The sequence below is a fragment of the Allorhizobium sp. nf9_anc genome (assembly GCF_056323085.1).
In genome coordinates, this window is record NZ_CM150481.1 from 1370949 (window position 1) to 1425487 (window position 54539).

61 protein-coding genes (2 of these 61 cut by a window edge) are annotated in these 54539 nt (G+C 61.2%); 42 read left to right on the plus strand and 19 right to left on the minus strand.

Annotated elements, in window-relative coordinates:
* The 12 genes in view from AC02Y0_RS06450 to AC02Y0_RS06505 are tightly spaced (at most 26 nt apart) and all read left to right on the plus strand, a layout consistent with a single transcriptional unit that may run on beyond the window.
* Positions 1-116, plus strand: partial view of a S49 family peptidase gene (locus AC02Y0_RS06450; protein WP_476383140.1) — the 3' portion only. Its footprint begins 1111 nt before the window's first position; the window shows 116 of its 1227 coding nt (coding positions 1112-1227); its start codon lies beyond the left edge, outside the window; it ends in the stop codon at positions 114-116.
* Between the two features lie 12 nt (positions 117-128).
* A complete protein-coding gene (locus AC02Y0_RS06455; protein WP_476383141.1) occupies positions 129-503 on the plus strand; it encodes a head decoration protein in 375 nt (124 codons plus the stop codon).
* An 11-nt stretch (positions 504-514) separates the two neighbouring features.
* Complete coding sequence (locus tag AC02Y0_RS06460; RefSeq protein WP_476383142.1) at positions 515-1534, plus strand: major capsid protein; 1020 nt, start codon at positions 515-517, stop codon at positions 1532-1534.
* Between the two features lie 26 nt (positions 1535-1560).
* Positions 1561-1962 (plus strand): hypothetical protein, encoded by a 402-nt coding sequence (locus tag AC02Y0_RS06465; protein ID WP_476383143.1) that lies wholly within the window; start codon positions 1561-1563, stop codon positions 1960-1962.
* Positions 1962-2741, plus strand: a complete 780-nt coding sequence (locus AC02Y0_RS06470) for a hypothetical protein (RefSeq protein WP_476383144.1) — start codon at positions 1962-1964, stop codon at positions 2739-2741. The genes AC02Y0_RS06465 and AC02Y0_RS06470 overlap by 1 nt, the downstream gene beginning before the upstream one ends.
* Positions 2741-3265: a phage baseplate protein gene (locus tag AC02Y0_RS06475; protein WP_476383145.1), complete on the plus strand. Its 525-nt coding sequence runs from the start codon at positions 2741-2743 to the stop codon at positions 3263-3265. The genes AC02Y0_RS06470 and AC02Y0_RS06475 overlap by 1 nt, the downstream gene beginning before the upstream one ends.
* Positions 3262-3441 carry a hypothetical protein gene (locus AC02Y0_RS06480; RefSeq protein WP_476383146.1) on the plus strand — a complete coding sequence of 60 codons (180 nt, stop codon included), beginning with the start codon at positions 3262-3264 and terminating at the stop codon, positions 3439-3441. The genes AC02Y0_RS06475 and AC02Y0_RS06480 overlap by 4 nt, the downstream gene beginning before the upstream one ends.
* Before the next feature lie 4 nt (positions 3442-3445).
* Positions 3446-3826, plus strand: coding sequence for a GPW/gp25 family protein (locus tag AC02Y0_RS06485; protein WP_476383147.1), 381 nt, complete (start codon positions 3446-3448; stop codon positions 3824-3826).
* Positions 3826-4695: a baseplate J protein gene (locus tag AC02Y0_RS06490; protein WP_476383148.1), complete on the plus strand. Its 870-nt coding sequence runs from the start codon at positions 3826-3828 to the stop codon at positions 4693-4695. The genes AC02Y0_RS06485 and AC02Y0_RS06490 overlap by 1 nt, the downstream gene beginning before the upstream one ends.
* Positions 4692-5957, plus strand: coding sequence for a phage tail protein (locus AC02Y0_RS06495; RefSeq protein WP_476383149.1), 1266 nt, complete (start codon positions 4692-4694; stop codon positions 5955-5957). The genes AC02Y0_RS06490 and AC02Y0_RS06495 overlap by 4 nt, the downstream gene beginning before the upstream one ends.
* Positions 5958-5961: 4 nt before the next feature.
* Positions 5962-6402 (plus strand): hypothetical protein, encoded by a 441-nt coding sequence (locus tag AC02Y0_RS06500; protein ID WP_476383151.1) that lies wholly within the window; start codon positions 5962-5964, stop codon positions 6400-6402.
* A complete protein-coding gene (locus tag AC02Y0_RS06505) occupies positions 6402-8633 on the plus strand; it encodes a LamG domain-containing protein (protein ID WP_476383152.1) in 2232 nt (743 codons plus the stop codon). Before AC02Y0_RS06500 ends, AC02Y0_RS06505 begins: the two co-directional genes overlap by 1 nt.
* Before the next feature lie 2 nt (positions 8634-8635).
* Here the strand turns inward: AC02Y0_RS06505 and AC02Y0_RS06510 are convergent, their stop codons facing one another.
* Positions 8636-9649 carry an acyltransferase family protein gene (locus AC02Y0_RS06510; RefSeq protein ID WP_476383153.1) on the minus strand — a complete coding sequence of 338 codons (1014 nt, stop codon included), beginning with the start codon at positions 9647-9649 and terminating at the stop codon, positions 8636-8638.
* 149 nt (positions 9650-9798) lie between these two features.
* Entirely contained in the window at positions 9799-10668 is an 870-nt protein-coding gene (locus AC02Y0_RS06515) for a tyrosine-type recombinase/integrase (RefSeq protein WP_476383154.1), read from the minus strand.
* A gap of 281 nt (positions 10669-10949) precedes the next feature.
* Here AC02Y0_RS06515 and AC02Y0_RS06520 point away from each other — a divergent pair, with 281 nt between their 5' ends.
* The 15 genes from AC02Y0_RS06520 to AC02Y0_RS06590 all read left to right on the plus strand — a co-directional run bounded on the left by AC02Y0_RS06520 (position 10950) and on the right by AC02Y0_RS06590 (position 24425).
* Positions 10950-14138: a DUF4815 domain-containing protein gene (locus AC02Y0_RS06520; protein WP_476383155.1), complete on the plus strand. Its 3189-nt coding sequence runs from the start codon at positions 10950-10952 to the stop codon at positions 14136-14138.
* 10 nt (positions 14139-14148) lie between these two features.
* Positions 14149-15270: a hypothetical protein gene (locus tag AC02Y0_RS06525; protein ID WP_476383156.1), complete on the plus strand. Its 1122-nt coding sequence runs from the start codon at positions 14149-14151 to the stop codon at positions 15268-15270.
* Positions 15271-15279: 9 nt separating this feature from the next.
* On the plus strand, positions 15280-15861 hold the full coding sequence (locus tag AC02Y0_RS06530; RefSeq protein WP_476383158.1) for a hypothetical protein: 582 nt from the start codon (positions 15280-15282) through the stop codon (positions 15859-15861).
* A gap of 93 nt (positions 15862-15954) precedes the next feature.
* Positions 15955-17433, plus strand: a complete 1479-nt coding sequence (locus AC02Y0_RS06535) for a phage tail sheath protein (protein WP_476383159.1) — start codon at positions 15955-15957, stop codon at positions 17431-17433.
* Between the two features lie 30 nt (positions 17434-17463).
* A complete protein-coding gene (locus AC02Y0_RS06540) occupies positions 17464-18000 on the plus strand; it encodes a phage major tail tube protein (protein WP_476383160.1) in 537 nt (178 codons plus the stop codon).
* Positions 18001-18003: 3 nt separating this feature from the next.
* Positions 18004-18369 carry a hypothetical protein gene (locus AC02Y0_RS06545; RefSeq protein WP_476383162.1) on the plus strand — a complete coding sequence of 122 codons (366 nt, stop codon included), beginning with the start codon at positions 18004-18006 and terminating at the stop codon, positions 18367-18369.
* 142 nt (positions 18370-18511) lie between these two features.
* Complete coding sequence (locus AC02Y0_RS06550; RefSeq protein ID WP_476383163.1) at positions 18512-20656, plus strand: hypothetical protein; 2145 nt, start codon at positions 18512-18514, stop codon at positions 20654-20656.
* Between the two features lie 20 nt (positions 20657-20676).
* Positions 20677-21075 (plus strand): phage tail protein, encoded by a 399-nt coding sequence (locus AC02Y0_RS06555; protein WP_476383165.1) that lies wholly within the window; start codon positions 20677-20679, stop codon positions 21073-21075.
* Positions 21072-21296, plus strand: coding sequence for a tail protein X (locus AC02Y0_RS06560; protein ID WP_476383167.1), 225 nt, complete (start codon positions 21072-21074; stop codon positions 21294-21296). The genes AC02Y0_RS06555 and AC02Y0_RS06560 overlap by 4 nt, the downstream gene beginning before the upstream one ends.
* Complete coding sequence (locus AC02Y0_RS06565; protein WP_476383168.1) at positions 21296-22378, plus strand: phage late control D family protein; 1083 nt, start codon at positions 21296-21298, stop codon at positions 22376-22378. Before AC02Y0_RS06560 ends, AC02Y0_RS06565 begins: the two co-directional genes overlap by 1 nt.
* A 20-nt stretch (positions 22379-22398) precedes the next feature.
* On the plus strand, positions 22399-23112 hold the full coding sequence (locus AC02Y0_RS06570; RefSeq protein WP_476383169.1) for an NlpC/P60 family protein: 714 nt from the start codon (positions 22399-22401) through the stop codon (positions 23110-23112).
* The gene (locus AC02Y0_RS06575; RefSeq protein WP_476383170.1) at positions 23109-23354 is read left to right on the plus strand and encodes a hypothetical protein; all 246 of its coding nucleotides are present in this window, start codon (positions 23109-23111) and stop codon (positions 23352-23354) included. The genes AC02Y0_RS06570 and AC02Y0_RS06575 overlap by 4 nt, the downstream gene beginning before the upstream one ends.
* Positions 23351-23761 carry a hypothetical protein gene (locus AC02Y0_RS06580; RefSeq protein WP_476383172.1) on the plus strand — a complete coding sequence of 137 codons (411 nt, stop codon included), beginning with the start codon at positions 23351-23353 and terminating at the stop codon, positions 23759-23761. Before AC02Y0_RS06575 ends, AC02Y0_RS06580 begins: the two co-directional genes overlap by 4 nt.
* Entirely contained in the window at positions 23746-24063 is a 318-nt protein-coding gene (locus AC02Y0_RS06585; RefSeq protein WP_476383174.1) for a hypothetical protein, read from the plus strand. The genes AC02Y0_RS06580 and AC02Y0_RS06585 overlap by 16 nt, the downstream gene beginning before the upstream one ends.
* Positions 24060-24425: a hypothetical protein gene (locus AC02Y0_RS06590; RefSeq protein WP_476383175.1), complete on the plus strand. Its 366-nt coding sequence runs from the start codon at positions 24060-24062 to the stop codon at positions 24423-24425. Before AC02Y0_RS06585 ends, AC02Y0_RS06590 begins: the two co-directional genes overlap by 4 nt.
* 213 nt (positions 24426-24638) lie before the next feature.
* On the opposite strand, the gene AC02Y0_RS06595 is transcribed toward AC02Y0_RS06590, so the two are convergent.
* The 4 genes from AC02Y0_RS06595 to AC02Y0_RS06610 form a co-directional block, all read right to left on the minus strand.
* A complete protein-coding gene (locus AC02Y0_RS06595) occupies positions 24639-24920 on the minus strand; it encodes a hypothetical protein (protein ID WP_476383176.1) in 282 nt (93 codons plus the stop codon).
* A gap of 510 nt (positions 24921-25430) precedes the next feature.
* Positions 25431-26222, minus strand: a complete 792-nt coding sequence (locus AC02Y0_RS06600) for a heme ABC transporter ATP-binding protein (protein WP_476383177.1) — start codon at positions 26220-26222, stop codon at positions 25431-25433.
* Complete coding sequence (locus AC02Y0_RS06605) at positions 26222-27310, minus strand: FecCD family ABC transporter permease (RefSeq protein ID WP_476383178.1); 1089 nt, start codon at positions 27308-27310, stop codon at positions 26222-26224. Before AC02Y0_RS06605 ends, AC02Y0_RS06600 begins: the two co-directional genes overlap by 1 nt.
* A gap of 2 nt (positions 27311-27312) precedes the next feature.
* Positions 27313-28194, minus strand: coding sequence for a heme/hemin ABC transporter substrate-binding protein (locus AC02Y0_RS06610; RefSeq protein ID WP_476383179.1), 882 nt, complete (start codon positions 28192-28194; stop codon positions 27313-27315).
* Positions 28195-28439: 245 nt separating this feature from the next.
* Here AC02Y0_RS06610 and hmuQ point away from each other — a divergent pair, with 245 nt between their 5' ends.
* The 8 genes from hmuQ (at position 28440) to AC02Y0_RS06650 (ending at position 36567) form a co-directional block, all read left to right on the plus strand.
* Positions 28440-28784, plus strand: a complete 345-nt coding sequence (gene hmuQ / locus AC02Y0_RS06615) for a heme-degrading protein HmuQ (RefSeq protein ID WP_102020318.1) — start codon at positions 28440-28442, stop codon at positions 28782-28784.
* Positions 28785-28791: 7 nt separating this feature from the next.
* Positions 28792-29310 carry a heme utilization cystosolic carrier protein HutX gene (hutX, locus tag AC02Y0_RS06620; RefSeq protein WP_476383180.1) on the plus strand — a complete coding sequence of 173 codons (519 nt, stop codon included), beginning with the start codon at positions 28792-28794 and terminating at the stop codon, positions 29308-29310.
* Positions 29311-29432: 122 nt separating this feature from the next.
* The gene (locus tag AC02Y0_RS06625; protein WP_476383181.1) at positions 29433-32039 is read left to right on the plus strand and encodes a DUF3772 domain-containing protein; all 2607 of its coding nucleotides are present in this window, start codon (positions 29433-29435) and stop codon (positions 32037-32039) included.
* 109 nt (positions 32040-32148) lie between these two features.
* The gene (locus AC02Y0_RS06630) at positions 32149-32421 is read left to right on the plus strand and encodes a hypothetical protein (protein ID WP_102020315.1); all 273 of its coding nucleotides are present in this window, start codon (positions 32149-32151) and stop codon (positions 32419-32421) included.
* Positions 32422-32570: 149 nt separating this feature from the next.
* The gene (locus tag AC02Y0_RS06635; protein ID WP_102020314.1) at positions 32571-33395 is read left to right on the plus strand and encodes a response regulator; all 825 of its coding nucleotides are present in this window, start codon (positions 32571-32573) and stop codon (positions 33393-33395) included.
* A 194-nt stretch (positions 33396-33589) separates the two neighbouring features.
* Complete coding sequence (locus AC02Y0_RS06640; protein WP_476383975.1) at positions 33590-34813, plus strand: GGDEF domain-containing response regulator; 1224 nt, start codon at positions 33590-33592, stop codon at positions 34811-34813.
* A 69-nt stretch (positions 34814-34882) separates the two neighbouring features.
* Complete coding sequence (locus AC02Y0_RS06645) at positions 34883-35809, plus strand: ABC transporter ATP-binding protein (protein ID WP_444558339.1); 927 nt, start codon at positions 34883-34885, stop codon at positions 35807-35809.
* On the plus strand, positions 35806-36567 hold the full coding sequence (locus AC02Y0_RS06650; RefSeq protein ID WP_476383182.1) for an ABC transporter permease: 762 nt from the start codon (positions 35806-35808) through the stop codon (positions 36565-36567). The genes AC02Y0_RS06645 and AC02Y0_RS06650 overlap by 4 nt, the downstream gene beginning before the upstream one ends.
* Before the next feature lie 5 nt (positions 36568-36572).
* Here AC02Y0_RS06650 and AC02Y0_RS06655 read toward each other — a convergent pair whose 3' ends face one another.
* From AC02Y0_RS06655 to cobS, 3 genes are read right to left on the minus strand one after another with little or no spacing between them, the layout of a single operon-like run.
* Positions 36573-37274, minus strand: a complete 702-nt coding sequence (locus AC02Y0_RS06655; RefSeq protein WP_476383976.1) for a TIGR02281 family clan AA aspartic protease — start codon at positions 37272-37274, stop codon at positions 36573-36575.
* Positions 37271-37492 carry a DUF1289 domain-containing protein gene (locus AC02Y0_RS06660; RefSeq protein ID WP_102020309.1) on the minus strand — a complete coding sequence of 74 codons (222 nt, stop codon included), beginning with the start codon at positions 37490-37492 and terminating at the stop codon, positions 37271-37273. Before AC02Y0_RS06660 ends, AC02Y0_RS06655 begins: the two co-directional genes overlap by 4 nt.
* Before the next feature lie 35 nt (positions 37493-37527).
* The gene (gene cobS / locus AC02Y0_RS06665) at positions 37528-38313 is read right to left on the minus strand and encodes an adenosylcobinamide-GDP ribazoletransferase (RefSeq protein WP_476383183.1); all 786 of its coding nucleotides are present in this window, start codon (positions 38311-38313) and stop codon (positions 37528-37530) included.
* A 141-nt stretch (positions 38314-38454) separates the two neighbouring features.
* Between cobS and cobT the strand changes: the two genes are divergently transcribed.
* Positions 38455-39477, plus strand: a complete 1023-nt coding sequence (gene cobT, locus AC02Y0_RS06670) for a nicotinate-nucleotide--dimethylbenzimidazole phosphoribosyltransferase (RefSeq protein WP_444558342.1) — start codon at positions 38455-38457, stop codon at positions 39475-39477.
* Entirely contained in the window at positions 39470-39892 is a 423-nt protein-coding gene (locus AC02Y0_RS06675) for a diacylglycerol kinase (RefSeq protein ID WP_476383184.1), read from the plus strand. Before cobT ends, AC02Y0_RS06675 begins: the two co-directional genes overlap by 8 nt.
* Positions 39893-39899: 7 nt before the next feature.
* Here the strand turns inward: AC02Y0_RS06675 and AC02Y0_RS06680 are convergent, their stop codons facing one another.
* On the minus strand, positions 39900-41435 hold the full coding sequence (locus tag AC02Y0_RS06680; protein ID WP_476383185.1) for a sensor histidine kinase: 1536 nt from the start codon (positions 41433-41435) through the stop codon (positions 39900-39902).
* A gap of 107 nt (positions 41436-41542) precedes the next feature.
* On the opposite strand from AC02Y0_RS06680, the gene AC02Y0_RS06685 reads away from it, so the two are divergent.
* The 3 genes from AC02Y0_RS06685 (at position 41543) to AC02Y0_RS06695 (ending at position 43361) form a co-directional block, all read left to right on the plus strand.
* A complete protein-coding gene (locus AC02Y0_RS06685; protein ID WP_476383186.1) occupies positions 41543-42136 on the plus strand; it encodes a thermonuclease family protein in 594 nt (197 codons plus the stop codon).
* A 26-nt stretch (positions 42137-42162) separates the two neighbouring features.
* Positions 42163-42807: a uracil-DNA glycosylase family protein gene (locus AC02Y0_RS06690; protein WP_476383977.1), complete on the plus strand. Its 645-nt coding sequence runs from the start codon at positions 42163-42165 to the stop codon at positions 42805-42807.
* A 65-nt stretch (positions 42808-42872) separates the two neighbouring features.
* Positions 42873-43361: an Lrp/AsnC family transcriptional regulator gene (locus AC02Y0_RS06695; protein WP_102020303.1), complete on the plus strand. Its 489-nt coding sequence runs from the start codon at positions 42873-42875 to the stop codon at positions 43359-43361.
* Between the two features lie 27 nt (positions 43362-43388).
* Here the strand turns inward: AC02Y0_RS06695 and AC02Y0_RS06700 are convergent, their stop codons facing one another.
* From AC02Y0_RS06700 to AC02Y0_RS06710, 3 genes are all read right to left on the minus strand, one after another.
* Positions 43389-44258 carry an NAD(P)-dependent oxidoreductase gene (locus tag AC02Y0_RS06700; RefSeq protein WP_476383187.1) on the minus strand — a complete coding sequence of 290 codons (870 nt, stop codon included), beginning with the start codon at positions 44256-44258 and terminating at the stop codon, positions 43389-43391.
* A gap of 76 nt (positions 44259-44334) precedes the next feature.
* Complete coding sequence (locus AC02Y0_RS06705; protein WP_476383188.1) at positions 44335-45891, minus strand: hypothetical protein; 1557 nt, start codon at positions 45889-45891, stop codon at positions 44335-44337.
* 102 nt (positions 45892-45993) lie between these two features.
* The gene (locus tag AC02Y0_RS06710; protein ID WP_476383189.1) at positions 45994-46806 is read right to left on the minus strand and encodes a class I SAM-dependent methyltransferase; all 813 of its coding nucleotides are present in this window, start codon (positions 46804-46806) and stop codon (positions 45994-45996) included.
* Between the two features lie 125 nt (positions 46807-46931).
* Between AC02Y0_RS06710 and AC02Y0_RS06715 the strand changes: the two genes are divergently transcribed.
* Positions 46932-47669 (plus strand): DUF2270 domain-containing protein, encoded by a 738-nt coding sequence (locus tag AC02Y0_RS06715; RefSeq protein WP_476383190.1) that lies wholly within the window; start codon positions 46932-46934, stop codon positions 47667-47669.
* A gap of 2 nt (positions 47670-47671) precedes the next feature.
* Here AC02Y0_RS06715 and AC02Y0_RS06720 read toward each other — a convergent pair whose 3' ends face one another.
* The 4 genes from AC02Y0_RS06720 to AC02Y0_RS06735 all read right to left on the minus strand — a co-directional run bounded on the left by AC02Y0_RS06720 (position 47672) and on the right by AC02Y0_RS06735 (position 50627).
* Positions 47672-47938 carry an usg protein gene (locus AC02Y0_RS06720; protein ID WP_006726048.1) on the minus strand — a complete coding sequence of 89 codons (267 nt, stop codon included), beginning with the start codon at positions 47936-47938 and terminating at the stop codon, positions 47672-47674.
* Between the two features lie 173 nt (positions 47939-48111).
* Positions 48112-48942, minus strand: a complete 831-nt coding sequence (locus AC02Y0_RS06725) for an ABC transporter permease (RefSeq protein ID WP_476383191.1) — start codon at positions 48940-48942, stop codon at positions 48112-48114.
* On the minus strand, positions 48939-49742 hold the full coding sequence (locus AC02Y0_RS06730) for an ABC transporter permease (RefSeq protein WP_476383192.1): 804 nt from the start codon (positions 49740-49742) through the stop codon (positions 48939-48941). Before AC02Y0_RS06730 ends, AC02Y0_RS06725 begins: the two co-directional genes overlap by 4 nt.
* 111 nt (positions 49743-49853) lie before the next feature.
* On the minus strand, positions 49854-50627 hold the full coding sequence (locus AC02Y0_RS06735; RefSeq protein WP_102020296.1) for an ABC transporter substrate-binding protein: 774 nt from the start codon (positions 50625-50627) through the stop codon (positions 49854-49856).
* Between the two features lie 357 nt (positions 50628-50984).
* Between AC02Y0_RS06735 and AC02Y0_RS06740 the strand changes: the two genes are divergently transcribed.
* Positions 50985-53375, plus strand: a complete 2391-nt coding sequence (locus tag AC02Y0_RS06740) for an OmpA family protein (RefSeq protein ID WP_476383193.1) — start codon at positions 50985-50987, stop codon at positions 53373-53375.
* A gap of 70 nt (positions 53376-53445) precedes the next feature.
* On the opposite strand, the gene mobB is transcribed toward AC02Y0_RS06740, so the two are convergent.
* Together mobB and mobA are read right to left on the minus strand one after the other, a co-directional pair.
* Positions 53446-53967, minus strand: a complete 522-nt coding sequence (gene mobB / locus AC02Y0_RS06745) for a molybdopterin-guanine dinucleotide biosynthesis protein B (protein WP_476383194.1) — start codon at positions 53965-53967, stop codon at positions 53446-53448.
* Positions 53964-54539, minus strand: partial view of a molybdenum cofactor guanylyltransferase MobA gene (gene mobA, locus AC02Y0_RS06750; RefSeq protein WP_476383195.1) — the 3' portion only. It continues 51 nt past the right edge of the window; the window shows 576 of its 627 coding nt (coding positions 52-627); its start codon lies beyond the right edge, outside the window — the gene reads right to left on this strand; the stop codon is at positions 53964-53966. Before mobA ends, mobB begins: the two co-directional genes overlap by 4 nt.

Consider the following 54539-nt stretch of genomic DNA (forward strand, 5'->3'; position numbering starts at 1 on the left):
AGAAGGCGGAAGCCGGCGCTCTCGGGCTCGGCCAGCCTCAGGGCACAAACGCCTCCTCGCCGAAGGTTGACCCCTTCGCCAAGGCGGTCGCCAATCATAACCGCAAGTTCGCCTAAGGAGGGTGACCGATGCAGAAGGTTTTCAATGAAGGCCGCCATGCGGCTGAGTTCCTGCTGTGGGAACAGGGCATCACCTATTCCCGCGACAACATCGTGGTCGTGTCCGGCGCCGGCATCCTGAAGGCAGGTACCGTGCTCGGCAAGATCACGACCGGCGGCAAATACAAGCCGTCGACCGCGACAGGCTCTGACGGCGCTCAGACCGCAGCAGCGGTCCTGCTCTATGACGTCGACGCGACCAGTGCCGATGTCAAGGTCGCCGCGATCACCCGCGGTGCCGAAGTCAACGGCAAGATCCTTGCCTACGACGCAACCGTTGACGACGACACGAAGAAGGCGGCCAAGGCCGTTCAGCTCGCTGCCGTCGGCATCATTGTTCGCTAAGGAGGCGAGACATGCTCGATATTTTCAACGCCGACGCCTTCAGCGTTGTTCGCCTCACCCAGGTGATCAACGATCTGAAGCACAAGCCGTCCCGCATCGCGGAACTCGGCCTGTTCGAGGAAGAGTCCACGGACACCACCAAGATCTCGATCGAGAAGAAGGGCGAAATTCTCGCTCTCGTCCCTCCGACGCCTCGCGGCGGCCCTGGCGTGACCCTCGACAAGGAGAAGCGCGATCTGCGGATCCTTGAGGTGCCACACTTCGAGATCAATGACGCGATCTACGCTGAAGAGGTTCAGAACGTGCGCGCCCTGGGCCAAGAGGCGGCTCTGGAGACCGTCGCGGCAAAGGTGTCCAATCGTCTCGTGACCCACGTCAATTCCCATGCTGTGACCGAGGAATACTCGCGCATGGGCGCCGTGACTGGCATCGTGACATACGCCGACGCGTCCACCCTCGACCTCTATGCCGAGTTCGGAGTCGCAGCAGAGGCTGAGATCGATTTTGATCTCGACAATGCTTCGCCTGCCGAAGGGGTTCTTCGCAAGAAGTGCGCCGGCGTAACTCGCCAGATCGGCACCATCCTCGGCGGCATACCCTTCACTGGGATCCATGCTTTCTGCGGCGACACGTTCTTCGACGACCTCCTATCGCACAAGGAAGTTCGCGAAACCTACAAGAACTGGTCTGAAGCCCAGATCCTTCGCGAAAGCTATGTCGGCCCGAACCGCTCGTCCTGGGCTATGTTCGAATTCGGCGGTATCGTCTGGGAAAACTATCGTGGTGCCGTCGGCAACACGTCGTTCATCAATGCTGACAAGTGCCAGATCTTCCCTGTTGGGGTTCCCGGCTTCTTCAAGTCCGTTCGCGCGCCGGCGGACTACATGGAGACCGTCAACACCATGGGACAGCGCCTCTACGCGAAGCAGTACCCCATGCCGAACGACAAGGGTGTCCACCTCGATACCCAGACGAACTCGCTGCATTACTGCTCGCGTCCGAAGGCCCTGATCAAGGGCAAGCGTACCTGACCCAGGCAAACAGGCGGACCTGAGCCATGACATCACTGTTCGCGGATCTTGAGGAGCTCGTTTCCTCTGCTGTCGATCGCTTCCACGGTGAAACAACCGTGATCGTTCGTCAGCAGAAAGGCCAGTACCTCGCCCGATCCGCGGACAGTTCCCGGCCCGACCTCGAGGTAGACGGAGTCGTTGACAGAAACCCGGTCACTGCAAAACCGCAGGATGAAGGAGCCTATGACGGCTTCCAGCCCTCCGTCGGGGGCGACCGCTTTCATGTCTCCTACAACAAACGCCTTTTCGCGAGCCGTGATGAATGGCCGACGCAGGGCGATCACATCGAGATCCCCAGCAACCCGTCGATCCCGACACTGAAGGTGGTCAAGACCCCTGAAGACGACGGTATCGGCCGCATCGTCTGCATCTGTGAGAAAGCCTGATGAGCCTCGTCGCCCAAGCGCTTTGCATCACTGCGCAGAACCTCCTCAAAGGCCAGACGTGGGCCGGCAATGACGTCCTCCTGCAGCCGGTTTATCCGCTCGAGGCCATCATGAAAGAAGGCCGTGACGCCGCCCCAGTGATCGCGGTGTTTGCGGAGCACACCAAATTCGACGTCGAGGGCAGAGCCACTCAAGGGCGTGAGGCCCGGGTAGAGCTCAAGTTCTTCGTCTACAACGCACCGGGAACGCAGCGCATTACCATTGATGGCGCCGAGGTCGTTGAGATCAGCCTCGACACTGAGACCGCAGGGCTAACTCTGAACGCCGTTGCTCGCCAAATTGATGCCGCCCTCCATTTCGGGCCGGATCTCTGGCTGGAGTGCTGGAATAAGATGGTTCTGTCCATCGATGACCGCGAGATCCGCTACGTTCTCATCGAGATCGAGGACGGTGTGAAAATACCGGCGGCCGAGATCGGCTACACCCTCAAGGCCATCCCAGACCCTGATTTCGGCGGTGCGCTGACGGTGGCCTGGCAGAAGTTCGATGCAGCCTTGAAGGCAACGGCTGAGGGAGCCTTAGTCGCCAGACTGTTCGAGACGCTGATTACTGATCCTATGGGGCTGCCGGACTGGCAGCTGGTTAAGCGTAACTTCGGCCTGACCTCCGGTGCAATTGGCACGATCGGTCTGGGACCATACCAGGGGGTCACGCTGCCAGATGGTGAGGTTCCCCCCTTCAACGATCACACCGTCACTCCCGACGCGCTGGAGCCCTGATGTCTGCGCTGGTCAGAACGCTGCTCAGCCGGATTACCGAGCTCGAGCGGCGCATCGGCGGCATGAACATGAAGGGCAGGGTTACCGATACCGACCCCGTGAACAAGAATGTCAGGTTCGAAATCGGGCAAGATGAAGACGGGAACCCGGTGAAGTCGCCTTGGGTGCGGGTCAAACAGAGGGCGGGGGCCCTCAAGATCCACAGCATGCCCTCTGTGGGAGAACTTGTTGAGGGCACCTCGGATTGCGGGGATATCTCGCAGGCCTCTGTCTCTCCCTGCCACTGGACTGATGATAACCAAGCCCCGTCGGATGACGGGGACATCCACAAGCTCACATTTGGTGATGTTTCCATCACGCTGTCCAGCGCGGGCGTCCTGCTGCAGGCCGGCGGGGTGTCCTATCGCTTTGATGGTGCCGGCTTCGTCCAGGAAGGCGGCAAGCAGGAGCACAACGGCAAGAACGTTGGCTTCGACCACAAACATGTATCCGCCCCACCGGGCCCGCCTGGAGATCCGCTATGACGAAGTCGGCCACCAAGAAGTATGTGATTACCAAGCTTGCCGGGAAGGAAGTCGCAGGTTTCCCGAACCCCGGGGCTGGGAAGATGATCGATCTCACCGCAAAACAGGCCGAGCATCCCCTTCGCATCGGTCATATCGAGGTGCCGAAGTCGGCAACTCCGAAGCCAAAGGGCTGATGACGTGACGGGGGTCAATGCGCGCTCCGGGGAGGTCATCTCAGGCTTCCCTGAGGTGCTGCAGTCCCTGACCAAGATCTTCTCCACCCGTCAGGGCGAGAGAGTGATGCGGGAGTGGTTCGGAAACCCAGGCCTCAAGCTTCTGGGCGAAAACCAGACGGATGCCACCATCCTGCTCTGGTTCAATACCCTCTACATGCTCTGCGAACTCTTCGAGCCTCGCTTTAAGATCTCGCATTTCGAGGTCAACAGCATGACCCAGCAAGGCTTCACCGACTTCACGTTGGTGGGGCGATACCGACCATATGCACACCTTGATTGGGAGCAGGCAAAGGCCTTCGTTTCCATCTCGGGTGATACCATCACATTACGGGCGGCGAACTGATGATTGACCTGAACACACTGCCGGCGCCTTCGGTGGTGCAGGAGCTGTCGTATGAGACCATCGTCTCGCGGCAACTGGCTGAGTTCAAGCAGCGCTGGGCTACTCTTCGGGTCACTTATCCCGACCTTCCGGACTACGATGTTTCCATGCTGGAAACGGACCCAGCGGTCATCATCAACGAGGCGGAGGCCTATCGGGAGCTCCTGCTCCGGGCGAGAATAAACGAAGCAGCGAGAGCCAGGTTGCTGGCATTTGCTACTGGTTCCGACCTCGATCAGCTGGCGGCGTTCTACGATATCTCAAGACTTGAAGGTGAGCTCGACGCCCGCTTGAAGCTTCGCGTCATCCTTGCCATCCAGGGTCGCTCCACTGGTGGACCGAAGGAGCGGTATAAGAGCATCGTGATGGGGGCGGATATTCGGGTCGCCAGCGTGGAGGTATCTCGTGGGGACCGATCGCCGCTGATCTATGTCTCCGTCTACTCAACTGAGCCAAATGGGGTGGCCAGCCAAGGTCTTCTGGACATCGTCCGGGCGGCGCTGACGAATGAAGACGTCCAGCTCGTCAATGATGAATTCGTCGTTTCCTCAGCGGTGCTGACGGTCGTAAACCTCGCCTTCGATATCTGGCTCCTGCCTGATGCCGAGGAAGCAACGGTCACCCGCTCGGTTGCGGCGCTGAGATCCGCATGGGCGGCCGAACAAGCCTTGGGCCGCGATCTAATCCGGGAATGGTGGGTATCTAAACTGATGATATCCGGAGTTCACAAGATCATCGCCACTGCGCCAGCAGGGGATGTGATCGCACCTCCGTCCTCGGCGCTTGCTCTGGGAACAGTAACTCCAACCCTCCGCGGGAGAGCGTTTTGACGTCGCTTCTTCCTGTATCGTCGGAGCCATTTGAGCTTGCTGTAGAGGCAGGCCATGCCGGACGTTGGACGGCGATGAACGATTCCGTTCGCGCCATCACGACGTCAAAGGAAAACCCGCCACCGAGCTTCCTGCCGTTCCTTGTTTACGAGTTCGGCCTGGGCATGCTGACGCCTTACGTCGACAACGTCTATGACGTGTTGAGCGAGGGCGTGAAGTGGTTCCGGATCCGCGGCACCTATGGTGGCTTGAAGAAGGGGCTTTCCTTCATCGGCATCACAGCGACGGCCGAACCGGCCTGGCATGGCCGCGCCTGGTGGAATTCCTGCCAGCTGCGGTTTCCGGAGTTGCCTGCCAACGACAATCCGCTGCTTGCCCGCATCGAGGGCATCACGCGGCTGTCGCTGCCGTTCCGTTCGGATCTCCGCCGTGGCGTGCATGGCTATGATATCCAGCCGCTGGAAGGGGACACGACCCGCCTCGACGACTGCCATCTCGATCAGGAGAGCGGCGTCCGGCTCGTGGCCGATGGCACTGTCTGGTCGTTCGGTCGGGTCTCGGAGTTTCGCCACACGCTAAGCCAGGACGAAGGCGAGGCCATCGGCAACTGGATCGAGCCGCCTGACCAGGCCGGAACGCCGTGGGTGACGATGTCATACCCCTGGGCGACGGCGACGGTGAAGTGGGCAGACAATCCGGATTCGCAGCGCCGCTCGCTGATGGCCGCCTGGTTCACCACGCGCACACTCTGGGCGACGTTCCGCGATGAGGACGGAGAGGTCATCGGCCATCGTCGATGCCGTGCCGTGCGGGCCGTCGATTTTCAGGTGACGGGTCGCTACTCGATCGGAACCGACCGCTATCAGCCGATTGCTGCGGGGCGTTCTGTCTATGCCGAGGCAATGACGGATTTCGAGGATGCCGACGGCGTCCTTGCTGCAACTGTCGAGCTCACAGTTGGTGCGACACTTGGCGCCGGTGTGAAGCCCGGACGGCTCTGGCTGGATCCCGGCGAGCTCGTCGGCGGCGAGGCGATTGCGGTGCAGGAGATCGGGGTTCCGCTTCGTCGCACAGTGCGCGAACAGGTGAAGTTCCTGTTGTCCTTCGATGCGCCGCTGAGGCCCTGGTTCAACTTCACGCGTGGTTCAGCCACGCAATACCTGCCGATTCTGGCTCAAGAGCTCGAACTGAGCTTCACCTACAACGTGACCTTCAATCTCGGCCAGAACACCCAGTTCCTGCCGATACTCGCCGAGGAGTGATCTGATGACCGATCCGTTTCCGTTTCTTGATGGCGATCTCGTCCGGCGGACGTTCACGCCGAATGCCGATCCCGCCAAGGGCGCCAAGCAGGACGCTGGCAATGTACTGCTCGAGGCAGTTGCCGACGCCCTTACCGACGCCATCCTGCCGGCGCTGACCGGCAAGGTTGGAACCCGCAGGTATGGCACGGGGACACGCGTCAATGTCGGTTCGGCCTCGGCGCTAAGCGCAGCGATTGCAGCAACCGAGGTGATGCTGGTGGCATCGGCGAAGATGTATGTTCTGCCGGTTGCTGGTACCGGCACGCCGGAGGTCACGGCCGCAACCGGCATTCCGATGGAGGCCGGCGAGAAGTTCCATTTGCAGATCACGTCCGGCCAGCGCATCGCGCATATCCGCGATACCGCCGACGGCTTCCTGCACATCTTCCCGGTGGTTGCCTGATGCTTGGGGTCGGTCAAATCGGATCGGCGATCGGCCGCATCGGCATTGCCACCCCTCCCAAGGGTGGTGGGGGTGGCGAGGCCATCGGCGGCGTGACCATTGGGCAGGCTGGTGAAGCTGGCACGCCTTATGAGGGGCTGGTTCTGACCGCAGGCGATGATTTCAACTCATTGCCGTCTCGCTGGTCTACCGCCGTAAAGTCCGGTCGTTATTCGTCCTCCGCTCCCCAAAGCGGCTCGCGCCGCAGCCAGAACAACTTCGCGACTGCTACCGGCGATGCGATGATCTATGTTGACCCCGGTTTCAGGGGCAACCGCAGCCAGCTTTCGGCCGCGCTCCCCTATGAGCCGTTGAACGCGTCTGCGTCCATCCTGACGATCACAGCGGCGACGGCTCCAAGCGACCTCAAGGACGTCTCGCCGGCTGAATATTCGCTAGGTGGCGGTGACGGCAGCAACAAGCCGACGCTCTACTCTGGCCGTCTTTGCACATGGCCATCGTTCATGCTTGCCGTTAGTGGCGATTGGGTATTCGAGGCAAAGGCTAGGTTCCCTGCCGGCGCTTCGGACATCCCCGGATGGTGGCCGTCCGCTTGGACAAGCGCGCTGCTTTGGCCCGACTATCAGGAATACGACCTCTTCGAAGGGCGCACGTCTGGTTCGGATAGGACGTTTGAGGCCAACATCAACGGTTCGACTGTCGACAGTGGCGGCAACGTCACTCAGACTATCATCGCGCCTCGCAGCGTGCCAACCGGGCGCTTTGTGACGATGGTGGTGCGCAAGAGTGGAAACACGGTCACCCAGTACGACGACATCAATACTGAAGGCGTTCTCACGCAGCGAGCGACCTACACGAACGCGCGCGTTGCTCGGTTCCGTGGTGCGCATGAAATCCGACTGGAGCTAGCGATTAACGCGGGCTGGCAGGCGTATTCCTACAACGCTGCTGACTGGCCAAAAGCAATCGATTTTGATTGGTGGCGCGTGTGGACGCCCGCCTCCGCACCGCAGAACACAGCGCTTGTTGTGCTGCCGGATACCAACACTACCCCAGGCGGGAGCTGGGCAAGCTCATTCCCGGCTGCTGCTGATATCTACGGCTTCACACCTGACGTCGAAGAGATCTACTCGGCGTTCGATAACATGGATAACCCCGGTGCTCCGACGAAAAGCGCGTTCCCGACGTTCCTCCCCGGTGGCATGACGGTCAACAAAAGCACTCGTGCGATCAGCGGGACAGTACCGCAGACAGAGGGCGGTAGAACCGCAATCCTGTTCATTGGAACGCGTAACGTAGGCGGGGCGGCTGCCCGTGCTGTTAAGTTCTTCAACGTGGCACCGGCCCCTCAGTCTTCCTTGTTCGCCAACCAGTCACCAGCGCAAGGGGCAAGCGTCAGCCTGACCGTTGCAAAAGCCGACTTCCACTCTGGCAACCTTGGGCCGCACACCTACGTTGTGACGGAAACAGCAGGCGGAGCGGACTTCACGATTTCGGGGAACGGAACCGATAACGTCACTATCACCGGAACCGCCGACACCCTTGAAACGACTACGCTGCAGATCGCGTGTACGAATGCTATTGGGCAGACGACGACCGTCACGCGCACCATCAGCACTGGTGCAGTGGCAAACCCGAATGCGGACTACTTCAACAACGGTAGCGGTGGGTTCCCTGACGGCTGGACTGACCGTTGGGCGACGGGTGAGAATTGGGTCGAGAATGCGGGCGGCTTCGTCCGTGCGTCCAATTCCGGCACCATTCGCGGCGCTCTTTCGTGGGATCAGCCGGGATCGGTTGCGAATGTTGAGGTGCTTATCAAGGTCCGCACCAGCGGCTTTGCAGACGGTGCAGCTTATGGCGGCGTGATCTTGCGCGGCGCAGGATCGGCAGCAGCGGAAACAGGCTATCGCTTCCTGTTCAACAAGATCGGGACAACGCCTTCACTGATCCTCACACGCTTTGTCAGCGGCACCGCAACCACGCTCGCTCAGCCGAACTTCTCGTGGAGCGCTAATAGCTGGTTCTGGCTTCGTGCAAGAATTGGCGGCAGCACTCTGCGCGCTCGTGCTTGGGCTGATGGCGGGTCTGAGCCGGGGACTTGGGCTATTGATCTCACAGACACCGGCATTGCTGCGGCGGGCTGGGTCGGCCTTGGTGTATCTGCCGACGCGAACACAGACTGGGATCAATTCAGCTACGCCATTGATGGGGCAACGGCGCAGCCGTAGCCTCATCTCCTCAGACTGGCTCCGGCACTGCCATTTGGCTGCCGGAGCCAGTTGGTAACGGGCAGTTCAACCAGCTTGTACGTCAAGATTCCGCCGATTACTGCGAGCGTTACAGCAGTGGCAAAAGGGCCGACGCCAAGACGATCAATCCCCAGCGCGTCCAGCACTATGTTGAGCGCGGAAGATGCCAGATAGTGCACAAGATAAATTGAGTAAGAAGCGTTCCCGAGAAGCAGCAGAGCATTGCTTTTGATCAACGCCTTATCTTTCTCAATTGAGATCGCGGCCCATACGAGCATTGCAGACGGGACGCCCCACTTCAAAAGTCTGCCGTGATCCATCGCTTCACTGACGATGAGCCCGAGCGAAATTATAGCCATGCTGATGGCAATACCTTTGGGGATAAGAGCGCCTCTGCTTACTGCTATAGCGACCAGAATTCCGAGGTAGAATTCAACCATGAATGTTGATGTCAGCCACCGCAAATGTGCGTCTGTTGGCTGGAATATGGCCCCAAGGAGAACTGGAACCAGTATCAAGGTGGAGAGAGCGGCGAGCCTCTTAGACGGTGCGAGGAAAAGCGATGCGGCGAAGCAGAGGTAAAACAACGCTTCGTATTCCAGCGTCCATCCCTGAATGAGTATTGGGCCAATGGCTCCGGTCGCTGGATTGATGTGCGGTATGAACAGCATCGATAGAACAATGTGCGACGCCTCGGCGCTATCGAGTGGAAACAGATTTGGCTTAACGCTGACGACAAATGCCAGGCACAACGTAACCAACCAATACAAGGGAACGACGCGGATGACGCGGTGCTTGAGAAAGTCTATGGGCCCCACCGCTTTCTCACTGGTGATGTGCCACATGATGAAGCCGGAGATAACGAAAAACACATCCACTCCTGCGGCGCCTGAAGCGAAGATGTTGCCGGCTTGAGGGAAAAAGACGGGGAACAGATGAAAAAAGGTTACGGCCAGCGCCGCGAGCGCCCGCAAGTATTGTACTGAAATAAGCATCTTTACCCCGATGTTCTGCTGGCTTGGTCATCCACAAGGTTCGATTGTTGATAAACTCCATAGTTGCTTCGAAAGCAACCGAGTCGCGGACATTGAACCCACCACCCCAACCTAAAGTGTGGGGGCCGGATCGCTCCGGCCCCGCCTGATCACATCGCACTGAACTGCTGGAAGTTCAGCCGGTCGGCAACCAGCCTGCTCGCCTTCACGCGGGCATGCACATAGGTCTCCAGAAAGACCGATGAGCTCTTCCAGTCGCCGGCTTCCATGGCGGTCTTGATATCGACGCCCATCTCGATCGCTGTCGTGGCAAAGGTATGTCGGCCACAGGTATGCGGTGACTTGTTCGGGATCTCGGCCCGCTCGCAGACGGCCTTGATCCGCTCATTGACCGAATGGCGGTTGGTGTAGCGGAAGACGCGGTCTGTTGGGCTGTCGACGCGCAGCTGGCGAAGCCTTGCCACCAGTTCATCAGTAAGGTCGCGGGCAGAATTGGTGCCGGTCTTGGTCTTGAGCAACAGCGCCGTGCGCGCGTCGAGATCGACTTGGGGCCATTCCAGCGCCACGGCCTCGCTGACGCGGGCGCCGGTCTGGGCCATGAAGATGACGATTGCCGCGAGGTGATGCAGCCCATCTTTCTCCGCCTGGCGTGTGAAGGCGTGCAGCCAGATCGCCGAGGCCGGGCGGGAGCGCTTCGGCTTTGCTTCCTTGAAGCGCTTGACGCGGATGAGGCTGCACCAGCCTCGTTCATAGGCATGCATCAGGACGGCGCGGGCAGGTGTGATGGCCTGTCGATTGCGGGTGGCACCACTGTGATGCGGGTAAAGCGTCTCGGCCATCTTCTGGATGTCGAAGGGATAGATGCTGCGGATCGGCGTCGTTCCGAAATATTCGACGATTGGTCCGAGATAGCGGCTCTCGCCGCCGTGCTCCAGATAGCTTTGCGCCGCCTGCTCAAAGCCGCGCTCTGCGTCGTTATTGATGTGGTAATGCCGTGGGGATAGGTTCTGCTCAGCCATGCTGACCTCCTGACTAGGTTGGTGTCGGTTAGAGCGCTCCGGATGTGTCCAGCATCGCGGGGCGCTTGCCGTTTTTACCCCACGCGTGACTCGTCGTGTAAACAGCTTCGAGTTGTGGTTAACCGCCGTTCCGGCGTTGTCGACGAGGCTTCCATGCCAACCCTGCGTTTCCGAGCCGTGGCTTTCGCTGCGGTGCTTTCGGCTGCCTTCTGGGCCGCCGTGTTCTCATTCCTTGCCGGCTGACTGCTGCCGGCTTCCATATCATTCATCGTGAGGTTCTGATGTTCGAGCATCCCAGCGGGTTGCCCAATGCCTTCGACCGTGCCCAGGGGCGCAGCGACTGGCAGGGCGTCGTCCATTATGGCGATCGCCACTTCGTGCAGGGTGCGGAGCTCAACGAATCGCAGACCATCCAGCGTGCGCGCACCGAACGCCTTGGTCGCCTGATCGTCAGTGATGGTGACCGCATCGAGCGCGGCGAGGCTGTTGTCGACCAGGACGCGGAAATCGTGACCCTGACGGCTGGCCGCGTCTATGCCCGTGGCGATGTCTGGCCGGTCGATGAGGCTGTTCTTGAAGACGTGCCGATGACGGGCCGCATCGAGATCGGAATTCGTCTTGTCACCAGCTATCTGACCCATGAGGACGATGCGACGCTGACCGGCCTTGTGCCCGGTTCGGCTGCCGAGGGAGAGCCCGGTGCGGCACGCGAGGTCGGGACAGCCAGCTGGGCCTGGGCCGGTGATGACGGGGAGGGGGATTTCTTCGCCGTCTACACATTGCAGGACGGCGTCATCCTCGACCAGGTCGGCCCGAACATCCTGGCGCCGGCACTTCAGGCCATTCAGGAATATGACCGGCCGAACGGCAACTATATCGTGGCTGGCTGCAAGGTGACGGCGCTCGGTGCCAATTCCGGTGCCCAGGTCTTCACGATTTCCGAGGGTGAGGCGAACATCAACGGGTTGAAGCGGACCCGGCTTGTCGCGCTCCGCCACGCCGAGGTCGAGGATTGGGACGAGGCGCTGATCGCCGGCGAGACCCAGACCTACCCCGGTGGCTCTTCGCATACCTTCACCGTGGCCGAGGGGCCGATTGCGGTCATCAACTCGATCCTGCTCACCAAGGAAAAGACCGTCGTCGTCACGCGCGGTGCGATTGCCAATGGTGCCGATGGTCTGCCCGATACGGGCGTGGTGTCGATCAGCTCCGTCACGCAAGACGGAACGACCTATGCGCAGGGTGTAGACTTCACGCGGGTCAACAATTCCGTTGACTGGGGCCTTGCCGGCGATGAGCCTGTGACAGGCTCCAGCTATACCGTGACCTATCGCTACCGCGCGCTCGTGACGGCCGACGCTTTCACGCCCTATACCATCACGGTTTCGGGCGGGGCGGATGGTGGCGACATCATCATCACCTATCAGATGAAGATGCCGCGCATCGACCGGCTCTGCCTGGCCGAGGACGGGTCGCCGCTCTACGTGAAGGGTCTCTCGGCCCGCGCCAATCCGCGGGCACCCGTGGCGCCTGGCAATGCGCTCAACCTTGCCCGGATCGAGAACAACTGGGTCGACCGGCCCGTCGTCATCAATGACGGCACGCCGTCGCTCAGCTGGGACCAGCTGTGGCCCTATCTCGACCGCATCCTCGATCTTGATCGTCTCGTCCAGCTCGACCGGCTGAACAATGCGATCGACTTCCGCGAGCCGGTGGCGAAGAAGGGCACCTTTGTCGACCCCTTCATTGACGATACCTATCGCGATGCCGGCGTGGCGCAGAGCGGAGCGATCGGGAATGGCCGGCTGACGCTTGCCATCGTGCCGACCTTCTACACGGCCGATCTCAGCCAGCCGGTCATGCTCGACGCCGTCGAGGAGGTCATCGTCTCCCAGGAGCTGAAGACGCTCTGCGAGAAGATCAATCCTTACGCCAATTTCACGCCGCTCCCGGGCGTTCTTCGACTGGAACCTGCTGTCGACTTCTGGACGGTCAGCCAGACCCAGTGGCTTTCAGCCCAGACGCAGGAGTTCAACCGCGGCACGCAAGTGCCGGGCGGGCCCCTGCAAACATCATCGACGACTTCGGTGCTGGTCGATCGGCGGACGCAGCAGGTGGACTTCCTTCGGGAGATCTCGCTCAGCTTCACGATATCAGGCTTTGGCGCAGGTGAGATCCTCGACGAGCTGACCTTTGACGGGATCGATGTGACGCCTGCGGGCACGCCGACGGCCAATGGCTCCGGTGTGCTGGCCGGCAGCTTCGACATTCCGGCGAATGTGACGGCAGGTACGAAGACCGTCTATGCCAAGGGCATGGGCGGTACCGAGGCCACCGCGCTGTTTACCGGTCAGGGCACGATCGAAATCGACGTCATGCGCCAGGTGACCACGATCAACACGTGGACGCCGGAAGCTGTCGTCAACATCGGCTTTGGGCGACAGAGCGACCGGTCATCCGACCCGCAGGCGCAGATCTTTGCGGTGCCTGAGCCGCGGCAGATCTGCGGTGTCGACTTCCGGCTCTGTGCCATTGGTGACACGTCCAACAATATCGTTGTCGAGCAAGTCACGACCGATAACGGCTATCCGACGGCTGCAGTCGCGGCGCAAGGTCTGGTGCCTATGGCCTCGGCTGTCGTGGGCTGGAAGTCGGCGCGCTACAATCTCGCCGTCACCACGCGGCCAGAGACCAAGCATGCCTTCGTCATCAAGACCGACGATGCCGAGCACTCGATTTCGATCGCCAAGCTTGGCGGCTTCGACGCGGATCTGCAGCGCTTTGTGACCAGCCATCCTTATGTCACGGGCCCGCGCTTCTCGTCGGTCAATGCCGAGACATGGACCGCGCATCAGGATGAAGCGCTCGCCTTCCGGGTTATTGCCAATACCTATCCGGTGACGACGAAGACGGTCGAACTTGGCAGCTTCGATCTCGTCGAGTGTTCCGACCTGCAGATCCGGGCGGCTATCGAGCTGCCCTCTGCCGGCTGCTCCGTCGAGTTCGAGGTCGAGCGGTCGAACGGCACGATCTATCGCCTGGCTCCATTCCAGGTGCTGCAGCTGACGGAATACATCACCGATACGGTCGAGCTGCGCGCGGTCCTGCGTGGGACGGCCAAGCTGTCACCGATCCTGTTTGCGCCAGTCGAGATGATCGCTGGCCGTATCGAGGAAGAGCTCACTTATGTGAGCCGCGCCTTTGCGCTCGGGACCTCGGTGCGCCTTGCCGCTTATCTCAAAGCCTTCCTGCCCGGTGGCTCGGCGCTTGATGTCGAGATCCGCAAGGATGGCGGCTCCTGGGTCGATGTGCCGCTCGAGGAGACCGAGGCGCTGCAACATCCGCTCTGGACGGAGCGGAAATATGAGCTTTCCGGCCAGACCGGAGATCTCGTCCAGCTCAGGCTCACCGGCACAGGCGGTCCGGCTTCGCGCCTGATCATCGGTGACCTCGGCGTCGGCATCATGTGAGGACGGTCAGATGGTAGCTTCCAGCACACCCAACTACGGTTGGCCGAAACCGGATACCGAGAAGGACATCGACGAGGAGTTCTATCGGCTCCGCGACGAAACGCTTGATGCCATCGATCTGGCATTGAAGGCGGTCCAGACGCTGGCCGAAGGCAAGGCGGCGCAGAATCACGGCCACCCAATCAGCGCCATTCAGGGGCTTGTCGATGCGCTGAACGGCAAGATGGCCGCGAACCGGACCTTTGTCCTCGACGATCTCGGAGACGTCACCGGGGCAGCCGAGGCGCCTGTCAACTACGTCCTTGTCAAGACGAGTGAAGGCAAGTGGGTTGCGTCTTCGGCTCTGGCGGCGCTCGGCAACCACGGTCACACGATTTCGCAGATCACCAATCTGCAGAACGTGCTGAACGGCAAGGCGGATGCATCGGCGGTTAACAGCGTGCTCACTGCGCTCGACCAGGCCGTCGCCGGTCGTCTCCGCTATCTGCCAACAGGCGCCGCATTGCCGAGCAGCAATGTCGGGCCGCTCTGGCATGACGATTATGCCGGGGTGATGACCTGGCAGACCTTCAGTGCCAATGGTGCGAACTATACCGGTTACGCCTCGATTGACGTCGGCCTTCCGACACTGGACGGCCAGCCGACGCCGCGGCCTGGCTATGTCAAGCGTAACGGGGCCAGCCTGTCGAAGTCGACTTATGCGGCGCTCTGGAACTGGGCGCTGCATAGCGGGAATGTGGTTTCGCTTGGCTCCTGGGTGTCCGGTCCGTTCTGGTTTGCCGATAATGGCAACGGGACTTTCCGGCTTCCGGACAATCGCGGTGAACATCCTCGTGCATGGGACGACGGCCGTGGTGTCGACCCCGGCCGTCCCTTCGGTTCGGCACAGCCCAGCCAGAACCTGGCGCACAATCACGGCGTCAATGACCCTGGTCACTCGCACGTGGTCGCCGGCTTCAACAGTGTCGGCACCAACAATGACGGTCTGTCGACAGTCCACAACGCGGTCAGCGCCAATGCCGGCTATGTCGGAGGAATGCTGCCCGCTGTCACCGGCATCAGCCTCCTATCCTCCGGCGGCAATGAAGCGCGCGGCCGCAACGTCGCGCATCTCGCCGCGATCAAGTTCTGAGGCACATCCATGAGCACGACTATCCCCACGGTTCACTTCTGTGACCCTCAGACCGGTGTTTACCTCGGCTCCGGTGTTCCGGACCAGGACCCGCTCGACAAGCGGAAATGGCTGATCCCGGCCGGTGCCACGACCACGGCGCCGCCGGCCGAGCGCGAGGGCTTCGTGCGCCGCTTCGTCGATGGCGCCTGGGGCTACTCGCCGAGGCAGAGGGCCACGGCCACGCCGACACCACCCGATGTCGCGACTGAAGAGATGGTGATTGCGGAACGCTGGCGCCGCCTTTCTCTCGGTTTCAACCATGATTTCGGAGACGAGCGTGGCGTTCATCAGATCGGCACCACGCCGAACGACCTGGTGGGCTGGGACGAGGTCACCAAGGCCTCGCATGCCGCCATCCTCGTGGGCCAGCCCGGGCATCCGATCAACATCACCACCAATACCGGTGCGGTCACCGTGACTGCCATGGAATGGCAGCATGTTCTGCTCGCTGCCGCAGCGCACCGTCAACCCATCTTCGCCGCAAGCTTTGCCCTGCAGGCGATGAACCCGATCCCGCTGGATTACGCAGCGGACAAGCACTGGCCGTGAGGCCAGCCTGACCCGAACCAGACCCGCCCTTAACCGGCGGGTTTTTTGTTGCCCAACGGCCGAGGTCGGCCACAGAACTGAATGGAGAGTACGATGGCCCAGGTCATGGGAATCAAGCATATCCGTGACGGCGTCGAGGCTCAGGCAGTCCTCGGCGCCGACATGAGCGTCATTGCCATTGTCGGCACCGCACCGTTGGCGAACGTTGCCACGTTCCCGTTGAGCACCTGCGTCCTCGTTCGGACCAACGATCGTTCTCTGCGTCAGGCGCTTGGCAGCACTGGGACTCTTCCTGATGCACTGTCCGCGATCTCTGCCCAGATCGTTGATGCCGCCGCTAAGGTCATCGTTGTCCGTGTCGCGCATGACGAGGATGTTGATGCAGTCATCACCAACATCCTTGGCTCTGAAGCCAACGGTACCGGGATGTGGGCCCTTCTCAACGCAGCGGAAGAGCTCGGGGAGACGCCGCGACTGATCATCGTTCCCGGCTACACCTCACAGACGGAGTCCGGGGTGGCCTCGATCGCCGTCAGCAACGGTGGGTCCGGCTACACGGCTGACTTCCCGGTAACCGCCACCGGTGGCTCCGGGACCGGGTTTGCCGGCATCGCTCGTGTTGCCGATGGGGCTGTTCAGTCCATTGATATCATCAACACCGGCAAGGCCTATGCCACGGCTCCGACGCTCGTTCTCACGGCAGGGGCGGGGACTGGTGCAGCGGCAACCGCCACCATTGGCGATGCTGCCAACCAGATCTGCCAGACCCTGCCAGCGATCGCTGAGCGCCTGAAGGCTCAGTTCGTGCCGGAGGGACCGACGTCTTCTCGGGCTCTCGCCTTGGCATGGATGGAAACACTTCCTCGCTCCTCGGCCATCACTCACCCGCTGCGGCAGGACGCCAAGGTTTCGGTCAACGGTTCCATCGTCACCAAGCCGCTGTCTCCCTTCATCATCGCGCTTTATGCCAAGCGGGATGCGGAAGTCGATGGCATCCCGAGCCGGTCCATCGCAAACCAGTCCATCAACGGCCTCGTTGGGGTGACCCCGAAGATCAAGTTGGACATCACCTCTGATGCCTCGGAGGGCATGGCCGACATCGAGGCCCGGTTCGGGGTAGTCGTTCGTGGGGAAAGCGGGGTCGACGGCTCCCTGTCCGATGGTGGCTATGTCTTCTGGGGCACCGACACCCTGTCCGATGACAGCCAGTGGCTGTTTGCCAATGTCGTCCGACTCCGGTCCTACGTCGAGATCAACCAGATCAAGGTGATCCGGTTCTACCTCGGCCGCTACAATCTCACCGTTCAGACGGTTCAGGCGGTGGCAAACACCATGGAGACGCATCTCTCCAATCTTCGGGCCGAGGGACACATCATCGACTACCGGGTGCTGTTCGAGCCTGACAACAACAACCCGGTGGAACTCCGCCTGGGCTGGCTCGACATCACCTACAAGATGGAAGAGCCGGCGCCGCTGCGGAAGGTCACCATCCGCTCCCGTCGCTATCCGGAAGCCCTGGACGCCATGGTTTCCAACATCGCCATCCAGCTCGGAACTCTGACCGCGGCTTGAGCCGTGGCTACCTGATCAGGAGAATTGATCATGTCCGCTACCATCTTCAATCTGGATACGGCGAACCTCTTCGTGGGGGACGACAATCCCGATAACTCCCAGTTCCTCACGCTCAACGGGGTGAAGGTCCCGATGCTCGAGGAATCCACCCGCACCATCAACCCCGGCGGCGGTATCGTGGCTATGGATGTCGGCATGCGCAAGATCACGATCTCGCCGCTGACGTTCAAGCTCAACGGCTTGAACCCGGATGTGATGCCGAAGTTCATGACGAACCGCCGCATCAAATACACGATCCGAGGCAACGTCTCTAACGTCCGCACCCAGGAGGACGTCCCTCTGGTCGCTGTGATCGAGGGGCGGATGATCAAGGTCGATGTCGGTGAATTCCGCAAGGACACCGAGGTCGACACCGACTACGAGATCCGGGAAATCGTCCACTACATGCTGAAGCTGGGTGACCAGGAGAAGTACTATCTCGACGTCTTCTCCGGTCCCAACGGCGTCCGCATCGATGGCAATCCCATCTTCCGGGATGTCGCCCGCAACATCGGCCTGGGGGTCTAATCCATGACCGAACAGAACACGGCTGACGGCTCCCCCAAGGAGCCGCCTGTTGCTCGTATCGTGAACCCGGCGGGGCGCTCCAAAGTGGTGCCCCTCCAGTTCCCAGTCGAGTTCGACGGCAAGATCTGGGACAGCGTCGAGATCCGGCGCTGCACCGGAGCGGAGATCCGGGTCTACGTTGAAGGCATGGCCAGCGGAGAAGCCTTCAGCCTTCCTCCGGTGGTCCAGTGCCCGATCGATGTCTGGGACGCCATGGATGCCGATGACCAGTTCACGGTCGACGAGGAAGCTCAGGCTTTTATGCCCCGCCGTTTGAAGGCGGCGGTAGAGCTGCTGTCCGGAACTGGCGCGAATACGTCGGACAAATAAGCAGCACCTTCTCCACTCCGATCCCGACGGTCCTTTCATGGGACTGGAACGAGATCTTGGAGTGGTACTGCGAGGCATACAATCTTGAGGTCACCAAGGCCTCATTCCAAGCCCAGATCGCGGGCATGAGGTTCATGGGTTAATGCGCACCTTTATCGGCGAGCTCATCTTCCGGTTCAAGGACGATGCCAGCGGCAAGGCAAAGCAGACCGCTCAGGCCGTCGGCGGAGCCGTGACCTCCATCGAGCAAGCCGCGCGTCGGTTGAACTCGATGCCGTTCGGGGGCCGGTTCACCGCCCAGCTCGACAAGCTTGGTGCCTCAGCGTCCGATCTCGATAAGGTGAGGGCGGCATGGGAGCGACTGCATCATTCCATCGCATCCCGAAACCTGTCTAAGGCTGCTGCGAAGTCAGAAATTGAGAACTTCAAGGTGGCCACCCTCGGCCACTTCGCGGCCATCCAGAATGCGTCGAATGCCCATTTCCGTGACATGGAGAAGCGGACGAGGTCGTTCTCGAACAATCTCCAGATGATCATGAAGCCGGCCCTGGTTGCCATGGGTGGTTACACCGGGGCTTACATGATCGGGGTTGGAGCCCGCGCCGGGATCACAGCCTCCTCGAATGAGCAGCGTGAACGTGCTCGCCAGCACTTTGCCGGTCTCCCAGCGGGTGAGCAGCAACAGATCGAGAAGCAGTCCGGGGAGTTGGCCCAGCGTTTCCGTATCGCTCAGGCCGATGCCATGGAAATCATGCGTGAGGCCCGCTTGGCCATGCCCAGCGCCGAGGCAGCGTTCAGTGTCGCCGAGGAGATGGTGCAGGCCTACAAGATGTTGGGCCTGTCCTTCGGGTCTGATCAGGCCATCACGGGTCTGCGTGCATTCAACAAGGCGATGGATAACATCAACATCACTGAAGACACCGGGCTCTACAAGCAGATGCTCGACGCCTTCGTCCGTGCCCAGCAGATCACGGGCAAGGACATGGACCCCGAGGCCTTCGCTCAGGCTGTGAAGTATGCCCGAACCTCCGGCAAGGTCTTCAGCCCCGAGTTTCTGCAGAACATGCTGCCGTTCCTCATCGCGGAATCCGGTGGTTCCGATACCGGTACCCAGCTCCGTGCGACCTTCGATAACTTCGTCGGTGGCACCGCCACCAAGAAGGCTTTGACTGAGCAGGGCAGGCTCGGACTTCGCGATGATAAAGGGCTCAAGGATGCCGAGGGCTTCGCGCAGGACCCGTTGAAGTGGGTCAGCGATAACATCGTGCCCGCGCTCAAGAAGGATGGCATCGACCTCAACTCCGAGGTGGCGATCGCTCAAGCCGTGCAGAAGTTCACCAGCAACCGACTGGCGCGCGATTTCATCCAGAGAGCCATCACCCAGCGCGATGTCTACCTCCGCTTGTCCGGGATGATGCAGGGCGCCATAGGCCTTGAGGGAGCGTCTTCCGTCGATGCTCTGGATCCGTTCTCCGCGTTCAAGGGGTTCAAGGACTCCATGGCCAACCTGGCCGCAGCAGTGCTTCCAGCTGAGCAGATCGCCGCTGGTCTGAACACGATGGCAGACGCCATCAACACCCTTCAGAAGTCGTGGCGCGATGGAGACATCGGGACCCGTCTCGGCATCGGAGCTGCGGGAGTTGGGGCCGCCTTCGGGGCATGGAAGGTGACCGCCGCGATTTGGGGTCTCATCACCGCCGGAACCAATCTGAATGCGGCTGCAGTTGCTCTCCAGGTCGCGGCAGCAAACCTGAATGGCGGTGCCGCTGGCAGCGTCGGGGGGAGCGGCAAGGGGGCCGCCAAGGCCGCCGGTGGATGGGCAGCGCTTGCCGGCCGTATCGCTGGTGTGGCCGGACTCGGCACGCTTCTTTCCGGCTCGTCCGGCCCGGTTGATCCAGAGGCCCGAAGAAACATGCTGCGCCGGGATTTCGAGGAGTGGGTAAAGACTCATCCCTTCATCCCGGAGAAGCGAGCAATACAGGACCAGCCATCAACTCCTTACGGTTCTCTCATCCGCGACCCCGGGGCGCATGGCGACCGCCTCGCGAACTACCCGGGGGTCGATGCCGCCAAATATGCCGGACAAGAGATCCAGGACTCCCTCAACGTCACCGCGAAGCCGAACGTCGACAAGTCCGACCTGGAAGCCACGCTGGCGCTGATCAACCAGATCAAGTCCGGCCTGAGTGGTATCGGCGCAACGATGTCCGCAGCAGCTCAACGAGCTCGACAGCAGGCCGATGCTGAAGTCCGCCGTTCCTTTACCAACTATGGGGTTTCACCGTAATGCTGTGCTGCCTCGGACCCGTGGCCTTCGACATCAAGAATGACCTGCAGTCCATCGACTTCGACACTCAGTCCCACTTTGCCCGTCATGAGGTCATGGGGGCGGGTCCCACCTATGAGGACACCGGGGACGGCGAGTCGACCATCACCTTGAGCGGCACCTTGTTGCCGTTCTTCTTCACTGGGGCACTCCAAGGGATAACGCTGCTTGAGGCTGCCCGCCGGCAAAAGGTGCCGCTGACAATGATCCGTGGCGACTTCACGCCCATGGGTTGGGTGCTCATCGACTCCATCTCCCACTCCCATTCCGATCTCGATGCCCGGGACGGTGTCGGTCATGTCGTCGAATACACCATCAAGCTGATCCGGGTCTCAACCCCGGCCGACGGCGCCATTTCGATTTTGAGGCTGTTTCAATGACTGAGCTCCGCGAAACGGTATGGATCGAGGACTGCACCTTGGCGAATGTGATCTGGCGCAAGCTGGGCCGCCAGCCCGAGGGGTTCATCGAGAAGGTGATCAACCGGAACCCAGGGCTCTGCGCCGATGAATTCATCCCCGTGGGCACGGAAATCGTGTTCCCGATCAGCGAGATCGAGGAGAGGAAACCGGCTTCTGATGTGGTGAGGCTCTGGGACTGATGGGCTTCATCTCGAACGATTATGCGGTCTGGCTCAACGGCCAGAACGTGACCTCACGTCTGGACCCGCTGCTAACCTCCATCAAGGTGACCAGGGCATCGGAAGCCGCGGCAGACACCTGCGACATCACGCTCGCTGATGCAGATGGCAGGATTGCTATGCCGGCCGAACGCGCGCCGGTTCTGATCTTCGTCAATGGTGCCCGCATCTTCAGTGGCTTCGTGTCCGATGTAACCTGTCCCTTCGGGAAAGGTGAGGGGCGTACGCTTGAGGTTGGAGCCAGCTCGATCGATGGCGGGTCTAAGGTGAAAGAGCCCGTGCTACGCAGCGCGGATGACCTTTCATTCGCCGATGTTGCACAGCAGTGGGGCAAGAAAGCGGGTCTTACTGTCAGGGTTGCAGGGTCCGTAGCCTCTGTTTCTCGTCCGTACTGGCTGATGCAGAACGAAGATTTCCTATCTTGGGGCCAGCGCATGGCCCGGGAGATCGGCGCCTCCTTCAAGATCCTTGGCTCCGAAGCTTACTTCGTCGGCGTCAATGAAGGCATCTCCGGATCCGGCAAGACGTTGACGCCGATCGATGCGGTCTACGGGGATAATCTGCTTTCCGGTTCGATTAGCCCCATCATCAGCCGGCCGAAGTTCAAGAACGTCGAGATTTCCTACTTCGACGTCCAGAAGGGGCGGAGGATCAATGTCCCCGTGGAGACTGGGATCGATGATGTCGATGCTACTCTGCGTACCGTGATCTCTGCGGCCGATGAGGATGAAGCCAGGCAGAAGGCCAAGGCCATCGGCAAGCAGTCCGATCGGGAAAAAGGCGGCGGTTCCGTCGTCATCCTCGGTGCCGAATACGCGGAGCCGGAGGCGATCTGCAACATCCGTGGCGTCCGCCCTGGTGTGGATGGTGCCTATCGAATCGCTTCAGTGAACCACGATCTCTCCAAGGGCAGCGGCTTCGTGACCACCCTTGATCTCAAGCAGCCGCAGAACGGCGCCGGGGTTGATCCACGGGCCAGCACACCTGCGGCAGCACAGGCAACTGCACAGCCCGTTCTGGGCAACAGCCGCGGCCCGATCTAGCCGCCTCAGAGGACATCGTCATGAGTTTTGAAGCTTGGCTGCAGTCGAGATTGACTGCGCACGGCCATCCCGTAGGCGTCAATGGGGATTGGGGGCGCGTTTCCATCGAAGCCCTCAAATCCTTCCAGAAGAAGATGGGCCTGCCTGTCTCAGGTGTTGCCGACCGCGCATCAGTGGAGGCGCTGAGGGTTGACCCCGATGCCCCTGATCGCTCTCAGAACGTCCAGCCCCCCGCAGAGACGATGCCGCCGTGGATGGCGGAAATGCATCGCCGTATGGGCATGCACGAAGTCACCCACAAGGCGAAGCTGATCGAGTTCCTGAAGATCGGCAAGTTCCTGGGCGATCCGTCAAAGCTGCCTTGGTGCGGGGATGCGGTGGAAAGCTGCATCGCCAAGGTTCTGCCGGCTGAGCCTCTTCCCGCAAATCCGTTCTGGGCGCAGGGCTGGGCCACCTTCGGAATCAATGTTCACTCCCCGCTGGTGGGAGCGATCGGCGTCATCCGCTGGTCTGCCAGTTCTGGTCATGTCGGCTTTGTTGCCGGCGTCGAGGGAAGCAAGGTCGTCCTGCTCGGTGGCAACCAATCCAATGCCATCACCCTCGCATCGTTCGATTTGGGCACTAAGGAGCGCGGCTTCATCGCCTTCCGTTGGCCAAAGACCTTCCCGGTCAAAGGTTACCCAGCACTTCGCGGGAAAGCGCCGGCGATCTTGAGCGAAGGAGCTACCCGATGATCAAACCGTCTTGGAAGATCCGTCGACGCATCGTCATCGCCACGCTGCTGTTCTGCGCGTTCTGCGTGACCTGGATCATGATTGGAGGGGATGAGCGCAGCGTCCTCGAGGTCATCGTGATGTGCGCCTTCGGCTTGGCTGGCTCCACCATCGGCGCTTATGTCTTTGGTGCTGTTTGGGACGACCGCAACGTCATGAAGGAAATCGGCCCCAGGGCATACGAGGAGAGGCCGCCGGAATGACCCTCATCGTCTCCATCCTGCGCCTCCTCGGTCCTGCCGGCTGCGCGGCCGTTCTCATCATCCTCTACTACGAGGGTGCCCCCGTCGTTAATCGGCTTCCGTATGTCGACCAGATCCCATTCATCCGTGAGTTCGGTGTTGGTCGGGTAGAGCTCGAACGCAGGGCGGCAACAGCGGGGCTGGTCAAGCAAGCGGAACTGGATGCTCTTTCAGCCGTCCTTGAGCAGGAGCGGGCAAAGACCGCCGCAGCTGAGGCAATGGCCACGGAAGCCAGAAACCGCGCCACGGCTCTCCAGCGGCTCCGTGAGCAGCAACGTGACGAAATTGAACGCTTGACCCAGCAAGCCGCCGACACCCCCGGCCTGAGTTATCCAACAGAGGAGGATCTGAGATGGCGCACAAGATAGCCCTCATCGCAGTCCTGGCGCTGGCCTCCACCGGGGCGACCTGTCAGGGGCCGCAGGACCGGATCTCGGCCGCGGTTTCTGTTCAGGCCGTTGTGGCCAATCCTCCGAAGCCAGAACTGCCGTCGTCCTGCGCGGAACTGATGGAGCGTGCAAAGCCAAAGCTCACCGAGGCATGGGTAGTGACCCAGCAGCGGTGGGAGTTCCTTGCCGATAACCGCGATCAGGCCGCCGCAGACTGCCAGTCGCAGTGGGACGCATTTTGGACTGCATACTCCCAGGCCGTGGGAGCCACGAAGTCATGACTGAGAAGGCCGAAGATATGAGCGAAGCATCGCATGACACCGCACTCCTGCTCGGTGAATTCAGGAAGGCGATCGCATCGCTGGAAAAGGCAGTCGAGATCCAAACTGAAAAGTCTGATCTCGGAAGAGCGAAGATTTACAAGGACCTCGAGGAAATCAGAAAAGAGCAGCTCATCACCAAGCTGGAGGTCGCCGAGGTCAAGAACGACCTGAAGATGGCGAAGCCAACGCTGACCTGGATCGATGCCTGGAAGGAGCGTTTCACAGGCATGTTGATTCTGTGCCTCTTCATCGGTGGCGCCTTGGGTGGCTCCACGGTTCTTTTCTGGAAATGGATAGGCAAGAAAATCGGGGTGGATTGATGCGGTCCATCCTGCTCTACCTGATCCTGCCGTCGGTCGCTTTCGCAGGGATCTCGGCTGAGGTCGATGATGACAGACCTGCGCGCACATCGATCAATGCCCTGCAGGCACCGTGCCTGGATCCGCAGCGAGAGAGAGGGTTTGTCGTGACGTGGTGGATAGAGGACAGGGAGACCGGGAAGCGGCGTGAGGCTGGCAGCCAGGAGGTGCGCCTCAGGTGCTAGGCTCGCGGCCGAGTTTCCACCTGACCAAGTCCGGGAAACTGACGCCGCAGACCTCATTCAGACGGGTGATGTCGTTGGTTTTGGAACAGGTCGATGTGAACACCTTGCGCAGTTCGAGGAATGTCATGTCAGGACCGTGCTTCTCGATGAGCCCTCTGATCCCATAGCGTCCGGCGCGCTCGCATTTGCGGCAGACCACCTCGAGCGTATCGTAGGGATAGTCTCGCAGTCTCGACTTCTTGTTCTCGGGAAGGGGTATCTGGCGCACCATAGCCGACGTGATCCTTGGTTATCCACAGAGCCTGAAATCTGTGGATTTCATTTTTCACTTCAACCTTGACGCCACAGAAAACGTTCGGTTATTTCCGGCGGCATTTTACAGCCAGCGTTATCCGACCCGACTGAAATTCCTGACTTTACGTGGGGACTCTTAATCAGCGGGTCGTAGGTTCGAGCCCTACATCACCCACCATTTTTCTCTTCAAAGTCAGTAAGTTGCTGAATAAAGCGGATGAGCGCTCTGGCGTTCATCGTGACGCTGAGGCGGTTGGTTGCTGCCCATGTGTTGCAGCGAGTTGTGCTCTCATTCGTTGATCTCGGTTCAGTTAGCCGGACAAGTGAGGGTGCGAGTGACGGCACTGCGCATGATCTGCTGCCGAGACGGCAGTGTTCTCTCTATGTTTCCACAGTCTGTCGCTCGCGTTCCCGGTATGTATCGGATTTAGGAGCAATTCCGATTGCGTTGCCCTGTGGATAACTGTGGACAACCTATGTAGCCGGCTCAGCGTGTCGAGCTGAGCCGCGCCTGGGGCAGGACATAGGGGATTGCGGCGCTGGGCAGGCGGCCAACGGTGCCGGAAAGCCCATAGACATGTGCAATCGTCTCATCGTCGATGGTCGCCTTGGGGCTCCCTTCGCGGATCAGGCGACCGTGGTGCAGGATGGCCAGGTGATCGGCGAATTCGGCGGCCAGATTGAGGTCGTGCAGGATGGCGAGCACGACGCCACCCCGCCGGGCAAAGTCTCGCGCGATTTCCAGCACAGAGATCTGGTGGCCGATGTCGAGGCTTGCGGTCGGCTCATCCAGGAAGATCGCACGAGGGCGACCATCCATCTGCGGATCCGGCATCTGCGCGAGCACGCGGGCGAGTTGAACACGCTGTTGCTCGCCGCCGGACAGGGCGTTGTAGCTGCGACCTTCGAAGCCCGAGAGATCGACGCGGACAAGCGCCTGGCGGGCGGCAAGGTTTGGATCGCGGCTGCCATGCGCGACCGCGCCCATGCGCACCACTTCGAGCGCGGTGAAGGGGAAGGAGAGGGCTGTGGACTGCGGGAGCACTGCACGCTCGCGCGCTAGCTCCAGCGGGCTCAGCGAGGCCATCCGGCGGTCGTGATAGTAGACGTCGCCGTAGTCGGGCTTCAGCTCACCCGACAGGGTTTTGAGCAGCGTCGATTTTCCAGCCCCGTTCGGTCCTATGATCACGGTGAATTTGCCCGATTCGAGGCTCAGGCTGACATTGTCGACAAGGCTGCGCCCGCCGCGTCTGATGCTGACATTCTGGGCTCTGATCATCACAATCCCTCCATGGCCTGGCGGCCCTGACGGCCGAGGAGCAGCATCAGGAAAACGGGTGCTCCAAGGATCGCCGTAATGATGCCGATCGGCAGTTCGGCCGGTGCGGCGATCGTGCGGGCGACGGTGTCGGCGAGCAGCAGCAGGGCTGCTCCGCCGAGGGCCGATGCCGGTAACAGGAAGCGGTGCGCCGGCCCGATCGCAAGCCGCAAGAGATGGGGAACGACGATGCCGATGAAGCCGATCGAGCCGGCTGCGGCAACCGTTGCGCCGCAGGCCGCAGCGACGGCCAGGATCGTCAGGCGCTTCAGCCTCTGCACTGGTACGCCCATGTGGAAGGCGGCCGCATCCCCAAGGATCAGCGCGTCCAAGCCCCGGGCGACGAAGGGGATGATCGCAAGCACGAAGGCGACAAAGGGAAGAATGGCGACGATCTTGGCGGTCGTCGCGCCGCTCAGCGAGCCGAGCGACCAGAAGGTGATGTCGCGCAGCGCCCGGTCGTCGGCGATGAAGATGAGGAGGCCGGTTGCGGCCCCCGTCATCGCTGCAATCGCTATGCCGGAGAGAATGAGTGCCGTTGTCGAGGTCTGGCCGTTGCGGGTCGCGATTGCGTACAGAAGCAGCGTGTTGCCGAGGCCGCCGAGGAAGGCCATCAGCGACAGGAACTGCTCGCCGAAAAAGGCCTGCAGCGGAAAGAGCAGGGTCGGTCCCAGAACGATGGCAATCACGGCTGCTAGCGCCGCACCCGAGGTCACGCCGACGATGCCGGGATCGGCCAGTGGATTGCGAAACAATCCCTGCATCATCGCGCCGGACACGCCAAGGGCGGCTCCAATCAGGAGGCCCATGCCGGTTCGCGGTAGGCGTACGGCTTCGAGGATGATCCGGTTCTGCTGGTCCATGGCGGCCTGATCGCCTGTGAGATAGGCGATCAGATGCGGCAAGCCGACGCCTGTCGGGCCGATGACGATCGACACGAGTACCGAAACGGCGAGCAGGACGGTCAGCAGGGCGATGACGAGCATGCCGAGACCGGAGCGGTCTCCATCGCGCCTGCCAAGGGTCGACATCAGCGCCAGCGTGCTCACGGTCACTGTCCTTCCGGATAGAGCATGCCGTTCAGGTCGCGCGCTGCGTCGGCGGCACGGGGACCGAGGCCGAGCAGATAGAGACCGTCCATCGTCAGGAAAGCCTTGGTCCGACCGGCGGGCGTTGCGGCAAGTGCCGGCAGCGCGAAGGCCTGATCGGCAGTGAGGTGTTGTGCGCCGCCGCTCATGACGAGCACGACATCGGGAGCTGCCGCGATCACCGCTTCATCGGTCAGCGGCTTGTAGCCTGTGACGCTCGATACGGCATTTTCGCCACCGGCAAGGCGGATCATCGCGTCGGCGGAACTCTGGCTGCCGGCTGCCATCACTCGGCCATTGGCGAGAGACAGCGCAAAGAGGACCTTCTTCTTGGGTCCCGTTGCTGCTGTCACCTTTTCCTCGATCGCCATGATGCTGGCTTCGACGGTCTTTGCCAGTTCTTCAGCCTTTTCAGGACGACCGATCGCCTGCCCGACAGCGCGGATCTTTTGAGGGATTGCTGCAGTCTCCGGGGGCGAGGGAATGCTGAAGAAGTTGAGACCGCTCGCCTTCAGGATATTGACCGAATCGACCGGACCGGCACCGGATTCGGCGATGATCAGGTCTGGTTTCTGGGAGAGTACCCCTTCGGCGGAGATCTGGCGGACATAGCCGATGTTCGGCTTGGATGTCGCTTCCGGCGGGTAAAGGCTTGTCGTATCCACCGCAACCACGCGGTCGCCTTCCCCCAGAGCATAGATGATTTCCGTCACGGTTCCGCCGATCGCCACGATGCGCTCGGCATCCTTGGCGATGGCTGCCGAGGGAAGGAGCATGGGCAGCAGAATGGCGAGGGCAGCAGTGGCGGAAAGCACCTGGCGGCGCGAGGAGCGAAGGGGCAACATGGATGCGTACAAACCTATGATCCTGGCATCTGCAGAGCCGCCGCAGCCGCCCGGAGAACGCCGATGTTGAGATTGCCATGCCGAGGATATGGCCCCGACATTTAACTTGACTGCGATACACAAGTTTAAATAGGAAGGCAACAGAGCGTGGTCGTTCCACCGCTGCGGATTTCGGGGTAAGCTTGGTATCCGAAGGCGTGCCCGACCTCGACGAAACAGCATCTTGCAGAGAGGGAAGCAGATCCATGTACATCGCAATGAACCGTTTTCGCGTCGTCCCGGGCTTCGAGGAAGCTTTCGAGAACCAGTGGAAGGCGCGCGAAGGCCGGCTGGCTGAGATGCCGGGCTATATCGAATTCCACATGCTGAAGGGCCCGAAGGCGGACGATCATACGCTCTACGCCTCGCACACCGTCTGGGCGACCCATGCCGATTTCGTTGCCTGGACGAAGTCCGAGCAGTTCCGTGCAGCACATGCGCGCGCCGGCGAAAGCAAGGTGCAGTATCTCTCGGGCCCGCATTTCGAGGGCTTCGACGTCATCATTCACGAAGACCGCTCGGGCAAGCGCTCGGCGCCGGAAGCCGCGTGAGGAACCCATGGACACGCTGACGCAGACGAGTGGTGAACGGCGCGAGCGGGCGCTTGCGGCCCTTGCCGAAAAGCCCGATGGCGTGATCGAGCAGATCGCGGCCAAGGCCGAGGTCACGCCCGCCGAGGTGCTCGCCGTCCTTCCTGAAGGGGCAGCTTTGGTCGTGGCGGCCGCGCATTGGGAGCCGATCTGGAAGGACCTGTCCTCCTGGGGCGACATCCTGATGATCGTGCATACCGAGGACATCGTGCTCGAAGTCGAGGGCAGCTTGCCCGACGGCAGCGAGGGGCATGGCTGGTTCAACATCCATGGCGACAGCCCGATCGGCGGTCACATCCGCAAGGAGCGTTGTGTCTCGATCGCCTTCGTCGATCGTGGCTTCCACGGTCGCCGGTCCTGTTCGGTCTGGTTCATGAATGCCGACGGCAAGGCCATGTTCAAGGTCTTTGTCCGCCGCGACAAGGAGCGCAATCTGCTGGAAGAGCAGGTCTCGCGCTTCGAAGCCCTGCGTCAGGCGATCGCCTGAGCATTTCGACGCCAGCCACCGGTCCTCGAGGACCGGTGGCTGCTTGCCTGTAAGCCGTTCTTTCTTTTGCCTTTAACTGGATCTATTGTCCTGCGGTTTCCATCCACGCACTGGACTTCGTCTTGATCCGATTCCGCTTGATTGCTCTTCTCGTCGCGTTCTGCCTGTTCGCGGGAGCTCATTCGCTTCCCTTTGCTCCCGATTTTGCCCAGGCGCAGGATACCGGCGCTCCGGCATCGCAGCCTGCTGAGGCCGCGAGCCCGGAAGCAGCGACCCCGGCACAGCCTGCTCCCGCTCCTGCGGCACCTCAGGCGGCACCCGCACCGGCACCAGCACCAGCACCGGCACCGCAGCGCGACGAGCAGATCGTTGCCGCCGAGCAGCGTATCGAGGAGGCGCGCACGCGGCTTTCGAGCCTTCGCGATCAGGTGGAAAAGAACCTTCAGGAAGACGGCGTGCTGGCCGATCTCAAGGTCCAGGTCGATGCTTTGGGCCGCGAAGCTCTGGCGATCACCGTCGATCTTCGTCCGCGCATCGATGATATACAGGCTCGCCTGACGGAGCTGGGGGAGGCGCCCGCCGAGGGGCAGCCGGCCGAGAGTGCCAGTGTGACCGAAGAACGTGCGCGGCTCAATGCGGCACGGGCCGAAGTCAATGCGCTCACCGGACAGGCCGAGGATCTGTCGATCGAGGCGAAGGCGCTGTCCGACCGTATCTCCAACACGCGCCGCGCACTCTTTACGAGCCGGTTGTTCGAGCACACCGATATCAATGGTGGCGTTCTCGAAGAAGCCCTGCAGTCGTTTTCTGCCGATGCCGAGCGCGTTCAGCGGAGCATCACCAGCTGGCTGATCTTTGTGATCAAGTTCAAGGCCTTGCCGCTTGCCATCGCGGTGCTCTTGTCGACGGCGCTCGCTTCGTTGATCCTGTTTGCGGAATACCGGCTGTTCGGGCGCATCAATCGCCGGGATCCGACGATTGCGGATCCCTCCTATCTCAGCCGCTTCTCCGTCGCTTTCTTTTCCACGATCCTGCCGTCGCTGGCGCTGAGTTTCTTCCTGGCGTCCGCCTATTTCCTCCTCGACACCTTCAATGTGCTGAGGCCGGACATTGCGCCCATCGTCGCATCGGTCTTCGGGCTGATCGGTCTTGTCTTCTTCGTCACCGCGATCTCGCGCGCCGTCATGGCGCCGGCGGAGCCGAACTGGCGGCTGGTCAGGCTTTCGAACAAGGGTGCGCGGGATCTGAGTATCGCGATTTTCCTGATGGCTTTGGTCAATGGCCTCGACTACGTGCTCTCGGTCATCAGTGAGACCTACAGCTCGCCGGTCGTGCTGACGGTCATGAAGAGTTTTGCGTCATCCGTCGTTGTCGGTCTGCTGTTGTTCTTTGTCTCATTCCTGCGGCCTGTGCTCTCCCAGACGGGTGAACCGACAGCGCCGGGGCGGCCCTGGCCACGCGCGGTGTCGATCACGCTCAGGGTCGTTGGCGCAGTCCTCATCCTCGCGGCCGCCATCGGCTATGTGGGCCTTGCACGCTTCCTCGCCACGCAGATTGTGCTGACGGGTGCCGTCGTTGCGACGATGTATATCGGCATCCTCACCGGCAAGGCGATTTCGGCACCCAACCAGTTTGGTGAAACACGCGTCGGCCAGTTCGTCGGCAAACGCTTCCGGCTTTCCGCCGTCGGGCTTGACCAGAGCGGTATCGCGGCCGGCTTGTTCATCTACGCCTTCGCGCTCATCACCGGTGTGCCGCTGATTTTGATGTCCTGGGGCTTCCAGCCGCGCGATCTGCAGCTCTGGTTGTTCAACCTCTTCACCGAGATCAATGTCGGCACGATCCGCATCTCGATCTTCGGCATTCTCGGCGGCGTGCTGCTGTTTGCCGGCGGTCTGGTCGTCACGCGCTGGTTCCAGAAGTGGCTGGACGGCAATGTCATGGCCCGCAGCCATGTCGACGGTGGCGTGCGCAATTCGGTGAAGACCGGGGTCGGTTACCTCGGCACGGGCATTGCCGGCATCATCGGCATCTCCGCTGCCGGCATCGACCTTTCGAGCCTGGCACTGGTCGCCGGTGCCCTGTCGCTCGGCATCGGTTTCGGTCTGCAGAACATCGTCTCCAACTTCGTGTCCGGCTTGATCCTCCTGGTCGAGCGGCCCTTCAAGGTTGGCGACCACGTCATCACCGGCGTCAATGAAGGTATCGTCAAGCGCATCTCGGTGCGCGCGACGGAAATCGAGACGTTCCGCCGTCAATCGATCATCGTGCCGAATTCCGAACTCATCAATGCGCCACTCGGCAACTGGACGCATCGCAACAAGGTGCAGCGCTCCGAGGTGCCGGTCAGCGTTGCCTATGACACGGATCCGCAGGAGGTCATCGACCTGTTGCTGGCGGTCGTCAACGAGCGGACCGATGTATTGCGCAATCCGGAGCCGCATGTGGAATTCCTGCGCTTCGGAGCCTCGTCGCTGGACTTCGAGCTGCGCTTCCATCTGGCTGACATGGGCGAGGGTCTGCATGTGCGCAACGAAGTGCGCATCGAGATCCTCCGCCGGTTTCGGGCACATGGCATCGTCATGCCTTATCCGCATCAGGACGTCATGCTGCATGTCCAGGACCATGATCGTCAGGCGCTCATGCGGCGCAAGGCGAAGCCTGCAAATGTCGCTCCGACCGCAGAGGAATTGTCAGGCGTGCCGGATGATGACAAACTCCTGCCATGAACGCCGCATTCAGCCGCCATTCAGGCGGAATGCGGCACAAGAGGGACAGAAGCGATCGGGACTGACCGATTGCATTTGAGAGGACGGAGCCTTTGGCTCCGCTGTCGGCATGAAGCAGGTCGTAGCACAGCTGGTTGTCGTTTTGGGGAGCGTTCTGGTCGCGGGACCGGGCCTTGCCGCATCCGTCCTCAACACCGGATCTTCATCGGTCGTGCTTGTCGTCGTCGAGGATGGCACGAAGACAGAAGTTGCCCTTGATGCAGGCGGCTCCGACACGATCTGCGCGGCCGGCTGCTTCCTCACCCTGCCCAATGGCGACCGTATCGGGCTTGCCGGCGGGGAGACCGTCGAGATCAAGGACGGCGTTGCCACGATCAAGTAGGTGCCGGTCGCGGCACCCACCATACCGCGATATTCCGAAATGCTTAACTATGCGCAATCCTTGCTGCAGGCTCAGGGCCTCAGTTAACGGTTCCGCAAAGGGCCTTTGCTAGATGTCTTGCTAATGAACAAGATAGGTAAAGGCTAGTCATGGCAGTTCTCGGCGTTTCTGGAATGCAGTATTCGGGAGAGACCTTTCCCGATATCCGGATCATCCTCGGCGAAGACTCGAACGTCTTCACACAGATGATCAGTCAGCGCCTCAAGGAACTGATGGGCGTCGATATCGAGATCTGCCGGACTTTCGAAGACCTGCAGATGGCGAACGAGCTGTCGCAGGAGCCGGTCGTACTGGCGATCTCGAACATCAACCTGCCCGGCGCCGAAAACGGCGAAGCCCTGGAATATCTGATCGACTGCAACATCCCGACGGTGGTCTTTACCGGCACGTTCCAGGATGAAATGCGCGAAAAGCTGCTGTCCAAGGACATCGTCGACTACATCCTCAAGGACAATGTCTTTGCCGTCGAGATGCTGGCCGAATCGGTCTACCGCTTCCTCACCAACCACCGCCATCACGTGCTGATCGTCGACGACAGCCCGACGGCGCGCGCGCTGCTGTCAAGCCGTCTTCGCCGCTATAATTTCCGCGTCAGCCTGGCCGAAAGTGGCGCCAAGGCGATCGAGATCCTGAAGGCCAATCCGGATATCGGCCTCGTGGTCACCGACTACAACATGCCGGATATCGACGGCTTCGAGCTGACGCGCCGCATCCGCTCGGTCCGTGGATCGCATGAACTGCGCATCATCGGCGTTTCGTCCTCGACCAACCGGCTTCTGTCGGCACGCTTCCTGAAGGTCGGCGGTAACGATTTCATGCTGCGTCCGTTCATCGACGAAGAGTTTTACTGCCGCGTCAACCAGAACCTCGACACGCTGGTTCAGATCAAAGCTGCGCAAGCTCACAAAAAATAGGTGCGACGTATAATTACAGTCGCTACAGTCCTGCCATTAGGAGGAGGTCGCCCGATGGGCGATCTCGGTAAAGTGGTAGGTATTTTATGTATTTTCCCGAGCAGATTTACGCGCGCGAACCATCAATTCAGCGCAAGCGGGCCGAGCAGGGGCGAATACTGGTCATCGAGGACTCCCGTTCTCTTTCCTCGATCATGCGCCACAAGCTTGAGACCGATTTTTCCTGCCAGGTGACCCAGTGCGCCAATGCCGACGTCTTTCGGCAGGTCATGCAGAGCGGGCAAACATTTGATGTGGCGGTCGTCGATCTCAACCTGCCGGGCGCCTCGGATGGAGAAATCCTTGATGCCGTGATCGCGGAGCGCATCCCCGCCGTCGTCTTTACCGCCGATTTCAACCGGGATCTGCGCGAGCGTTTGCTGCAGAAGGGCGTCGCCGACTATCACGTCAAGAACCACGAGAATGCGATCGACCTCGTCCTGTCTTCGGTGGTCAGGCTGCTCGGCAATCGTGATGTCGGGGTGCTCGTGGTCGACGATGTGCCGTCGGCCCGCACGATGCTTGCCGACCTGCTGCGTGTGCAGAAGTTCCAGGTCTATGAGGCGTCGACGGGATTCCAGGCTATGGAGATCCTCACCCGTCAGCCGCATATCGAACTTGTCATTACCGACTATCACATGCCGGACATGGATGGTTACGAGCTGACGCGGCGCATTCGACGCGAGCACGACAGCGATCGGCTGCGGATCATCGGCATCTCCTCCTCTGCCGACCGACTGCTCTCGGCGAGCTTTCTCAAGGCCGGGGCCAATGATTTCGTCTACAGGCCCTATGTCATCGAAGAATTGCAGTGCCGCATCCAGCACAATATCGAGACGCTGGCCCAGCTTCAGCAATTGCGTGTCGCAGCCTTCAGCGACTATCTGACCGGCCTGCCGAACCGTCGCTACTTCTTCGATGCGGGCCCGGCCCAGGTTGCCGGGCGGCTGGAGCGGGGCGAGCCCTGCTGCATCGCAATGCTGGACATCGACCATTTCAAGAAACTGAACGACACCTATGGTCACGAGATCGGCGACCGTGTGCTGCAGGCGGTCGGTTCGAAGCTTGCGCGTCAGTTGGCTGGCAGCGGCCATCTCCTGGCACGTCTTGGCGGCGAAGAGTTCAGCGTCTTGATGCTGGGCCTCGATGTCGAGCAAGGATCGGCGCTCTGCGAGATGCTGCGTTCCGAGATCGAGTCCTTGCGCGTGGCCCTTGATGACCAGGATCTCAATGTCACCATTTCGATTGGCCTCGCCGAGATCGCCGGTCGCGAAAGCTTCAGCAACTATCTCGCTGCAGCCGACCAGTTGCTCTACATGGCCAAGAGCTACGGTCGCAACCGCGTCTACTCCGAGACCATGCTTTCCGACCCTGACTGATATCGTCTCTGGTGCCATCGCGACCGGGCGCCTATATGTGTCCGACCTGCCGCAGACCGGAATGTCCTCATGGCTCCCATTATCTCCATCAATTCTCTCTCTAAAACCTATGGCAACGGCTTCAAGGCCCTTGATGATGTCAGTTTCGACATCGAGCAGGGCGAGATCTTGGCGCTGCTTGGTCCTAACGGGGCCGGCAAGACGACGTTGATCTCGATCATCTGTGGCATCACCAATCCCAGTGGTGGTCAGGTTACGGTGTCCGGCCACGATGTCGTGCGGGATTTTCGCAAGACCCGCGCCGAGATCGGGCTGGTGCCGCAGGAACTGACCACGGATATGTTCGAGACGGTGTTCAACACCGTCAGCTTCTCGCGTGGACTGCACGGCAAGAAGCCTGATCCTGCCTACATCGAGCAGATCCTCAAGGACCTCAGTCTCTATGACAAGCGCAACAATGCGCTGCGCGAACTGTCGGGCGGCATGAAGCGGCGCGTGCTGATCGCCAAGGCGCTCTCCCATGAGCCGCGCATCCTGTTCCTCGACGAGCCGACGGCCGGCGTCGACGTGGCGCTGCGCAAGGACATGTGGCAGCTCGTAGAGCGCCTGCGCAAGACGGGTGTGACGATCATCCTGACGACGCATTATATCGAGGAGGCGCAGGAGATCGCCGACCGCGTTGGCGTCATCAACAAGGGCAAGCTGCTGCTCGTCGAGGAAAAGAACGCCCTGATGCGGAAGCTCGGGCGCAAGCAGCTGACGATCCAGTTGCTTGAGCGGATGGATGCCATTCCAGAGAGCCTTGCCGGTTTTGCCCTGACGCTCAGCGCCGACGGCAAGGAATTGGTCCACGAATATGAGTTGGGAAGCGGAGACGGCGCGATTGCCAAGCTGCTGCTCGCCATCGAAACCGCTGGGATCCGTTTCGACGATGTGTCGACGCGTCAGACGTCGCTCGAAGACATCTTCGTCTCGCTGATCGGAGAGGCCGCATGAATATCGAAGCGATCAAGTCCATCTATGTCTATGAGATGGCGCGCACGCGCCGCACGCTGCTGCAGAGCGTCATTTCTCCCGTGCTGTCGACGGCGCTCTATTTCATCGTCTTCGGGGCGGCTGTCGGGTCGCGCATGGAGCAGATCGGCGGCGTCTCCTACGGCGCCTTCATCACGCCTGGCCTGATCATGCTTGCCCTGATCACGCAGTGTGTCTCGAACGGGTCCGCGGGGATCTATTTCCCGAAATTCACCGGGACCATCTATGAGATTCTCTCGGCGCCGATCGCCATGAGCGAAATCCTGGTTGGTTATGTCGGCGCGGCTGCCACCAAGGGCATGATGATCGGCCTGATCATCCTCGCCACCGCGATGTTCTTCGTCGAGTTGCACATTGCGCATCCGTTCCTGATGTTGCTCTTCATGGTGCTGACGTCGATCACCTTCAGCCTTGCCGGCTTCATCATCGGTATTCTCGCCAAAAATTTCGAGCAGTTGAGCCTTGTGCCGTCGCTGGTGGTGCCACCGCTGACCTTCCTCGGGGGGACCTTCTACTCGATCGACATGCTGCCGCCCTTCTGGCAGGCGGTCAGCCATCTGAACCCGGTGCTCTATCTGGTGAGCGGCTTCCGCTGGAGCTTCTTCGAGGTGTCCGACGTGCATCCGCTGATCAGCCTCGGCATGATCAGCCTCTTCCTTGCAGCCTGCCTCGGTTTCCTCGCCTGGATATTCAAGACTGGTTACAAACTCAGGCCCTGAACCGATCAGTCGCGAAGCCTGAGTTCATCCGTCTGCATCTGCAGCGAGCTCAGGCTCGACAGGAAGCTCATGCCGAGTAGGCTCTGGTCGAGGAGGCCTTCTTCCAGCACCACTGCTTCGACATTGGTGCGCACGATCGGCCCGAGGCGGATCTCAGGGATCCGGAGCGGGGCTGCGGAGGCGCGGCCATTGGCGGTCAGCACGGTTCGCGTAAAGCTCAGATCGCCGGGATCGATGCCCATGCGCATGGCGTCTTCATAGCGCAGCGCGACCGAGCTTGCGCCGGTGTCGATCAGTACGGGGACATTGACGGGACCCATACCGACGGTGGTCTCGAAATGACCGCCCAGCGACTTGTGCAGAACGACTTCCGCACTGCCATCCGCCGTCGTAACGGTCACCGCACGGCCAGGCATGAGGCCGGCCAGCACCCGTTCGCCAATGCTCTGGAAATCGCCTCGGTAGAGGTAGCCGGTGACAAGGGCGAGCGCAATCAGGACCCAGATTGCCATCTGGCGGATGCTCTGGCCGAGTTCGCGCCGTCCCAGCAAGACGCCTGCCGAGATCATCAGCAGGATGGGCAGGGCCACGACCATCCGGCCGAAGTCGTCGTTGTTGATGCCGAAGCTCTGGCCGCTGTCATGGTTCATGACAAGAATGACGAGGCCGATGGCGAGGATGGCGATGCCGATGACAAACCGCATCAGCCGCCCTCACGCTCGCGGATCATGCGGGTGCGTCGCGTCTCGCGCCGCGGCTTGCGCTCCATGTTTTCCATGCGCGCTGGGAGTTCGGACATGATCGTCCGGCGCTCGAGGCCGGTATAACTTGTCCAGAGGCCGATCTCGTCGCGGGTGCGCCCGCAGCCGAAGCAATAGCCGGTCTTGTCGTCGATCGAACAGACGAGAATGCAGGGGGATTCCATCGCGAGCCCTTTGGTTTCGCTCCTATATCGGGTTCCTAGAGTAGCATGGCAAGGGTCAGGAGATAGGTGCTCTCGCAGAGTTGTTGGCTGGCGCCGATGGTGTCGCCTGTGTGGCCGTCAATGCGCTTGCGGCAATGGCGCGTGAAGGCCGAGACGCCCAGGAGGCTGATCGCGGCTGCGATGAACCAGGCATGAAAGGGCAGCGCGACGAGGCTGAGAGCGAGCGTGAGTGCTCCGCCTAGAACTAGAGCAGTCCGCGCCGCCTCGGCGTTCGGAAGACCGGCGGACGCTGCAATGCCGTCGGTGCGCGCCGAGGGCAGGGACGACCAGTGCCAGACCATCACAGTTCGGGACAGGATGGCAGCCGCCAGCCATGACAAGCCGGCAGCCAGAGGGGGCAGGACTTGAATGAGGATCGACAGGGCGGCGATCCGCAAGCCTACTGACAGGATCAGCGCGAGCGCGCCGTAGGTGCCGATCCGGCTGTCCTTCATGATGGCAAGCGCTTTGTCGCGCGTTCGGCCTCCGCCGAAACCGTCGGCGGTGTCGGAAAGGCCATCCTCGTGCAAGGCGCCGGTCAGCATGACCTGCAGGGTGACCGCGACCAGGGCGATCAGGACAGGTGCTGCGCCTGCTGCCGAGAGGATAGTGATCACCAGACACGCGGGTAGCGCAATGACTAGGCCGGCAAGCGGGAAGGCCTTCACGGTGTGGCTCAGGCTGCCGTCATGGCCGGCGAAAAAGCGGTCAGGCACCGGCAGGCGGCTCAGGAAGGAAACGGCCCGGGCCGTCTCCGTCAAAAGGTTCTCGACAACCTGCATGATCCCAATGTTCCGTATTTCAGCATTCGTTTTCGTCCTCGACCGGCTGCGTCGTTTTTTGAGTTGAGCGGCACGGGTCCGGTCAGTAAGAGAGAGGCCACAAAGCCTGATTTGCTGGAAGATTACAAGGAAGCCCGATCCATGAGCGTTACCGGCCTGCCATTCGACGATTTTCGCGCCCTGCTGCGCGACCTGCCGGGCCCCAGCACGGCGGCGCTCGTGGCTGCGCGCGAGCGTGACAAGCAGTTGACCAAGCCGCCGGGCGCGCTCGGCCGGCTGGAAGAAATTGCCATGTGGCTTGCCGCCTGGAGCGGCCGAGCGCCGGCAGTCAATCGTCCGCTGGTCGCGATCTTCGCGGGCAATCACGGCGTGACCAAGCATGGCATCACGCCGTTTCCGCCGTCGGTCACCCAGCAGATGGTCGAGAACTTCGCGGCGGGTGGTGCGGCCATCAACCAGATCTGCGTGACGCATGATCTCGGCCTCAAGATCTTCGATCTGGCGCTCGATTACCCCACAGGCGACATCACCTGCGAGCCGGCGCTCTCCGAGCGCGACTGTGCCGCCACCATGGCCTTCGGCATGGAGGCAATCGCCGGTGGCACGGATCTGCTCTGCATCGGTGAGATGGGCATCGGCAATACGACGATCGCTGCTGCCATCAATCTTGCGCTTTATGGCGGCGAGGCTGAGGACTGGGTCGGTCCGGGCACCGGGTCTGAAGGTGATGTGCTGGCGCGCAAGGTCGCCGCCGTCAAACAGGCGGTCGCCTTCCACAGCGAACATCTGTCGGATCCGCTGGAAGTCTTGCGTCGCCTCGGTGGTCGCGAGATTGCCGCCATGGCGGGTGCGATCCTTGCTGCACGCATGGAGAAGATCCCGGTCCTCATCGACGGTTACGTGGCGACTGCTGCGGCCTCGATCCTGAAGGCCGCCAATCCCTCAGCACTCGACCACTGCCTGATCGGCCATGTTTCCGGTGAGCCAGGACATCTGCGTGCGATCGAACGCCTCGGCAAGACGCCCCTTCTGGCCCTCGGCATGCGGCTCGGCGAAGGCACGGGAGCGGCACTCGCCGCCGGGATCGTCAAGGCGGCAGCCGCCTGCCATACCGGCATGGCGACCTTCGAACAGGCTGGAGTATCCAACAAGTCCCATGAGTGATCGCGCGCCAAAGAAGAGCGGCGCCAAGCCGCTCGCATCCACCGTCATCAAGAAGAAGACCGGCATCGCGCATCTGGTCGCCGCTGCCCAGTATTCAGCGCAAGGCTTCAAGCGCCTCGTTCAAGAAGCGGCTTTCCGGCACGAGTTGCTCGGTTTTGTCGGGGGTCTTGTGGTTTTCGCCCTCGTCGGAGCGAGCCTGTTCGAGTTCCTCGGCTTCATCGTCCTGATGATGCTGATGTTCTCGGTGGAAGCCCTGAACACCGCGATCGAAGAACTGGTCGACCGGATTTCGCCCGAGATCTCCACGGTCGGGCGCAATGCCAAGGATCTCGGGTCCTTCGCGGTCTTCTGCCTGATCATCGCCAATGGCGCCTTTGCCGCCTATGTCGTGATCAGCCGGCTGTTCCTGGGCTGATCGCCGATCAGGCGAACTGGCGACGGCGGGGCTCCACCGCCTTTGCTTCCGACACCGCTGGCAAGCTTTCGAGCACACGGCTCGAAGGAAGGATGGCGATGACTTCCGTGCCTTCGCGGAGCTTCGACTTGAGCTTGAACTCGCCGCCATGCTTGGACAGGATCGCCTGGACGATCGGCAGGCCAAGGCCTGTGCCCTGTTCGGCGCTCTTGATCGCAATCGAGCCCTGACCGAAGGCGGACAGCACCACGGGGATTTCATTTTCCGGAATGCCGGGGCCGTTGTCGCGGATCGAGATGTATTGGCCGCCACCGGCGGTCCAGCCGGCCTTGACCATGATCTCCCCACCCTGCGGCGTGAATTTCACGGCGTTCGACAACAGGTTCAGGATGACCTGGCGCAGTGCCTTTTCATCGGCCCAGAGTGACGGCAGGTTGGCTTCGAACTGCTGCTCGATGCGGATGTTCTTCGATTTCGCGCGCAGCTGGATCATACCGATGCAGTCCTCGGCGATTTCGAGCAGAGCCACGCTTTCTTCGCTGAGTTCGTATTTGCCTGCCTCGATGCGCGAGAGGTCGAGGATCTCGTTGATCAGTTCGAGCAGGTGCGTTCCGGAGCGGTGGATGTCGCCGGAGTATTCCTTGTAGAGCGGGTTATTGAGCGGCCCGAGCACTTCGGTCGCCATAACTTCCGAGAAGCCCAGGATGGCATTGAGCGGTGTGCGCAGCTCGTGCGACATGGACGCCAGGAAGCGGGACTTCGCCATATTGGCTTCTTCTGCCCGCCGGCGTGCCTCGTCGGAGAGGGATTTTGCGACTTCGAGCTCGGCGATCAGATCGTCTTTCTCCGTCTGGAAGGACAGGAGTTTCAGATTGGCCTGATGAAGACGGTTGGTGATGTAGATGAAGAAGATGAGCGCGGTAGTGAACACGGCGGTCAGGCCGAGATCTAGCATGTCTTGGCCTGTGGCTGACACATAGGTCAGCGCAACCACTGTCGGCAGGAAACCGAAGAGGACCGCCTGGCGAAGCAGCATGCTGGCCATCGCGGTGATCGACAGGGCTAGCAGAAGGACGGCACCCTTGTAGAAGGTGAAGGCGGTCGGATTGCAGGTCGCGCAGTCCTGAAGGGCAAAGATTGCCCAGGACATGCCCATGGCGACCTGGGAGAGCAGCAGGATGCGGCGCCAGCTGCTCTGGCTTTCCAGTGTGATCTCAGTCTTCGACGCCCGCTTGACGATCAGGATGCCGATCGCATGCATCGTGAGGGCGAAGAGACCCCAGACGATGAAATGCGGCTGCGCGGTGAAATAGGCACCGGAGCCGGCTATCAGAAGGATGATGATCGGGATGACGGCTGCACCCTGAAGGCAGGCTGCGATATGCATTGCGAGGATTTCGACGTCGAATGCGGGTGATGTGCCCTGACCGGACTGCAGACGTTCACGCGTTGCGCGAAGGGCGCGCGTCGTTGCCCTGTTGCGATCGTTTCGCGTCAGGTCGAGAACATTCTTGTCCGCCGATGTATCTACGCCGTTACTCATTGCGTTGCAGTCTTCCGCGCCCTTGGTGAACCCTAGCGGCGAATTCTTAAGAAGATCCTGTCTTGGAAGGATTTGTTTGCCATGTGTGAAAAGGATTCGTTCTTGAAATGGGTGGGAATGTAACGAGGCGCCTCAAGCATCTGCGGGACGTCGTTGTGGCGCTGGCCATCTTGGCGCTGGCGCTGCTGATCATCGCCAAGCTGGAGAACGAGCAGGCGCTGCGCTTCACTGGTCCGTTCGTCGCTGTGGACGGTGATACTGTGGCTGTAGCGGGTGAGAGATTGCGCTTCGAGGGGATCGATGCGCCCGAACTCGGCCAGACCTGCGAGAGGGGCGACGGCTCCATCTATGCCTGTGGGGAAGAGGCGCGGAGGATTCTGAGAGCGCTCGCTTCCGATGGCGCATGGGAATGCAGCGGCACGCGCCGCGACCGTTATCAGCGGCTGCTCGTTGTCTGCAAGCAAGGGCTTGACGACCTTGGGGAGCGTTTGGTGGCGGCAGGCGCTGCTGTGGCCGATGGCCGTTACTTTGCAGCAGAAGGCAAAGCGCGTGGTGCAGGCGAGGGGATTTGGGCCGGACCTTTTGAGCGGCCTTCTGACTGGCGGAGGCTGAGGCAGGTCGAGGAGGCGGAACTTGCCGGCTGGGTCCAGGCGTTACTGCCCCGCTGGATGTCGAACTGGTTCGAGGAAACGAAAGAATGACTGCCGATGCTCCGACGCCGCCGGTGATGCCGCGTGGCGACCTGCCGCCGACGACTGATGCCTTGAGCGATGCGATCGCCCAGTGTCGGATCTGTCGTGATTGTCCGGCTGGCGGGCCGGAGCGGCAGATGCCGCACGAACCCCGGCCGGTCGCCTATCTGTCGGCAACCGCGCGGGTGTTGATCGCGGGGCAGGCGCCGGGGCTTCGGGTGCATGAGACAGGGCTTCCCTTCAACGATGCATCGGGAGATCGCCTCCGGCAATGGCTCGGGGTAGACCGCGATACCTTCTATGATCGTTCGCGCTTTGCGATCGCGCCGATGGGCTTCTGCTTCCCGGGCTATGACGAGAACGGCCATGACCTGCCACCGCGCCGGGAATGTGCGCCGCATTGGCGGCAAACGGTGATGGATGCCATGCCGCAGGTGGATCTCATCCTCGCCATCGGACAATATGCGCAAGCCTGGCATCTCGGCGGGCTGAGACGCAAGACCATGACCGAGACGGTCGCCCACTGGCGGGACTTCCTTCTCACCAACCGAGAGGGGCCGCGAGTGCTGCCCTTGCCGCATCCGAGCTGGCGCAATACCGGCTGGCTCAAGCGCCATCCCTGGTTCGAGGCGGAGGTGCTGCCCGTGCTGCGGCGCGAAGTTTCCTTGTTGATAGGCTGAAATGATTTTCCATAAATTTTAAGAAATCGGCTATATCACAGAAAATCAGTTTTACAGGACGTGTCATGGATCGCCTCGACCGCAAAATTCTCCGCATTCTCCAGGAAGACTCCACGCTCGCCGTGGCGGACCTGGCGAAGAAGGTCGGCCTGTCCACAACGCCTTGCTGGCGCCGTATCCAGAAGATGGAAGAGGATGGCGTCATCCGCCGCCGCGTGGCGCTCTTGGATCCGGCCAAGGTCAACACAAAGGTCACGGTTTTCGTGTCGATCCGCACCTCCAGTCATTCGATCGAATGGTTGAAGCGGTTTTCCGAAGTCGTCTCGGAGTTTCCGGAAGTGGTCGAGTTCTACCGCATGAGCGGCGACGTCGACTATCTGCTGCGCGTCGTCGTGCCCGATATCGCGGCCTATGACGCCTTCTACAAGCGGATGATCGCCAAGATCGAGATCCGTGACGTCTCCTCGGCCTTTGCCATGGAGCAGATCAAGTACACGACCGAGCTGCCGCTCGACTACATGATGATCGACAATCAGAAGTCCCAGGAAGACTGAGGGGCGCCGTAGCGCCCCATCCGATGGTTATTTCTCCAGGCGTGCCAGCAGGGACGATGTGTCCCAGCGGTTGCCGCCGAGCTTCTGCACTTCGCCGTAGAACTGATCGACCAGTGCCGTGACCGGCAGGCTGGCGCCGTTGCTACGGGCTTCGGTCAATACGATGTCGAGGTCCTTGCGCATCCAGTCGACGGCGAAGCCGAAGTCGTATTTGCCCTGGTTCATCGTCTTGTGGCGGTTTTCCATCTGCCAGGAGCCCGCGGCCCCCTTCGAGATCACCTCGATGACCTTCTCGATGTCGAGGCCTGCCTTCTTGCCGAAATGCACGCCTTCGGCCAGACCCTGAACGAGGCCAGCAATGCAGATCTGGTTGACCATCTTGGTCAACTGACCGGCGCCTGCCGGACCCATCAGCCCTGTCATGCGGGCATAGGCGTCGATGACGGGCTTTGCCGTCTCGAAGGTCTCGGGCTCACCGCCGCACATGACCGTCAGCACGCCGTTCTCGGCGCCGGCCTGGCCGCCCGAGACGGGTGCGTCGATGAAGCCGCAGCCCTTGGCCGCTGTCGCTGCGGCAAGTTCGCGTGCGACTTCGGCCGAGGCGGTCGTGTTGTCGATCAAGATTGCGCCCGGCTTCATCGCAGCGATCACGCCGTTTTTGCCTGTCGTGACCGACCGCAGGTCATCGTCGTTGCCGACGCAGGTGAAGACGAAATCGGCACCGTCTGCCGCTTCTGCCGGCGTCAGGCCATGGCTGCCGCCGAACTTTGCCACCCAGCTTTCCGCCTTGGCGGTCGTTCGGTTATAGACCTTCACCTCGTGGCCACCCTTGACCTTCAAGTGACCGGCCATGGGGAAACCCATTACGCCCAAACCGATGAATGCGACCTTTGCCATAGTGACTGCCTCTGCCATTTCGCTGAAGGCCACAGGCATAAAGCAGGAATGGCTCAAGGAAAAGGTCGGCGTTCCCTCACTTTGGTACGGGCGGTAAGGGGGTCTCACCATCCAGCCGTTTGGACTGCTCTCCGAGAGAGTCGGATATCTCCTGCCATATGCGGCGCAGGCGACGGACATGCAGATCATCTGCGATCCAGCCCATCATATGCTCCACTCTCGTCTTGGCGTTGGTTGTTGTCAGTCCGAGGTTCTCGCGGAACCATCGGCAGAATTCGTCGGGGTCCTGAGCCGTCTTGACGCCCTTGTCGTCCACCATCAGCAGCTTGAGGCCGCCGATCCTGCAAATGTCGCGCAGGTTCTGGGTCGGTGCGACGAGCACGCCGGCAAGCAGAAGATCGAATTCCTCCGGACTGTCGCTCTCTGTCGATCCTTTCTTTCGAAAGTCGATCGCCCGTTCGAGATCGAGGATGGTCCGGATTTGGAGTTCGCGGAGGACGAGGAATTTTTCCAGGCCGACGAGGTGGCAGAGTTGTGCCTGGGCGATCCAGTCGACCGACTGATAGATGCCATAGGGCGATTCGATGTGCAACATGACCGGGTTGTAGGTGGCCAGTCCCTGGACATCGTAGATGCCGGCTTCCTGCAGCCTGAAGCGAGTGGCGTAGTCAATACCGTCGAGCGCGTCCAGCGGCGTGATCCGGGTCACGCTGTTGAACCGGTCATCATCCATCTTGACCCATGCGATCAGTGACTGCAGCCGAAGCATAACGAACTTGGAAGCGCTGTCGGGCAGATAACCGAGCACGGGGGCCAGAATGAGCCAGAGGTTTGAGACATCGGGGAGAGGTGGCGCAGGGACTGCCAACGGGGACGGCAGGGGTGACGTCAGTGGTTGCCCTGCGGTTGCCGCGTCCGTGACAACCCTGATGCCGAGTGTGGGATCTGGGATCGCGCGGTACAGCGCCAGTATGAAGACCACCGAGACGATCGTCTCCACCGTGTAGCGAATGAAGGTGAAGGCCGAGAGGTCGAAGGCCGCCAGACCGCGCAAGTAGCCGCGGATGGCTGCCAGATAGGCTCCTGCGAAAGCAAGGCCGGCAATCAGAGACAAATCCGCGCCCAATCCCGAGGTGCCGATCGCACCACAATTTGCCCCGCATGCGTCAGACAGCCGAGCAGAGATGCCTTGCCACAAGGCATCCGCCCCGTAATAGGTCAAGATCATCATGCCGATCGATGCAACCAGCATGCGCAGGTCACCCCAGGCAAACAGCTTTGCCTCGGCAATGAAGGTGTCGATCTGCCGGATCGGGGGCAAATCATCGAATATTTTCTGCTTCTCCGGCGTGCGGACAACCCCTTGCACATACTTCGACCGCACGAATTCAACGGACGGATTGACGTAGTTGCCCTTCGTTCCGTCCTGAGATGGCTTCGTGGTTGTGGGGTAGGATGTCAGGAAATCCCGGATGACGAGGAGCCGCTTCTGGCGCATCTCGTTTCGTGCATAAATGAATAGGGTGGGTGTCAGAACGGCCAGTGCCAGCGCATAGAAATTGAATGGGCAGGGCGGTGGCGCCCAGAACCCGAGATTCGCGATAAGGCAATTGGCGAAATTGCTGATGTCCATGGCAGTCCCCCTTGCTCTGGCCCAACAGAACAAAAGCAAGAGGGAATGGCTACAAATCGAGCGCGCGTTTAAGTTGCGAATGGCAACCTGGACGTTTGTCGTTTACGCCTTTTTCGCCACGACGAGATGTCCGGGGGATGGCTCGCCGTCCTGCATGCGGACGTTGATGTCGGTAATCTCGACCAGTTCGAAGCCGGTGGCAGCCAGGCGTTCGCGCACATAGGTCTCGGCATGGACGAAGCGCTGATGCGGTCCGACCATGAAGGGGCGGTCTGCCATTACGTCAGCTGGCCTTGTCTCAGACGAGAAGACGAAGATGCCGCCGGCGGTCATGTTCTCGGCGGCGCCGAAGAAGAGCGGTTCGAGCGCGCCGAGATAGGGCAGCACGTCCGTCGCGGTCACCAGGTCGAAGGCTTCGTCGTCGTTGTCTTCGAGGAAGTCCTCGAGTTCGGCGACGTAGAGGGTCTCGTAGAGATCCTTTTCATGGGCGATCTCGACCATCTTCTCGGAGATGTCGATGCCCGTCATGTCGTCCACCATGTCGCGCAGCGCACCACCGGTCAGGCCGGTGCCGCAGCCGAGATCGAGCAGGCGCTTGAAAGGTCCGAGCTTAAGCGCCTGAAGGCGCTGGCGCACCATCATGGGCACGGTGTAGCCGAGCTGTTCGACGAGGATGTCTTCGAACGCGTCGGCGTGCTGGTCGAAAAGCGTCTCGACATAGGCATCGGGTGCCTTGGGCGGGGCTTCGCCACGTCCGAGCGCTGCAATGCGAACCGAAGCACCGCCGTGGTCATCGGGATCGATGGCGAGGACTTCTTCGTAAGCCTTGACGGCTGCGTCGATGTCGCCGGCCTTTTCGAGGGTGAGTGCGCGGTTATAGGCTTCCGCCAGGGCTTCTTCGTCGATCTTGGCCATGTGAGGCTCCTGTTTCCGTGGCCGTCGACCGGCCTTTGCCGGTCGTCTAGCCGGTCGGGCGCTGCTTGGCAATGAAAACGGAACTGAGGACGACCTCTTCGTGTTTTTGGGGTATGGAGCCAAGCATGGAACAAACCGCACAGGAAAAAGCCGGCATCTTGCCGCTGGAAAGCGCCACACCCGCCCGTCGCGCACCCGCCTTGCCAGCCAACTCGGCTGAGAAGGCCAACATGATCATTCACTATTACCGGGGTGAGATCGGCCGGATGACGAGCTGGCGCGACCGGATCGACCGGACGTCAAACTGGTCGATGACGGTCGTTGCGGGTCTGCTGTCGGTGTCGCTTTCGACGCCGACCTCGCACCACGGCGTGGTGCTGTTCGCCATGCTGCTGATTTCCGTGTTTCTGCTGATCGAGGCGCGGCGCTATCGCTTTTTCGATGTCTACCGCGCGCGTGTTCGGCAGCTGGAGCGGCATTACTTTGCCCAGGCGCTTTTCCCGCAGGCGGAGCTGAAGGCCGATTGGGCGCAAGAGATTGCCGCCAGCCTGCGCAAACCGGTTTTCCTGATCGGCTACCGCGATGCACTCTTCCGCCGCATTCGGCGAAACTACATCTGGATGTATCTCATCCTGCTCCTCGCCTGGGCGCTGAAGATTTCAAGCCCCAAGCTGCAGCAGGCCGAGATCCCGGCCGAGTTCGTCACAAACGTCTGGCAGGTGGTCGAAAACGGCCATCTTGGGCCGCTGCATGGCGGCATCGTTCTGGCCGTCGTCGGCATGTTTTATGCCTGGCTTCTCGTCGCCGTCCTATGTCGCGAGCCTGACGACGGCGAGTTCGCCCATGGCGAAGTGCATGTCTGACGTCAGTGGAGGATGAACTCGCCCTTCAGCGAGCGCCATTCGCTGGCTGCGATCATCTTCTTATGCACATAGGTGACTGAGTGGAGCGGTCCCTCGATCTTGTCCTGCCAGAAGCGCAGAAAGCCGCGCATCTCCGGAAAGTCGGGGGCGAGATCGTAATGCTGCCAGATATAGGTCTGGAGTAGGGAAGGGTGGTCCGGCAGGCGATAGAGGATCTGGGCGGTGGTCAGCCCGTAACCCTTCAGCATCAGTTCCATTTCGCTGTTCATGTCCGTTGCTCCGTCTCCCGTGGCAGGGGATCGGCGCGGACGGTTACATCGCTTCCGCGACCGACCGGGGCCGCGACCGACGCGGGCCCTGTCACCATGGAAACACTGCGTGGTGAAGGAAGTCCTAATGCAGGAGCGGCCGCGAACCAGCTATCGCGGCCGATCGCCCTTGTTCAGCGCTTCAGATGCCGTGTGAGGCGGGCCTCGATGGCGGCCCAGGTGTGGCGCAGGGTCTCGACAATGGCGAGATAGAAGATCGCCGCCCAGAGATAGGTCTGGTAGTCGAAGGTCCGCGAGAAGGCGTAGCGGGTCTGGCCCATAAGGTCGAGAACGGTCACGACCGCGACGACCGCCGAACCCTTGATCATGAAGATGATCTCGTTGCCGTAGGGGCGCAGTGCCACAATCAGGGCCTGGGGCAGGATGATCTTCCAGAACGTTACCGATGTGGGCAGGCCGAGCGATTTTGCGCCCTCGGTCTGTCCGCGTGGCACGCTTTCGATCGCGCCGCGCAGGATTTCCGCCTGATAGGCGGCCGTATTCAGTGTCATGGCGAAGAGCGCGCAGTACCAGGCCTCGCGGAAGAACCACCACAGGCCGACCGCTTCGATCTGCGGGCGGAATGAGCCCAGCCCGTAATAGATCAGGAAGATCTGCAGCAGCATAGGCGTGCTGCGGAAGACGTAGACATAGGTGTAGGAGATCGCGTTGAGAACAGGGTTCTTCGCCATGCGGGCAAAGGCGACGGGGACCGAGATAACGGCGCCGAGCGTGATGGAGATCGCGGTCAGTGCTAGGGTGGTCGCAAGTCCGTTCAGATAGCGGGGGCCATAGCGGCTGACTTTGTCCATGTCCCAGTTGGATACGACGGACCAGAGCAGTGCGGCACCCAGCACCAGCCAGAGGCCGACCAGGAGATAGCCGAGCACACGCGTTCCGGTGATCTTGCTGGCGCGGGCGGCGGGGGCTGGGCGAGCCGGGATGATTTCCAGTGCATGGCTCATCGGCTTGCCTCCGAACGGTTGGCCCAGCGCGATATGGCGTTCAGGCCTACGGAGGAGATGCTCGCAAGCACGAGATAGATAAGACAGGCGAGCCCGTAAAACAGGAAGGCTTCCTTGGTAACGCGGGCCGCGACACCGGTCTGTCTCAGGATGTCGGTGAGGCCGATAACTGAGACGAGGGCTGTATCCTTGAGAAGCACCAGCCACAGATTGCTGAGGCCAGGCAGGGCTATCCGGATCAATTGCGGAATGATGACCAGCGACATGGTCTTGCGTCGGGAGAGGCCAACTGCGCTGCCGGCCTCGTATTGACCTTTCGGGATCGCACGGAAGGCCGAGAGCAACACTTCGGATGCGTAGGACGAAAAGACGACCGATAGTGCAAGCATGCCGGCAAAGAAAGCGTTGATCTCGATCCGCTGCTCGCTTCCGAGCCATGTCAGGAGAGACTGCAAGGCGATCTGGAAGCCGTAATAGACGATGAACAGGGTCAGGAGTTCCGGGAGGCCACGGAAGATGGTGGTGTAGATGCCGGCCGCCATTCGCAGGCTGCGTTCCTCTGACTGCATGGCGAGCGCAATGGCAAAGCCGAGCATCAGGCCAAGCGGCAACGTTAACAATGCGAGCGATATGGTGATCTTGACGCCGAAGGCGATGTCGTCGCCCCAGCCTGCGTCTCCGCAGGCAACGAGCGTATCGGCTGCCAGAAGCCGGAAGACGCCCACCGGGCCACAGAATGGATCAAAGGTGTAGGTGATCCAGGCCCAGATCGAACCGAGCGCGGAGGACAAACCGTCCATTCGCTTTTTCCCCTTTGGCGGTTTGCCCGCCTTTTGATGTTATGCCGTCCAAATGCAAAATGGCGGAAGTGTTCGACTTCCGCCACTCGTTTTCGTCAGACGATGCGGCGATCAGTTGCCGTAGACGTCGAAATCGAAATATTTCTTGTTGATTTCGGCATACTTGCCGCTAGCGCGGATGGCTTCGATCGCGGCCGAGAACTTGTCTGCGAGCGCGGTTTCACCCTTACGCACTGCGATGCCTGCGCCTTCGCCGTTGATCTCGACGTCCACTTCAAGCGGGGTCAGGATCTTGCAGCAGGTGCCGGCGTCCGACTTCAGCCACTCCGACAGGACGACGATGTCGTCAACGACTGCGTCCACGCGTCCGCCTTCGAGGTCGAGCTTGTATTCGTCAGCGGTCGGATAGAGCTTCAGTTCGGAATCCGCCATGTGCTTTTCAGCGTAGTTGGCGTGCGTCGTCGAAGACTGTGCACCGATCGTCTTGCCCTTCAGGCCGGCGAGATCGGTGATCGGCGAATCCTTCGGCACGGCGACGGCCGGCGGCGTGTTGTAGTACTTCTTCGAGAAGTCGACCTTCTCGAGACGCTCGGGCGTGATCGACATGGAAGCGATGATCGCGTCGAACTTCTTGGCCTGCAGGGCCGGAATGATGCCGTCCCAATCCTGGGTCACGAACTCGCAGGAGACCTTCATTTCTTCGCAAAGCGCCTTGGCGATGTCGATGTCGAAGCCGACGAGGGAGCCATCAGCTTCCAGATTGTTGAAGGGCGGGTAAGCGCCTTCGGTGCCGATGATCAGCTTCTCTTGAGCCATGGCCGAGCCGGCAAAGAGCGACAGGGCAGCGATCGAAGCTGCGGCCAGAAAACGTGTCGGAATACGCATAGGATCCTCTCTGTTGGGTGGACGCCGTTTGTTGTTGTGAGGCGGCTGTCCGTGATCGTGTGGCATGGTCGGCCACACTTGGGCCCAATATTCGTCTTGTTTGAGTGACGAAATCAACAGGAAACAATGTCGCTTGCAAAAAATGCACGCGTTGATGGCCGGGAAGGGCTGGCAATCTTCCAGAACGGCATCGAACATGGCTTATGGAGCAAAAGACGTTCGAACTCGTTCAGGCAGGGTTAATCACGCGGAACCTAGCTTGGCGGCAGTGACTGGACGCGTCGTCGACCTCGTTATTGAACGTCATCGTCCGAAGTATCCCGTCGGTTGCGATGTGTAGGGAAGGAAACAGGAAGAATGTTGAAAAATAGATTGCTGGCCACGGTTGCGATCCCCGTGCTGTCGGTGGCGATGATGGGACAGCCCGTCATCGCATCGACCAGCAGCATGGGCGAGAGCCAGAATCAGTCGCGCCAGGCGGAAGAGGCCCTGATCCAGCTGGCCCAGGCCGTGGTCTGCAGTGACGGCAGTGAAGCGGCCGATGCCGAAACCTGCGCTGCCCGCGACGCACAGGCCGCTGCCGAAGCAGAAGCCCAGCGCGCGGCCGAGGAAGAGGCACAGCGTGCTGCCGCGGAAGAGGCGCAGCGTCAGGCTGAAGCCGAAGCGGAAGCCCAGCGTGCTGCCGAGGCGGAAGCCGAGGCACAGCGTGCCGCTGAAGAAGAGGCGCTGCGTCAGCAGCAGCAGGCTGAAGCAGAAGCCGAGGCACAGCGCGCCGCTGAAGCGGAAGCCCAGCAGCAGCAAGCTGAAGCCGAGGCAGAGGCACAGCGTGCCGCTGAAGCGGAGGCTCAGCAGCAGCAGGCTGAAGCAGAGGCCGAGGCACAGCGTGCCGCGGAAGCCGAAGCTCAGCAGCAGCAGGCCGAAGCAGAAGCCGAGGCCCAGCGTGTTGCTGAAGAAGAGGCCCAGCAACAGCAGGCTGAAGCCGAAGCCGAGGCACAGCGCGCCGCCGAGGCCGAAGCTCAGCAGCAGGCTGAAGAAGCACAGCCGGTTGAGGAACCGCAGGCCGTGACCTGCGCCGATGGTTCGCAGGCAGCCTCCGAGGACGAGTGCGCGCCTCCGGCTCCGCAGCCGACCGAAGAAGAGCAGCCGGCTGAAGAACAGCCAACCGAAGAACAGCCTGCTGAAGAACAACAGCCGGCTGAGGAAGAGGCTGCACCCGAGCAGACCGAAGAGCAGGCTCCTGCCGTGGAAGAAGAACTGCGCCCCGGTCAGGACGCCGCTGGCGAAGAGCCCGCAACGGAAGGCGAAGTGCCTGCCGATCAGGCTGAACAGCCGACCGACGAGCAGCCCGTGGAAGAGCAGGCAACCGGTGAAGACGTGCCCGCCGACGCCCAGCCGGAAGGCGAGCAGGTTCTCGTTCCTGCCGTAGAGCCGCCGGCCGATCAGCCGGTGCAGGAGATCACTGACACCCGCACGACCGAAGAGAAGGAAGCCATCGCCGAAGATCCGTCCCAGACGTCCGAGACGGTCGTTCTGCCGGTTGAAAACGGTGCTGCCGTCCTCGACAGCGACAAGGATGCCGACAATACGGGCGGCGAGGGTGTGCGCGAGCAGCGCAACGAATTGCGTGCTCAGGAAGACGTGGCTCCTCCGCCGGAAACCGATGCTGAGGCTCAGGTCGAAACGACGGCTGCCGACCAGGAGACGATGCAGGCAACGATCGCCGAGCAGGGTACGACGCTCGATGCTGCACCGACCTTCGAAGTGCCAACCTCTGTGACCAACAACGTGTCGAACAGCACGGTGACCAACAATGTCACGAACAACGTGACCAATAACGTCACCAACAACACGATCGTGCAGAACAACGTGGTCAATCAGGTCACGGAAATCCGTGTGGTCGAGCAGATCGACAACCGGACGGTCATCAATGTCGGCAACCAGATCGTCGTTCGCGGCGATGATCGTCAGCGTCTGCGCTACGATGCGGAAGAGACCTACTACGAGCAGCTCCCGCGTGGCCGCACACGTGAGACCATCGAACGTGCCGACGGCAGCAAGCTGGTGACGGTCTACAACCGCTATGGCGACATCATCATCCGTTCGCGGATCTCGCCACGGGGCCGCGAATATGTCCTGATGTATTCGCCGGAGGCCGATGGCCAGCGCCCGACGATGTATGTCGACGTTGGTCTGTCCCTGCCGCCGATGCGTCTGACTATTCCGGTCGACGACTACATCGTCAGCACGACGCGTTCGCCGGATCGCGACTACTACGATTTCCTCGCCCGCCCGCCGGTCGAGCGTGTCGAGCGTGTCTATTCGATCGATGAAGTGAAGTCGTCGGCCCGTATCCGCGACAAGGTTCGTCGTATCGACCTCGATACCATCACCTTCCCGTCGGGTTCTGCCGAGGTGCCGCTGGAGCAGGCTCGTACCCTGCGTAAGGTTGCCCAGGCGATGGAGCAGCTGCTTGAAAAGGATCCGGGCGAAGTCTTCTTGATCGAAGGCCATACGGATGCTGTCGGTTCGGATCGTTCGAACCTCGTGCTTTCCGACCAGCGTGCGGAAACCGTCGCCAACCTCCTGACCGAGGTTTACGGCATCCCGCCGGAAAACATGTCGGTGCAGGGCTATGGCGAGCGCTTCCTGAAGATCCGCACGGAAGCAGCCGAACAGCAGAACCGCCGCGTCGCCATCCGCCGCGTGACCACGCTGGTCCGCCCGGCTGGCGTGTCGAGCAACGACTGATCACGCGAGACGCACAGAAAAGGGGCCGCCGGAGAGATCCGGCGGCCCCTTTTTCGTTCAGATGGACTCTTCAGTCCTTAGGAGCAAGTTCTGTGACCTCGGCGATGAAGTCGGCAATCGCTGCCGTGTCGTCGAGATCGAAGACCGGCAGATCCGTGTCCGTCACGGCATGGTCTGCCGCGATGGCGCGGATATGCGGATCTGTCGGCGCCAGCGGCTCCCGATTGTTTGCGGCCTGTCTGCGGGCTTCGATCTTCGGCACAGGTTCGCGCTTGTAGCCTTCGATCAGCACCAGGTCGCAGGGACCGATGCGGGAGAGGATCTCGTCAAAGCTCGGTTCGGGCGCACCGCGCAATTCATGCATGATGGCGTAGCGGGTGCCTGAGACGATGACCACCTCATGGGCGCCGGCCTCGCGGTGGCGGTAGCTGTCCGCTCCGACCTTGTCGATGTCGAAGTCATGATGGGCGTGCTTGATGGTCGAGATCCGATATCCGCGCCTCGTGAATTCCTCGACCAGACGCACGGCGAGTCCCGTCTTTCCGGAATTTTTCCAGCCGGCGATGCCGAAAATGCGGGGGCTGGTCGTCACAAGTCACCTCGTTCGAGAAGGGTGGCGGCGAGCGCCAGATCCTCTGGCGTATTGATGTTGAAGAAGGGATCGACGGGTCCTGACGTGCCGTCCAGGAGCTCAAACGCGACCGTTCTTGACGGGTGACGGGCGACGAAATCGAAGACACGGCGATGATCTGGATCATCCAGCCATCTGTCGAGGTCGTCTGCCAGCGAGAGCGGCCAGAGGGACGTGACCGGATGCGCGCGACCGGCGCAGCTCGCCATCACGATCGTGCCGCTTGCGGCCTGCTCAGCGAGGCTGCTGACGAGGTCGTGGGGCAGGAAAGGCGTGTCGCAGGGCGTGGTCAGGATATGGGTGGGCGCATCCGCACGCTCGGCGCAGGCTCTCAAGCCCGCCAGCACGCCGGCGAGCGGACCGGGCCGATCCGGTTTCGAATCCGGGAGCAAAGGCAGGGTTCCGGCAAGTGGGTGGTCGAGTGGGGCGTTGAGAACGACCGTGGAGACCTGCGGCTCCAGGCGCCGTGCGATGTGCAGGGCGAGGGGTGTTCCACAGAGCTCAATCATCGCCTTTTCCGCACCCATCCGCCG

Bases quoted from the DNA above. Each gene is read 5' to 3' on its own strand.
- AC02Y0_RS06530 (WP_476383158.1), top strand. From the start codon at position 15,280: ATGAGCACGACTATCCCCACGGTTCACTTCTGTGACCCTCAGACCGGT.
- AC02Y0_RS06630 (WP_102020315.1), top strand. From the start codon at position 32,149: ATGAAGCAGGTCGTAGCACAGCTGGTTGTCGTTTTGGGGAGCGTTCTG.
- AC02Y0_RS06675 (WP_476383184.1), top strand. From the start codon at position 39,470: ATGAGTGATCGCGCGCCAAAGAAGAGCGGCGCCAAGCCGCTCGCATCC.
- AC02Y0_RS06550 (WP_476383163.1), top strand. From the start codon at position 18,512: ATGCGCACCTTTATCGGCGAGCTCATCTTCCGGTTCAAGGACGATGCC.
- AC02Y0_RS06565 (WP_476383168.1), top strand. From the start codon at position 21,296: ATGGGCTTCATCTCGAACGATTATGCGGTCTGGCTCAACGGCCAGAAC.
- AC02Y0_RS06650 (WP_476383182.1), top strand. From the start codon at position 35,806: ATGAATATCGAAGCGATCAAGTCCATCTATGTCTATGAGATGGCGCGC.
- AC02Y0_RS06525 (WP_476383156.1), top strand. From the start codon at position 14,149: ATGGTAGCTTCCAGCACACCCAACTACGGTTGGCCGAAACCGGATACC.
- AC02Y0_RS06735 (WP_102020296.1), bottom strand. From the start codon at position 50,627: ATGCGTATTCCGACACGTTTTCTGGCCGCAGCTTCGATCGCTGCCCTG.
- AC02Y0_RS06705 (WP_476383188.1), bottom strand. From the start codon at position 45,891: ATGGACATCAGCAATTTCGCCAATTGCCTTATCGCGAATCTCGGGTTC.
- hmuQ (WP_102020318.1), top strand. From the start codon at position 28,440: ATGTACATCGCAATGAACCGTTTTCGCGTCGTCCCGGGCTTCGAGGAA.
- AC02Y0_RS06515 (WP_476383154.1), bottom strand. From the start codon at position 10,668: ATGGCTGAGCAGAACCTATCCCCACGGCATTACCACATCAATAACGAC.
- AC02Y0_RS06715 (WP_476383190.1), top strand. From the start codon at position 46,932: ATGGAACAAACCGCACAGGAAAAAGCCGGCATCTTGCCGCTGGAAAGC.
- AC02Y0_RS06720 (WP_006726048.1), bottom strand. From the start codon at position 47,938: ATGAACAGCGAAATGGAACTGATGCTGAAGGGTTACGGGCTGACCACC.
- AC02Y0_RS06710 (WP_476383189.1), bottom strand. From the start codon at position 46,806: ATGGCCAAGATCGACGAAGAAGCCCTGGCGGAAGCCTATAACCGCGCA.
- AC02Y0_RS06505 (WP_476383152.1), top strand. From the start codon at position 6,402: ATGCTTGGGGTCGGTCAAATCGGATCGGCGATCGGCCGCATCGGCATT.
- AC02Y0_RS06470 (WP_476383144.1), top strand. From the start codon at position 1,962: ATGAGCCTCGTCGCCCAAGCGCTTTGCATCACTGCGCAGAACCTCCTC.
- AC02Y0_RS06660 (WP_102020309.1), bottom strand. From the start codon at position 37,492: ATGGAATCCCCCTGCATTCTCGTCTGTTCGATCGACGACAAGACCGGC.
- AC02Y0_RS06700 (WP_476383187.1), bottom strand. From the start codon at position 44,258: ATGGCAAAGGTCGCATTCATCGGTTTGGGCGTAATGGGTTTCCCCATG.
- AC02Y0_RS06730 (WP_476383192.1), bottom strand. From the start codon at position 49,742: ATGGACGGTTTGTCCTCCGCGCTCGGTTCGATCTGGGCCTGGATCACC.
- AC02Y0_RS06465 (WP_476383143.1), top strand. From the start codon at position 1,561: ATGACATCACTGTTCGCGGATCTTGAGGAGCTCGTTTCCTCTGCTGTC.
- AC02Y0_RS06580 (WP_476383172.1), top strand. From the start codon at position 23,351: ATGACCCTCATCGTCTCCATCCTGCGCCTCCTCGGTCCTGCCGGCTGC.
- AC02Y0_RS06570 (WP_476383169.1), top strand. From the start codon at position 22,399: ATGAGTTTTGAAGCTTGGCTGCAGTCGAGATTGACTGCGCACGGCCAT.
- AC02Y0_RS06680 (WP_476383185.1), bottom strand. From the start codon at position 41,435: ATGAGTAACGGCGTAGATACATCGGCGGACAAGAATGTTCTCGACCTG.
- AC02Y0_RS06510 (WP_476383153.1), bottom strand. From the start codon at position 9,649: ATGCTTATTTCAGTACAATACTTGCGGGCGCTCGCGGCGCTGGCCGTA.
- AC02Y0_RS06740 (WP_476383193.1), top strand. From the start codon at position 50,985: ATGTTGAAAAATAGATTGCTGGCCACGGTTGCGATCCCCGTGCTGTCG.
- AC02Y0_RS06560 (WP_476383167.1), top strand. From the start codon at position 21,072: ATGACTGAGCTCCGCGAAACGGTATGGATCGAGGACTGCACCTTGGCG.
- AC02Y0_RS06460 (WP_476383142.1), top strand. From the start codon at position 515: ATGCTCGATATTTTCAACGCCGACGCCTTCAGCGTTGTTCGCCTCACC.
- cobT (WP_444558342.1), top strand. From the start codon at position 38,455: ATGAGCGTTACCGGCCTGCCATTCGACGATTTTCGCGCCCTGCTGCGC.
- AC02Y0_RS06600 (WP_476383177.1), bottom strand. From the start codon at position 26,222: ATGATCAGAGCCCAGAATGTCAGCATCAGACGCGGCGGGCGCAGCCTT.
- AC02Y0_RS06645 (WP_444558339.1), top strand. From the start codon at position 34,883: ATGGCTCCCATTATCTCCATCAATTCTCTCTCTAAAACCTATGGCAAC.
- AC02Y0_RS06575 (WP_476383170.1), top strand. From the start codon at position 23,109: ATGATCAAACCGTCTTGGAAGATCCGTCGACGCATCGTCATCGCCACG.
- hutX (WP_476383180.1), top strand. From the start codon at position 28,792: ATGGACACGCTGACGCAGACGAGTGGTGAACGGCGCGAGCGGGCGCTT.
- AC02Y0_RS06540 (WP_476383160.1), top strand. From the start codon at position 17,464: ATGTCCGCTACCATCTTCAATCTGGATACGGCGAACCTCTTCGTGGGG.
- AC02Y0_RS06480 (WP_476383146.1), top strand. From the start codon at position 3,262: ATGACGAAGTCGGCCACCAAGAAGTATGTGATTACCAAGCTTGCCGGG.
- AC02Y0_RS06490 (WP_476383148.1), top strand. From the start codon at position 3,826: ATGATTGACCTGAACACACTGCCGGCGCCTTCGGTGGTGCAGGAGCTG.
- AC02Y0_RS06475 (WP_476383145.1), top strand. From the start codon at position 2,741: ATGTCTGCGCTGGTCAGAACGCTGCTCAGCCGGATTACCGAGCTCGAG.
- AC02Y0_RS06455 (WP_476383141.1), top strand. From the start codon at position 129: ATGCAGAAGGTTTTCAATGAAGGCCGCCATGCGGCTGAGTTCCTGCTG.
- AC02Y0_RS06610 (WP_476383179.1), bottom strand. From the start codon at position 28,194: ATGTTGCCCCTTCGCTCCTCGCGCCGCCAGGTGCTTTCCGCCACTGCT.
- AC02Y0_RS06640 (WP_476383975.1), top strand. From the start codon at position 33,590: ATGCGCCACAAGCTTGAGACCGATTTTTCCTGCCAGGTGACCCAGTGC.
- AC02Y0_RS06500 (WP_476383151.1), top strand. From the start codon at position 5,962: ATGACCGATCCGTTTCCGTTTCTTGATGGCGATCTCGTCCGGCGGACG.
- AC02Y0_RS06695 (WP_102020303.1), top strand. From the start codon at position 42,873: ATGGATCGCCTCGACCGCAAAATTCTCCGCATTCTCCAGGAAGACTCC.
- AC02Y0_RS06590 (WP_476383175.1), top strand. From the start codon at position 24,060: ATGACTGAGAAGGCCGAAGATATGAGCGAAGCATCGCATGACACCGCA.
- cobS (WP_476383183.1), bottom strand. From the start codon at position 38,313: ATGCAGGTTGTCGAGAACCTTTTGACGGAGACGGCCCGGGCCGTTTCC.
- AC02Y0_RS06520 (WP_476383155.1), top strand. From the start codon at position 10,950: ATGTTCGAGCATCCCAGCGGGTTGCCCAATGCCTTCGACCGTGCCCAG.
- AC02Y0_RS06685 (WP_476383186.1), top strand. From the start codon at position 41,543: ATGGGTGGGAATGTAACGAGGCGCCTCAAGCATCTGCGGGACGTCGTT.
- AC02Y0_RS06595 (WP_476383176.1), bottom strand. From the start codon at position 24,920: ATGGTGCGCCAGATACCCCTTCCCGAGAACAAGAAGTCGAGACTGCGA.
- AC02Y0_RS06725 (WP_476383191.1), bottom strand. From the start codon at position 48,942: ATGAGCCATGCACTGGAAATCATCCCGGCTCGCCCAGCCCCCGCCGCC.
- AC02Y0_RS06585 (WP_476383174.1), top strand. From the start codon at position 23,746: ATGGCGCACAAGATAGCCCTCATCGCAGTCCTGGCGCTGGCCTCCACC.
- AC02Y0_RS06545 (WP_476383162.1), top strand. From the start codon at position 18,004: ATGACCGAACAGAACACGGCTGACGGCTCCCCCAAGGAGCCGCCTGTT.
- AC02Y0_RS06535 (WP_476383159.1), top strand. From the start codon at position 15,955: ATGGCCCAGGTCATGGGAATCAAGCATATCCGTGACGGCGTCGAGGCT.
- AC02Y0_RS06690 (WP_476383977.1), top strand. From the start codon at position 42,163: ATGCCGCGTGGCGACCTGCCGCCGACGACTGATGCCTTGAGCGATGCG.
- AC02Y0_RS06635 (WP_102020314.1), top strand. From the start codon at position 32,571: ATGGCAGTTCTCGGCGTTTCTGGAATGCAGTATTCGGGAGAGACCTTT.